We start from the raw sequence: 52,096 nt of genomic DNA on the forward strand, positions 1-52,096 counted from the left end.
TCAACCCGCACACATCATCGCATGGTCCTTCTGGCGCAGAGCTCACCAGGCTGCCGCTCAACGCGCCCACTTCAAATCAAAAAAGCAACTGTAATGCTAACATACTGACACTAACTTCTTGTTGTGAATCAGTACGTTGTGAACAAGTCGGCTGCGCGTGCAACGAGGATGCCTCATGTGCTCACTCTGTCACGCGCAAAATTTCGCTGCAATACGATTGTTATCTCCAATCTGCGCGCGCGAACGCGGTCGCGCGCAAATCTTCGCGATCGTTGGCGTCGACATCATCGCCTGGTGCGCGTCACGTCCTTTTGCGGCCACTCGCTCGTCGAGGAGAACTCGCTAACATCCGTGGTTGGCACGATGGCCACCACAAGCCGGAATCTGAGGAAAGGGCGGTCAGGCTAACCAGCGCCGTGCGTGATGGCTTCAAATGTCGTTATGAAGCCGCCGGCAAGAAAAGTTGCGATCTCACCCAAATCCCCGTCTCCTCGGGAGACGCCGCTCCGCCGTGGCGGAAGAAGGCGCGCGTGGAAGCGGCCGGGTCGCGGAGGCCCTTACATCACCGCAGCGACCCGGCCGCGCTTGCCGCCGGCGCCAAACCGGAACGTGGTGCCATCGATCCAGATCTTGTGCAGCAGCACCGCGCGCGCTCGCGCCACCGCGGTCGCCGCGCGCTTCAGACCCTTCTTCCTGGCCAGCCGCAGCCCCCACAGCCGCAGCTTGAAGTTCTTCGGAATGCGCGTGAGGATCGCGATCGCTGCCTCATACAGCATCGCCCGCGTCAGCCCATCGCCGCATTTGGAGATGCTGCCGATCCGGTCGGTCTGGCCGGATTGATAGCGCCGCGGCGTCAGCCCGAAATGGGCGCCGACATTGGTCGACTTCCTGAATCGCGCCGGATCGTCAACGGTGGCACGAAACGTCAGCGCCACGAGTGCGCCGACGCCGGGCACCGTCATATCCGTCGCACCGCGCTGTCGCTGCGCGCCGCCGTCAGCGCCAGGCGGTGCAGTTTTGCCAACTGCAGCCGCATCGCGTTGCGGGCGTCCAGCAGCGGCGCGACAATGGCTTCCATTTCCTTCTTTCCGGCCATGATCTCGCGCACCCGCGCATCAAAACGGCCGACCGAGATCTCGCCGACCTTGAGGCCGAACGGGCGCAACAGGCCGCGGATCATGTTCTCCATGTCCAGCACCTTGCCGAGCATCGCCTTGCGCCCGACCAGCAGCGCGCGCAGCGTTTGCGCGCCTTCCGACTTGACGTGCACCGCGCGGAACCAGCCGGTCCGCATCATCTGCGCAATGCCTTTGGCGTCGTTCCGATCGGTCTTGTTCAGCATGGCGTTCAGCGCCGCCTTGGCATGGCGGGTTTCGATGCAGATCACGGGCAGGCCCTTTTCGGCAAGCGCCGTGAACAGCCGGGCGCTGTACGAGAAGGCCTCCAGCCCGACGCGCTTGAGGGGGATTCCCCATTCCGCCAGGAACAGCTCGATCGCATCCGGATCGGTCTCGAGTTTCGCTTCCCGGACCACCTTGCCGTCACCGTCCACCACGCAAATGTTGGTCGCCTCCAGCGACACGTCGAGCCCTGCATAGAAGTCCATCATGCGCCTCCACCGCCGATCGCCGGCACGCACCGCGCGTTCCGTTCGCGAATCGCTGTGAACCATTTTCGCAGCAGCACGGCCGGCGAGGGGGCACCGGTCAGTACCCCGGCTAACCAGAAATCCTTCGGATTTCTTCTAACGGACCAGGCCACAAGCCGCCCTGGCGGCGACTGGCAGTGGCGGGCCGTCGGTCGTGCTTGCCGCCAGAGGCCGTGCAGGTACTTCACTGTCCCCAAGGCTCACCGCTCCCCATTCCTGCCTCAGGGAGCAACGGCATGAGCGATCTCACCGAAGTGGAGGTGCTGTGGCTCGAGAAGCGGATCGAGAACCGCATTCGGTTCGGTCGCGTCGTCAGGGAACGGAAGCTTGATCGCCATCGGCGCGTCCTGTCATTTGCGCCCGGCAGCATCTTTGCCTTCGTCCGATGGACCTCCAACGACTTTGGCACGATCATTTCGCGGATTGACATCTTGCGCGCAGTTGCATCGGGACAGCGCTGCTCGACCGTACCGTATGTGAAGCCCGGCGGAGAGATTCTACTGCGTCTCTCTGGCTGGCCGAAGGTCGAGCGCGTGCTGCAGATGACCGATGCCATTGAGGCGCTCGGCATCGATCCCGCCGACGTCGCGCCTGATCATTGGCATCACGTTCACAACCGCCTGTCTGTCAACGAAAACCCGCGCCCCTACACCAAGGCACGCCACCAGGCCTGGCTCCATCGTCAGAGGGTGATGCGATGACAGGCCGCTTGAAGACGCTGACCGCAACGTTTGGCGCCGCTGCCGCGCTTGTCGCAACAACCGTCCTGAAGCCGCTTCCACTCTACATCTGGAATGCATCGGCGAGCGTGCCAATCGGTCTCTATCGTTTGCGCCCAGCGAGGCGCTTCCATGTTACCGAGCTGGTCGCAATTCAGCCGCCGGAGCCGCTCGCGACCTTTCTCGACCTGAACGGCTATCTGCCGGTCGGCGTCCCCATGCTCAAGCGGGTCTTGGCGCTCCCTGGGCAGACGGTCTGCAGAAACGGGCTCACGATTTCGGTCGATGACATCACAGTCGGCGAGGCGCGGAATCGCGACGGCCGCGGCCGGCCGCTGCCGAAATGGCAGGGTTGCCGCTTGGTCATCGACGGTGAGCTGTTCCTCATGAACTGGCAGTCGGACGACTCCCTTGGCGGTCGATATTTTGGATTCATTCCCGCGTCGGCCGTGATCGGCCGTGCCCTGCCGGTGTGGACGTGGGAGGAATGATCGTGCGTGTTCTGCATTTGCATCCTGCCATTCCTCTGTTCGATCAAGTGCAGGACCATTCCTCCGTTCTCTAATCGCGGCCCATCATGCAAGCCCTTTCTTTCCCATTCTCAGCACACCGAAAGATGCTAGTTCTTTCCGTCGAACCGATGGCGAGCAAAAGTTTGTTTGGCACGGCGAGGTCAAGCCCGGAGCCGCCGAAGGCGGGGGCGCAAAGCGCCAGGCTTGAGCTCGCTGGGCCAAACAAACAAACTGTTCCGCCAGTTTCGATCCTATGCCAAGCTGCTGTCCATAGTGTCAGTCGCTGCCGAGTCCACGGTTCTCTTCGCAGTCCGATTGGCTCAACTGCTGCATTTATGCGTCAGAAGGTCGGCGCCGCTATGTCCCGAGCGCGGTCCCGAGCGCGGTCTGCATTTCTGCAGCCGCAGGAGGAATGGCGCGGTCGCCGGCGCTCGTCCCGGCAGGGACCTCTCACCGCCATCGCTGACAGCGGATCTCCATGTTGTTTGTACCTGCTAGGCGATCGCGGCGCGGGCACCCCACTGGAATGGCGTCCCGTCACGCCACATGTGATGCAGGATGACCGCCAGTTTCCTCGCAACTGCGACCATTGCCCGTTTGCTACCCAATCGTTCGATCAATGCGCGTCCCCATTCCTGGAGTGGAGAGGGTCGAGAGCAGCGGCGCAGCACGACGCAAGCAGCCTCGTAAAGCAAGGTTCGCATAGCTGGGTCGCCAGCACGCGAGATAGCTCCAGCCCTGTCGGTTTCACCCGACTGGAATCTTCGAGGAGTAAGCCCGAGATATGCAGCGACGGTTCGCGAGCGCTTGAACCGGTGTGGATCTTCGACCGCGCCTATGTACGAAAGCGCAACAATTACGCCGACGCCAGGGGCAGTCATGAGACGCTTGGCGATCGGATCGGCCGATGCCCGCCGGCAAAGCGCGCGGTCGAAGACTGCGATTTGCTCCTGCAGGGTACCAAGAGCAATCAACATTGGTTCGACAATGGTCAACAGCACCGGATTGTCCTGGATCGCCGACCGGGCAATTTGGATGTATCGCCGCTGACTTCCGATCTTGAGGATCAAACCGAATGTCTTCAGCAGTCCGCGGACCGTATTCTTGATCTTCAAGGCCGTGCTGACGAGCTGGGCGCGTGCGCTGATCATCGCGCGGATTGCGTAGGTATCCATACTCTTGACCAGCACTTGCCGGTACCAGCCAACGCGAACGACCTGTGCGATCCCTTGCGCGTCGTTGGCATCAGTTTTGTTAATCTGGAGCGACAACGCTGCCTTGGCATGACGGGCATCGATGCAGATAATTGGCACTCGGCGCTTCTTAAGTTCGTGGAAGAGCCACACGGAAAGCATTCCGGTCTCGAGGCCGACCCGCATAGCATTTGGCGCGTGCTTGCAGAGAAGTTTCTCGATTTCGTCTGGCGTCGATGCACAACATCCTCGCCAGAGCGTTTGACCGGTTTCGTCGACAACGCAAGCTTTGGTTTCTTCAAGCGACACATCAAGACCAACATATTGAGCCATTGGGTGCATTGCATTGCTCCTTCGACGGGGAATCAGTGCGGAGAGCCTAGCAATGAGTGTTCTCCGCGATTACCCCATGTCCCGACCAAAGCTTGCAAGGCCGACGCGCACAGCAGCGGTCCAGGGCGGCCGAAAGGCCGGCGCGAAGCGGCTTTACCCTGGACGGGCGCGAGCACGGCGGCACGCTTGCGTTTGTTCGAGAGGAGCCTGCTCGCTGTTGTACCGTTGCTCGCTGCGCTGACCGTGAGCAACGTTCCTGCTGTCGCCGAGACGCAACCCGCGAACCCCCCAGCAAGATATGCAACTGGCGAGCCATTCGCGGATTTCGTCGAGCAAGCCTCACGTCGCTTCGGCGTGCCGGAGCGTTGGATACGCACAGTCATAGGCGTCGAAAGCGCCGGAGACGTGCGTGCAAGGTCACCGAAAGGCGCCATGGGGCTGATGCAGATCATGCCCGAGACGTGGGGCAGAGCTACGTCTGCGGTACGACCTCGGCAATGATCCCTATGATCCTCGCGATAACATTCTTGCGGGGACCGCGTACCTTCGGGAACTGCACGATCGGTACGGCTCACCGGGCTTCCTTGCGGCCTACAACGCCGGACCTGGTCGCTACGAAGAACATCTCGCCGGTCGTCCATTGCCGGCTGAGACCCTGGCCTATTTGCAGAAGCTTGTGCCTGTCATCGGTAGCGACACCGCAGCTTCTGGTGCCGTCGCGAGTCTGCGGCCACCAGCAGCGGCGCTCTTTGTTGTGCGATCTGAAAGTTCGAACACCGCTGACCCGCTGCTGCTCGGGCGCTCGTCAAATCGGGCTCCGACGGCGGCCTCCGTTCACGACATTTCGGCCATCGTGCCACAGGCAACAGGGTTGTTCGTCGCGAGATCTGATGCAGGAGGCTCGCGATGATCGAATGCGCAAGCTGGCATTCAGTGCCGTACGTCGGAGATGAATGGGCGGAAAGGCGAACGCAGTGGGCAGGGACGACAGCAGGATGGCCGCCCGTAATCGGTCTCCTGCAGAACTTGCGGCGGCGGAGCAGATGGTCTGCGCGATGAATATTGCGCACACTGCACCGGCTCAGCAACGCGGGAGGCGTGTGATGGAATTCTTCTGTGGTTTGGACGTCGGCATGGACGAGACGGCGATCTGCGTGGTGGATGCGACCGGCAAGGTGATGCTGGAGACGGCGGTGGTGACCGATCCGGACGCGATCAAGGTGGCGCTGACGCCCTATCTTGGCCGCTTGCGACGCCTTGGTCATGAGGCGGGATCGCTGTCGCCCTGGCTGCATCCGGAGCTGCTCAGGCTGGGCCTGCCGGCGGTCTGCCTGGAGACTTTGCATGTTCGCGCGGCGCTGAAGGCGCAGCGCAACAAGACCGACCGGGCAGATGCGCTCGGGATTGCCCACATCATGCGCACCGGCTGGTTCCGGCGCGCCCATATCAAGAGCGAGGCCTGCTACCGGCTGCGGCTGTTGTTGACGCACCGGCGCAATCTGAAGCGCAAGTTTGTGGACCTCGAGAATGCGATCCGGCACTCGCTGAAAGTGTTTGGCATCCGGCTGAACCGGGTCGGGCGCGGCGGCTTTGCGCAAGTCGTGCGCGAGGCGGTGGCCCACGATGCGCTTGTCTGCGAGCTGATCGACGCCATGCTGAATGCGCGCGCGGCGCTGTGGAAGGAGTACTGCCGGCTGCACGACCTGGTGGTTCGCCTGGTCGCCGGCCATGAGCTGTGCCGGCGCTTCACGCAGATTCCTGGCGTCGGCCCGATCGCGGCGCTGAGCTTTATGACCGCGGTCGACGATCCCTCGCGCTTCAGGCGCTCGCGCGACGTGGCGGCCTATTTTGGCCTGACCTCGCGGCGCTGGCAGTCCGGCTCGTCTATCGACGTCAAGGGCCGGATCAGCAAGGCGGGCGACGGTGACGTGCGGCGGGCGCTGTACGAGGCGGCCAGCGCTTTGCTGACTCGCTACAAGAAAAAAGACAAGGTCAAGGCGTGGGGGCTGGCGCTGGCGAAGCGCTCCTCGCACCGCAAGGCGACGGTGGCGGTAGCGCGCAAGCTCGCTGTGATCATGCATGCGATGTGGACCAGCGGCACGTTCTACTGCGGCGATCCGGACGCCTCGGCGGCGGAGATGCATGCCGAAACAACAGCTAAGCAGCGCAAATTGCTCGGGCCCTACGCATGAGGCGCGTGATCCTGCAACCTGGCAACGACGCGGTGATGGCCGCGACCTGAACACGGAGCTCCGCCACCGGCGGATGAGGACTGGTGCAGCACCAACACGACGGAACGCACGTTATCTTGCCTGCGACGATGCATCTTCGGATGCCGACCGATCGCGCCGGATTGCCTGTGATGTGGCTCCGTCACACCGATGGAAAGATGCGCCGCGACGGCGTCCGCGCTGCCTTGCTGCAGCGAAACTGTGCCGTCGCTGAGCGCGGAAGACTGCACGGCGCATCAGGACTCGCAAGCCTCGCGGCGCATCGTGTCATGGCGTGGATCAGAGAGGCTTGTCGCAAGCGAGAAAGGAAGCGAGAATGGCTGAGGTCAGACAGACGACACGACCGATTAAGACGGCAGGATAAAAGCCGCAAGGTGCGGCCGGTCGGTTGTGAGAGAAAGTGTATGGATTTCAATGATCGACTAAACATTGCGGCGACTCGGAGCAAAGTTCAGCTTTCCCCAAGGCGCTGTTCTTACACGGCTTTCGATGCCTTGCGGCGGCCGGAATGACGCGCGAGGATGATCTTCGGATCCGTCCCGGCCGTATCCGCTCCACGCGCGCGCCCCGGACAAAGCCGTTTGTGGCGCAGGTACTCACAGCCGCTCAGAAGGCCGGCGGCCTCTCGCGAGGCAAGGATGGCCATGGCGGAAAGTTTGGACGCGTCCGCGCCGCGAGCATCGCTGCGGCACGGCTTCTCAACGCCAGCGGCCGCGGTGCTATGGTCAAGGCGCGGGTGGTGCGGCGGATGCGTTCGCCGGGCGCGTTGCGCGCCCATATCGGTTACCTGCAGCGCGACGGAGTCACACGAGACAGCGCTCAGGGCAAACTATTCGACGCCGAGGCGGATGATGCGGACGGTTGCGCCTTCGTCACGCGTTGCGAGGGTGACCGCCATCATTTTAGGTTCATTGTCTCGCCTGATGATGCGACCTCGTCATCAGTCCCGGTTATATCGCTATGGGCTTGCGCGCCGGCGCCAGCGACCTTGTCATGCGCGAACTTGGCCCTCGTTCGGAGCTCGAGACTCGCCAGAGCCTTGAGGCGGACACGACAGCCGAACGCTGGACCACACTCGATCGGACGCTTGCCCGGGAAGCGGGGACGGCGGACGGCGTTATCAATTTGAGGTCCGAGCGGGATGCCGGGCGCGATCCATTGCGGGAAAGCGGATCGGGCGCATGCGGACGCTCGCGCGGCGCGGTTTGGCGGAACCTGCGGGCCCCGCCGTCTGGGTTCTGGCCCCCGATGCGGAGACGAGCTTGCGCGCGCTGGGCGAGCGCGGTGACATCATCAAGCGGCTGCACAAAGCCCTCACGCGGGACGGCGCCAGCCGCACCCCCGTATCCTGGGCACCGGAGGGCGAAACTCATGGCGAACCAATCGTTGGCCGTCTCATCGGGCGCGGGCTTGATGAAGGGCACAGCCTTTGCCGTTTGTCGACGGGATTGACGGGCGTGTGCATCACGTGAAGCTTCCTGCTGTCGAGGCGGCCGGCGATGGGCCGATCGGTGGGATCGTGGAACTGCGCCGGTTTGCGGACACCCGTGGTCGAACACGGATTGCGCTCGCAGGTTCGCTCGGAGCTCTTTCTGGACCAGCAGGTCGCGGCGGATCGAGCAACGTGGCTAGACCGGCAGCTCGTCGCGCGAGATCCTGCCGAGCTCTCGCGCCATTGCGTTTGGCGCCGAGGTCCGTGCGCACTTGAACGGCGCATCGATGTTTTGGCCGACCAAGGACCCGCCCGGCGCGATGGCAACAAGGTCCGGCTAAGCCGCAACGTGATCGAAAGCCTCCGCGACCGCGAACTCGACGTCGTTACACGACGGCTCATGGAGCAAGCGGGGCTTCCGCACTTATCATCTGATGTAGGTGAGCAGATCTGAGGGGATTATCGTGGACGTCTGTCAGTGGCGTCCGCACGCTTCGCGATGATCGAGAACGGCCTCGGCTTTCAGCTTGTGCCCTGGTCGCCTTCGCTCGAGCGGGAGTGGCCGCGTTCGGTGATCGTCCACGAAATCAAGCGCGAGAATTTCCAGTTGACCTCGGGATGGCGCGCGCGCCTTGGAGATGTAATCTTATTCGACCGACAAACACGGCAAGCGCCGCCTACAACTTGGGAAGTACGAGAAGCGCAAAATGTCTGCATATCCTGGTTGATCCCGAAGGGGCGCTCGAGCGCCGCAACCATTGGGAAAAACCAGCCATTCTCTGCTCGTCGGCGCTATCCTGCATGTCCTCTACGCTGAAGCTGACAAGACACTTGCCGGGGCTCAACTTGGTGATCGCGTTCATCCCGTCGTCGGAGCGATTGGCGCATTCTCGATCTCGTCGACAAACCGCAGCCCGTTTCACTCTATCTCGTCGTGCCGCCATCCGACATCGTCCACACAAAATTCCTGATGTGGCTCATCCTCAATCAGATCGGACGGCGCCTGACTGAGAGCCTGGATCCCGACCGGCGCCGTCAAAAGCTCCTCCTGATGCTCCACGAGTCATGCAGCTCTGGGCCGCCTCGATTTGTTCGAGAGCCAGCTTGCCTTCATGGCCGGCTATGGCATTCGCAGTTTCCTGATCACTCAGAGCTTGAACCAGTTAGAACGCGCCTATGGACCGAACCACGCGACCTCGACAATCGTCACATCCGGATAGCCGTCTCCACAATGACGAGCGCACCGCTAAGCGCGTCTCGGATGCGCTGGGGACCGCGACCGAACTGCGCGCCATGAAAAACTATGCCGGGCATCGCATAAGCCCCCTGGCTTGGACACTTGATGGTGAGCCGCCAAGAAACGTCCTGTCCTCTCCTGACGCCTGGCGAAGTCATGCAGCTCTCATCGAAAGAGGCGATTGTGATGGTGTCGGGCCTCCACCCGCTGCGTGCCACCAAGGTTCGTTATCACGAGGACCCGATAACGACAGGGCCAAATCGAACGGACCGAGCGCCTTAGATCGGGACCGACGGCAGATATCTGAGGGCTGGGAGGCCGCATGAATGAATGCTGAAATCTGAAGCGAGTTGAGACGAGGTACGGCCTGCATTCGAGCTGCCGCTCGATGGGGTAACGCTGCTTGCTTGAGCAAGCGGAAGCCTCTCCAGAGTTCCGGAAGCTCTTCTCAAAAGTTGGCCTACCAGTTTTTGCGGATTGCATCGCAGGGCCTCTGTGTTAGCAATCCACCTTGCACGGTCTTAGTCTGCGAAATCCTGTCGAAAATGCGAGAACTTGCACTGCCCCAAACTTCAGCAAACTGGTGTAACGTTATCCGTTTACGTCAGATTGCAATGAGGCAACCCCTGAGACCGCCTGCAATATGTTTCCACAATTCTAGAGGAATGGAACTACATCGTCCACTTTCGATGGAAGGACAACTGGAGAAGCACATTGGCTTGGAGCCGTTGAATGAGACCCAATCCCGCCGGATGGCGATGATGGCCAAGCATCCTCACACCAAGATCAATCTGATCAGCTCGCTGGCCTCGCGACAAGACGGCGTTACGCAAGCAGAGTTGCGCAAGGCCACAGGATGGAAGCTTGTCCCGATGCCCCTGATCGCGAAGCGGTGCAAGATGAAGCTGATTACCAAACGTGAGAAGGGCAGCGTCACTCGCAAGAACGGTAAGATCGCGAGCAAGAGCGGCCACTTCACCACGTACTACATGATGGCGCATCATTTGACTACGGCAGTTGCCGACGCGACTACCGACACAGTGGGCAGAAAGCCCTATCCGTCAATGCATAAGCCAAGTGATGCGGAAAACGCGTCATGAGCCAAAGTCCTGCAGGGAACCGCGAAGCTATCCCGACAGCGAGGCTCGGCTATTTTTCACGCCGGCTATCCCGCTTCGGAGGAAAGCGCGAAACTGTTATAGCCCATTTCGATGCCAATGCCGAAATCGCGAAACTCGGCTCGCTCGCGCAAACAACTCAGCAGAGCGTTGACGTCTTCGTCAATTTCCCCGGATTCTATTTCAATACTCACAAGGCGCTGCCTCTCGCGCGCAACCCGAGCGAGATCGTCTTCACGGCTTCTTCGTCCAATCAGGTCGGAATCGCGGGAACATCGGTTGTGTCGGCATCCAAGGCCGAACTGTGCCACTTGACGCGAGCCCTTGGCACCCAACTGATCCGCCGAAGCGCTCGGATAAACGCCGAGAGCTCGGGCGTCACCGAAAGTCCGCTGTTTAGAAACATCGGCATTTTCGAGACCAGCGTGCAAGACCGCGGAACGGTACCGCTGGAGCAGATAGCCGCGAAACACTTCGGTAAGCCACGGAAGATCGCGGCGCGTGAGCTTCCTCGCTTTCGGCGACGCATCCTACATCACCGGCATCGACGTGGCTGTCGATGGCAGACGCACACAGCCTTGAGCCCAACAAGCCCCCATGGGCTCGAAGAGCCCCCGTGAGAGTCATCCGTCATCCTCTACACCAGTTGCAGTGCAACGCGGAGCTCACAATGTGCAGAAGAACAGAATGAGAAAAACCATTAAGGCAGCCGCCGTACAGATCAGCCCCGTGTTGTACAGCCGAGAGGGGACAGTCGAGAAGATCACCAGAAAGATTCGCGAATTGGGCAAAAAGGGGGTGCGTTTCGCCACGTTTCCCGAGACCATCATTCCCTACTACCCGTATTTCTCGTTCGTCCAGCCGCCCTTCACGCTTGCCAAGGAGCATCAGAGGCTGCTTGAGCAGTCCCTTACGGTACCCTCTGCGGAGACGCATGCGATCGGTGATGCGGCCAAGGACGCCCAAATGGTCGTTTCGGTCGGCGCCAATGAGCGGGACGGAGGATCGATCTATAACACTCAGCTCCTGTTCGATGCGGACGGCACGCTCATCCAGCGTCGCCGCAAGATCACCCCCACCTATCATGAGCGGATGGTCTGGGGCCAAGGCGACGGTGCCGGCCTTCGCGCCGTAGACAGTGCCGTTGGCCGGATCGGCCAGCTTGCGTGCTGGGAACATTATCTCCCGCTGGCAAGATACGCCTTGATTGCCGATGGCGAGCAGATCCACTCCGCCATGTACCCCGGCTCAATCTTCGGCCCTCTTTTCTCCCAGCAAACGGAAGTGAGCACCCGACAGCATGCCCTTGAATCGGCCTGCTTCGTCGTCAGCGCAACCGCATGGCTCAACGCCGACCAACAAGCCCAAATTGCCAATGACACGGGCGCTGCTATCGCCCCGATTTCCGGCGGTTGCTTCACGGCTATCGTTGCCCCCGATGGTCAATTGATAGGCGAGCCCCTGAAGGAAGGTGAAGGAGAGGTGATTGCCGATCTCGACTTCATCGAAATCGACGGGCGCAAGAGAGTGATGGATGCAAGCGGTCACTACAGTCGCCCTGAACTGATCAGCCTGCTGATCGACCGAACACCTTCTTCGCACGTCCATGAACGGACTATTCCTCCGAGGAGCGTGGCGACTGCCGGCCTTCATCGCGAGGACCGTGCTGCGGACGCCTCTTGACATTTTTTGGTCCTCCCCGCCCGAGCCGGAGATGGCGCATCCCCGCTTCGACCCGAACGGCCGGAGATCAGGTAATCGCCCGAGAGTCACGTGCGCAAAGAGAAAGAGCTTGTTTGCAGCAGGGCCATGCGGGCCGCTTGGCATGATCCAGACCGATTCTCTATTGGAGAAATGACTAGCTGCGGAGCCTCGCCAATGACCTTCAGCCTACAGCGCACCCGGTCACTGCAGCGGCAAGTTCGCTTCAGGTGTTCGAAAAGTTACGCTGACCGCCGCGCCCATCCTTGCCGCGCCCCGCCTTGAGATCTGGATGTTGCCTCGATGAGGACCCGCTCATGTTGGGAGCCTACATCGTCAGCTCGAGACGGCTCGTCACGGCAGGTCTTTCCGAGTGGCGCCAAACGGCGGACAGATCAGGTCCAGGCGATCCCCGCCGGGGAAGCTGGCGGCTGAAGGTGAACGCGCACTCAAGCTATGTGATCTCCATGCAACGGCAATCCTGCGCAACACGAGCGCCCATTCGGGTTAGGAATTTTATGGAGGACGACAAAAACCAGATTACTCGCCGAGAAGGTGCCCACGGTTGCGCTCAACGATCCGGACCCAGCCCGCGGCTCGAGAAATGGGCCAAAGAGTACGAAAAGCTGTGTCCTGGACCCGGCCTCCAGATGCGATGAAAATTCATAACTGCCGCCGCACGGTGCTCTGGAAGGCGCTGGCACGCTCTCAGTAAACAACCGCACTTTCAGGGCGCAGTATCCAGGCCTATGCTGGCGGGATGGAGCAATCAGTACTTTTCAGGTGCCCGCGCAGACGGGCATGAACGTGCAGCAACTGCTGACGGGACTGGAGCAGATCGGTCCCGATACTCATCTACCGGTCGTTTGGCCGGCATGCTCCTCGGTCCATTTGGTGAATGCCTCCACCGGCAAGCTGTGACCACAGTGCTTCTGAAGTGCGGTGAGGGCAGTCGACGGGTGCCATCCGGCATGCTCACTCCGGTTTGGGTGCGCATCCTTTCCGGCGTAGTTCGCGTACCATCCCTGGAAAATCCAGCGCCTTAGAGGGGTGATGCTTGCTGCCGCTGCAGGCGTCGCAGTCGCCCTCGCTGCCGGCGCTCTTCCTCAAGCTTCGGCACCATCAGAAATGGTGCTTACGGCTGGCACGGTGCGGTGCAGCGGCAGCGTGCGTTGAAGATTGCGGCTGGCCGGCGAAGGTTTCCCCAGCTTAGCATCGTATTTCTCGGCCAGCACCAGAAGCCGCTTTCGCGTGAACGGATCGGCCTGATCAGCCATCGTGGGCCCGCTCTGCAAGCTCCTGTAGAACTCGACATCCATGATGTGCCCTCACTCAACGCCACCAGGATTTGCACTTAAGTACATCGGGCGGGCGAACAGGGGGGCCTTTCGCAGAATGTTCTGCAACGAGGCTGTAGCAGCCGATTTGGCGCAAGTAAGCTCGCCGTCGGCAGGGGCAATTCACATTTCAGTCCTCCATCGATCCGGAAGCGACGCCCGGGGTGCGGGCGGACCCATGAATCGCGTGGCTGGCGAGGACCGGCACAACGAGCGCTACGTCTGTAGCCATAACGAGGGGGACCCGCTGCGCGATCCACCCGCCTGCCAGCGGGACCGACAGTTCCCCTGAGGCCTCCTGACAGGTGAGTGGTCGCACCGGGCCTGCTGATACGTTTGAACAGCCGTAGGACGGGCTCGACGTGCGGCACGCGAACGGGTGTAAGTCCTATCGCACGCTGGTGATGCATGCCGGAAATCGGGCGAGGCGCGGGTGTATTTGGTCGCCGCATGAGCTGGTGCGCTTCTTACGAGGCGCATCACCGCACAGGGAATAAGGCCGGTGCGTCCGCGCGGTTCGTTCGCGACCTCGAGGGCGCGAGGGCGCATCTAGATTGCGCCTGCGCCTCGTTTTGGATCGGCAACTTTGTCGATTTGACGTAAGGGTGCACGCACCGTCCCCGAAATCGCGCGTCTATCGGCGACCTGCTGTCTAGAGGCACAAGAGGCTACGCCGTCTGGCGCTGGTCTTTAGGAATCCGCCCTTTCTTTCTTTCGGTACGCCAGGCTGCGACCAGAATGTCCCCGCGGTTGAAGCGGCATGCGGTCTCGGCCCTTTTGTCGTGCGTCATCGCAGGGCGATTCATCTGTTTCGACCAAACATCCAGACCACGCGCGAGCAAGCGCAGGCGGTGTGCGGTCGCAGAAAGAAGGAAGCTGGAGTATGCAGATTAGCGGCGGGCGCCGGGAAGAACCGAGCTCAAGTCGGAATGAAGCTGAGGTGGACGCGCAGCCGAGTCCAAGCGAAGCTCAGCAGACCAGAAAGATAACAATTCAACTTTCTGAGTGCATTTTCCAGCGACTCGAAGCCGCGACTGACCGCCCTGGTATGGGCAAGAGCGTCGTCGTCGAGGCGGCACTTGAGCGCTTCCTGGATCCGGCGCCGCGTATAGAGGGTCTGGTTTACGAGGCGATCGAGCGAACGAATAAGCAGGTGCTCAGTCTGCGGACGGACATTGCGGTGATCGCGGAAACAGTGGCTCTCCATGTGCGATACCACCTCACGCTGACGCCGCCGATGCCGCCGTCCAAGCAGGACGAGGCGTGCGTACTGGGCCTCGAGCGCTTCAAGGCTTTTGCCGAGCAGGTCGATCGTCGCGTACGGTTTGGCCGGCCCTTGCTGCAGGAGGCAATTGATAGCTCGGGAAGTTCCAGCCGATCCGGGCCTGAATTGGGCGGCGGAGCGTCACGCGCCGTTCCACGAGCGCCAGTTGAAGAAGAAACCCACTGCGTGGCCGTCGTAGGTGAAAACTCAAACGCGGGTGCTGTCGCCGAGGAGGGCGGCAGCAATATCCACTTTCGACAGCTGCCAAACGCCTTGTGTTAAAGCCAGTGGCCGCGTTTTGAGCGACACGCGCAGCGATGCCGCTGGGCTGAGATCAGGCGAGAAGCCGGTCAACCGGGGTTGGAGCTGGCGGATCATCTCTTGCGTGTTCCTTCCCTTTGCAGCGGGATGTTATCTTTCCTACCTGTTTCGGATGATCAACACGCTCATTTGTGACCGCCTCGCCTCTGAATTGGAGCTTGGTACGGCCGATTTGGGGCTGTTGGGCTCGATCTACTTTCTAGTCCTTACCGGCAGCCAGATTCCGATGGGCATGCTCTTGGATCGCTTCGGTCCGCGCCGAGTCCAGGGTGCGCTCTTGCTGCTGGCTGCCGCAGGCGCTGCGCTTTTCGGACTATCGAATGGATTTCTGTCGCTTCTGATTGCTCGCGCGATGATAGCATTAGGTACCGCAGCTTCCCTCATGTCTGGCCTGAAAACAGTCGTGCTCTGGTTTCCGAGAGAGCGCGTGGCGCTCATCAACGGCTGTATGATCATGCTGGGTGCACTGGGCGCGGTAACGGCAACCGCACCAGCCGAGGCATTGCTTAACTGGATAGGCTGGCGCGGTCTATTTGAGGTGCTTGCCGCATCCAGCGCCTCCGCGGCCGCTTCGATCTATTTTTTGGTTCCAGAGCATGAGGCAACTGCGAAGAGCCCTCCAGGGACAGTCAGCCTGAAGACCGTCTATACGGATGGGCGGTTCTGGAGAATTGCGCCGATTTCTTCAACATGTATCGGGTCCGCGTGGGCCCTGCAGTCCTTGTGGGCAGCGTCCTGGCTGAGCGATGTGGAAGGGTTGGATCGAACAAGCCTTGTCACTCGATTGCTCGCAATGGCGATAGCCCTAAGCATTGGCGCATTGCTGCTCAGCGTGGTCGCCGATTCACTGCGCCGGCATGGCAAGAACATTGAAACGTTGCTCTCAATCGTAGCTGCTGTGTTCATTGCAGCCGAACTCGCGCTGATATTGCATCCGCCATTCCCGTCGCTACCGTCGTGGATCGTTGTGGCGGTGGTCGGATCAGCAATCGTCCTCAGCTACGCGATCATCGGAGATTACTTTCCGGCCCAACTGATCGCGCGCGCAAACGGCGTGCTCAACGTTCTGCATTTCGGGTGGGCTTTCCTCGTCCAGTACGGGACGGGGTTAATTCTCGAGCAATGGCCGGTAAAGGACGGACACTACCCCTCAATCGCGTATCAGACGGCGTTCAGTATGAATGTTGTGCTGCAGCTGGTCGCACTAGTCTGGTTCATCGCCCCTTGGTTCAAATGGTTGAATTGGAAATCTGAGATCGCCGTCAAGCGCAAGTCGACGGGCCAAAGCAGGTCAGTTCACGTCATGATCCCGAGCGCCGAAATGGTTATCCTGGAAACCGATCATGATGTGGAGTGGTGAACTCGGCCTTCTGCCTGACTTCCCGCCTCTTCGGTCTGCGTTAAGGAGGTCCGGCCGACTGATTGCCTAAGAAGCTCCAAACAGCTGGTCGGATATGCGACATGCGTCGCAAGGTCGACAGGAATGATACGAAAAATGCGTAATATGAATGAGCGCTGGCTGGCATGCGACTTGCTGTTGTTTTCCACAGAGCCAGGTAAAGCGAATTTGAGCAATGACCAGTGTGACTGAGAGCGCAAGTCAAGTCGGTGCGGAGAATGTGCTGAGAGTCGGTTCGCCGGCTCCCTCCATCAAAGTTGAGGACTGGCTCCGTGGCCAACCCCTTACAAAGTTCGAGCCTGGGAAAGTATACATCATCGAGTTTTGGGCGACGTGGTGCGGACCATGTATCGCCTCGATGCCGAATTTGGTGACCCTGCAAAGCAAATACAGGAGCAACGGAGTTGAGGTGGTGGGCATCGCGGCTCACGAACAAGCTTCGACGGCAGATGAAGCGCGAGCCAGCTTGGACGCTTGGTTGACGAAGAGCTTGCCAGATCTGAACTTCGCGATCGCATTCGACTACTCCGGCGAAATGAACAAGCTTTGGATGGATCCCAGCTTTTCTGTCGGGATTCCCTCGTCATTCGTGGTCGATCGTGACGGCCGCTTCGCCTTTATGGGCCATCCGACGCAACTCGATAACTTGTTGCCAAAAGTTCTGAACGGCTCCTGGGCAGTGAGCGACGAAGCCAAAGCCCTGGATGCGGAGAGGATAACCACGGGCAGACGCAGAAAGCGCGAACTATCGCAGAAGCGAGCGCTGGTGGAACCGATCTTTGCCAGACTTGAAGCCGCCATGAATAGTAAGGATTGGGCGGCAGCCCTTTCAGGGGTTGAGGAGGCACTCGCTGCGATGCCGGACGATGTCACCATCCGTGGGCTTCATGCGGAATTGTTGCTTCACAAGATACGCGACATGCGGGCCGGCTTGGCGGTATTGCGCCAATTGGTTCGCGATGCGATCGACAAGAAATCTGTGGTTTGGATGAGCGTGGCCATCCGCCAACTCTTCGACCCCGCGAAAGACTACTCCGGTTTCCCACATGCCGAGCGCTTTGCCATGGGCAGGGACCTCTCCGAATACATCCTCGCGGCGAATCCGCCCCAAGGCAGCGAGGGCGCGAAGTTCCTCTCGTACGGGGCGGTCGCTCGGTACTATTACGAGACCGGTAACAGGGATCGCGCGATCGAATTGGTCGAGGTGGCGCTGAAATGGCTGGATGCAGCGCCTGCCTCCGATGTAGCGAAACGGGATCTCGTGCAGTGCTCCCTCCAGGCCTTGGCGAGCTACAGGAGTGAGAAGCTCTGTTACGAGGAGTGTTGTTCGGCACCGCAAAACACAGCTCCCGAAAAGGCGGAACCGGGATCGCCAATGGAGGCAGCGTGAGCAATGCTACTGGCTATGTCTTCTCGGCCCTTGTGGTTTTCGATCGAAGTTGATGCCTTTGGGAATGTCCGGGCATTCACCTGAAGCCAGGATAGGACGAGTGAGGGGTGAACGCAGGCGCGCCGCACCACCACAAGTTCTTTACGGTGAATGTCTCTTCAACGTACGGTCGCGGTCCGGCGCGATACGGCGAGAATGCCTCAGGTGAAGAGTGGTCGCCGGCTGCTAAGGGTGGCGGCATTTAACATGCTGGTGGCATCTTCGAACAACCAAAAAAGATTGAAATGGGTGGTGACGCTGATGCATTCGAACTCTCAAGGAAGCTTTCTCAAGTTTTTACCGCTGGTTTCAGAAGGGATTCAGGACTTTGTTTCGCGTTGGCCGCAAGCCCATTCGGGAGAGGCGGCAACCGGTGGCAACGGACTGGGTTTTTTAAAGCGGTCAGTGCGCTGTGCGCGCCGCGCTAAGGGAGCACTGAGCGAAGCCGTGCCTTCATTGTCACTCCGCTTTGGTACCACGGCGCCGGGTCGAGCGTGATGTACAATCACCGCCAGCGCCGCTCTGTTAAAGCCGCCGCCCTGTTCCAGCCATCTGGCCCCTGGTACAATGTTCTTTATATCCAGGTACTCATCGCGATCCTGATTGGCGTTCTCGTTGGCTGGTTGTGGCCTTCTGTGGGGACGAACAGCTGGGTCAAAGCGCTTGGTGACGGATTCATCAAGCTGATCAAAATGGTGATCGCGCCGATCATCTTCTGCACTGTTGTGTCCGGAATTGCGCATGTTCAGGATGCACGAAAGGTCGGCCGAGTCGGCGTCAAGGCGCTGCTTTACTTCGAGATCGTGTCAACCTTCGCGCTGATCCTGGGTCTCGTGATGGGCAATCTCGTTCAGGCCGGTCATGGGCTTGCTCCCAGGGCTGACGCCGCGGCGGTAGCCAACTACGTCAAAAGAGCGGAAGGGCAGAAGGCGGTCGATTTTCTCCTCAATATTATTCCGGATAGCGTAGTTGGCGCTCTGGCCCGAGGCGACGTGCTACAGGTGCTGCTGTTTGCCATCCTATTCGGGTTCTCGCTGATGGCGCTTGGCCAGCGGGGTGAGCGGATGCGCAGTCTGGTCGACGATGCTGCACACGCGGTGTTTGGCGTCATTAGGATCGTAATGAAGGCAGCGCCAATCGGGGCGTTCGGCGCTATGGCCTACACTATCGGCGAATTCGGACCGTCCGCGCTCGGTAAACTCATCGGCTTGGTTGCTCTGTTCTATGTGACAGCCGGGCTCTTCGTGATCATTGTGCTTGGCCTGGTCGCGCGCTTGGTCGGTTTTTCTATTCTAAAGTTCATCTTCTACATCAAGGATGAGCTGTTGATCGTGCTCGGAACATCGTCGTCCGAAAGCGCGCTGCCGCAGTTGATGGAAAAACTCGAACGGCTGGGCTGTTCCAAGCCGGTCGTGGGCCTGGTGGTGCCGACAGGATACTCTTTCAATTTGGATGGGACCAACATTTACATGACGTTGGCGACCTTGTTCATCGCGCAGGCGCTCGGGGTCGATCTCGACTTCGCCCAGCAGCTCACGATACTCGTTGTGGCGATGCTCACCTCGAAGGGCGCAAGTGGTGTTACCGGTGCCGGGTTCGTCACCCTGGCCGCAACGTTGACCGTGGTCAGTCCTGACCTCGTCCCGGGCATTGCGATCGTATTCTCGATAGACAAGTTCATGAGCGAGGTGCGCGCGCTTACCAACATCATCGGGAACGGTATTGCGGCGGTGTTTGTGTCGTGGTGGGAAGGTGAACTCGACCATGTCTCGCTACACGCGCAGCTCAAGTAGATCTGCGATTTCAGCTCGGCCATTGCGGACTAGAATCACTGTTTGAGTGCCTGCATTCTGCGTCGGCAATCGTCGTGCAGTACTGGACCACCCTGAGTCCATGGGGAATGGTGCAGGGGCATGTTACGCTCAGGGTGGTGCACGGGACCCAGCGTCGGCATTGGTGCCTGCTGCAGCCCGCCGGCTGATGTGGTTCATTATCCCACGTTTGAGCTTCCTCAAAAACTGGGAACTCAATCGTGCCCACGCGAGGGAGCGACAGTGGTTCAGGAGAAGTAATGGAGCCTCAGCAAACACCGCGACGAGGCGTAAAAATAGTAAGCTCCGGACCATTGCTCATTGCTGATTTCTCGCCTCGCGGTCGAGGGGCGGCGCGTCAAGCCGCCGCTCTTTTCAAATGCTCCTTTCTCTGCGCTAGACTACGAACGGCATACTCCCTTCGTTGCGGTAACACGTGATCTGTCTTTTATTTGCCTTCAGATGAGGGCGCGGAAGCGGCCTCAGCAGCTTGGGGCAAATCGTGGCGATCCATTCTTTTGATTCAGAAGCGAACTTGCGCGGAGCGCGTATGCTGCGTACCGCGTTGGGGCCCGCCATCGCAGGATTTTTGGAAGATCCGGCGATCGTCGAGGTGATGCTCAATCCCGACGGCCGGCTGTGGATCGACCGACTGTCGAGCGGCCTTACAGACACCGGAGAGAGCCTTTCGGCAGCGGATGGCGAACGAATCGTCCGCCTGGTCGCGCACTATGTAGGAGCAGAAGTTCATCCCGGCTCGCCCCGGATTTCGGCTGAGCTGCCGGAAACGGGGGAACGTTTCGAAGGATTGCTGCCGCCGGTTGTTGCCGCGCCGACCTTTGCCATCCGCAAACCGGCGATCGCCGTGTTTGGCCTCGACGAGTATGTCGCCGCGGACATTATGAACGCGAGCCAAGCGAGCGCGCTTCGCAACGCGGTCGCCGCACGGAAGAACATCTTGGTCGCCGGCGGCACCTCGACCGGCAAGACCACGCTGACAAATGCGCTGCTTGCCGAGGTTGCCAAAGGTTCGGACCGCGTCGTTCTCATCGAAGATACCCGGGAGCTTCAGTGCAGGGCACCAAATTTGGTGGCGCTGCGGACCAAGGACGGCGTGATCTCGCTCTCCGATCTTGTGCGCTCCTCTCTTCGCCTGCGCCCTGATCGCATTCCGATCGGCGAGGTCCGTGGGGCCGAAGCGCTGGATCTTTTGAAAGCCTGGGGCACAGGACATCCCGGCGGCATCGGAACGATACACGCCGGGACCTCGCTTGGCGCGCTGCGCCGGCTCGAGCAGCTGATCCAGGAAGCCGTCATCACCGTCCCGCGCGCCCTGATTGCAGAAACCATCAACGTCATAGCCGTTCTCTCTGGCCGTGGCGGCGAACGGCGGTTGAGCGAACTCGCCAGCGTCGACGGCCTTGGATCATCGGGCGACTACAGCCTTTCGAACATCGGAGATCAGTCATGACCACACGATCGTCTCTCGGGCCCGGCTTCATCTCAATTGTGGCGTTCGCCAGCCTTGCCCTAGCCAGCGCGCCGGCCTGGGCCGCCGGCTCGAACATGCCTTGGGAGCAGCCGCTGAACCAGATCCTGCAATCGGTCGAAGGTCCGGTCGCAAAGATCATTGCGGTCATCATCATCATCGTGACCGGGCTGTCGCTCGCCTTTGGCGATACCTCGGGTGGTTTCCGGCGGCTAGTCCAGATCGTGTTCGGCCTGTCGATCGCATTCGCCGCATCGAGCTTCTTCCTTTCGTTCTTCTCATTCGGCGGCGGAGTGGTGATCTGATGGACGAGCCAGTCCCGGAATTTGTGGCTCCCGTCCACCGCGCGCTCACCGAACCGATCCTGATGGGCGGCGCGCCGCGCGCGGTTGCTATCCTCAACGGCACACTGGCTGCCGCACTCGGTCTCGGCCTGCGCATGTGGCTGGCCGGCCTTCTCCTCGCTTTCGTGGGTCACATGGCTGCGGTCTGGGCCGCAAAGCGCGATCCGGAATTCGTGGAAGTCGTGCGCCGGCATGTTCGCGTTCCCGCTCACCTCAGAACCTGAAGGCGTCCCATGATGAATCTTGCCGAATACCGCCGTTCAAGCACACGTCTTGCCGACTTCCTGCCCTGGGCTGCCCTGGTCGATGAAGGGATCATTCTCAATAAGGATGGATCGTTTCAGCGAACGGCCCGGTTCAGAGGGCCGGATCTCGACAGCTCCGTGCCGGCCGAGCTCGTTGCCGTCGCAGGCCGCCTCAACAATGCACTCCGTCGTCTCGGATCCGGGTGGGCCGTGTTCGTCGAGGCGCAGCGGCATTCGGCCGGACGCTATCCGCCGGATACATTCCCGGACGTCGCCTCGGCGCTGGTGGATGCGGAGCGGAAGGCGCAATTCGAGGAAGCCGGCAGTCATTACGAGTCGAGCTACTACCTGACTTTCCTTTATTTGCCTCCGGCAGAGAGTGCGGCCGCAGCAGAGCGCCTGCTGTACGAGGGCAGCCAGCGCGCTGCGGGAGCCGATGCACGCGAGCTGCTCGCCGGCTTTAGTGACCGAACCAGCCGCGTGCTGCAGCTGGTCGAGGGTTTCATGCCGGAATGCCGTTGGCTTGATAACGAGCAAACGCTGACCTACCTGCATTCGACGGTCTCGACCAAACGGCACCGGGTGCGCGTGCCAGAAATCCCGATGTATCTCGATGCGTTGCTAGCCGATCAATCGCTGGTAGGCGGACTTGAACCCATGCTGGGCGACGCGCATCTGCGCGTTCTGACGCTCGTGGGGTTTCCGACTGCGACCACGCCCGGGATTCTCGACGAGCTGAACCGGCTGGCATTCCCGTACCGCTGGTCGACGCGCGCGATCATGCTCGACAAGACAGATGCCACAAAGCTGCTCACCAGGATCAGGCGTCAATGGTTTGCCAAGCGCAAGTCGATCGCCTCGATCCTGAAGGAGGTGATGACGAACGAGGCCTCCGCGCTTTTGGATACCGATGCCCACAACAAGGCGATGGATGCGGACAGTGCGCTCCAGGAATTGGGTTCGGATCAGATCGGCCAGGTCTTCGTCACGGCAACGGTCACGGTCTGGGACAGGGATCCGCGCGCAGCCGACGAAAAGCTCCGCCTCGCCGAAAAGGTTATCCAGGGCCGAGACTTCACCTGCATGGCCGAGACGGTCAATGCCGTCGAAGCCTGGCTCGGCAGCCTGCCGGGACAAACGTATGCAAACGTCCGCCAGCCGCCGGTCTCGACCCTGAACCTCGCCCATATGATCCCGCTATCTGCGGTATGGGCCGGAGAGGTGAGGGATCACCACTTCAAGGCTCCCCCATTGTTCTTCGGCAAGACTGAAGGTTCCACGCCATTCCGGTTTTCTCTGCATGTCGGAGATGTCGGCCACACGCTGGTCATCGGACCGACGGGCGCCGGCAAGTCGGTCCTGCTGGCGCTCATGGCGCTGCAGTTCCGCCGCTACAGCGCGGCGCAGATCATTGCGTTTGACTTCGGCGGCTCGATCCGCGCATCGGCCATCGCCATGGGCGGCGACTGGCATGATCTCGGCGGCGCGCTCGATCCGTCAGAACTCGTCGCCCTCCAGCCGCTCGCGCGCATCGACGATCTCGGCGAGCGAGGCTGGGCATCCGACTGGATCGCATCGATCCTGTCGCGCGAGCGGATCGAGGTCACGCCTGAGACTAAGGATCATGTCTGGTCGGCGTTGACCTCGCTCGCCTCGGCGCCGGTTGCCGAGCGGACGCTGACTGGGCTCTCCGTTCTCCTGCAATCCAACGCTCTCAAGCGCGCGCTGCAGCCCTACTGCCTCGGGGGGCCATACGCGCGGTTGCTGGACGGCGAGCACGAAACGCTCGGTGAAGCCTCCGTCCAGGTGTTCGAGACCGAGGGATTGATTGGGACCTCTGTCGCGCCCGCAGTTCTGGCGTATCTGTTTCACCGGATTGAGGACCGCTTAGACGGCCGTCCGACACTGCTCATCATCGACGAAGGCTGGCTCGCGCTCGATGATGCCGATTTTGCCGGCAAGCTCCGCGAATGGCTCAAAACGCTTCGCAAGAAGAACGCCTCCGTCGTTTTTGCGACCCAGTCGCTCGCCGATGTCGACGGCTCCAAAATCGCGCCTGCCATCATTGAGAGCTGCCCGACCCGGATCCTGTTGCCAAACGATCGCGCCGTCGAGCCGCAGATCATGGCGATTTACCGGCGCTTTGGGCTGAACGACCGCCAGACCGAGATCCTCGCCCGCGCCACCCCCAAGCGACACTACTACTGCCAATCTCGACGCGGCAACCGCCTGTTCGAGCTCGGACTTGGCGAAATCGCCCTCGCCTTCGTGGCCGCCTCGTCCAAAGCCGACCAGGCTCTCGTCGACCGGGTGCTTGCCGAGCACGGAAGGGACGAGTTCGTGACCGGTTGGCTCATGGCGCGCGACCTCGGCTGGGCCTGCAATCTCATTCCGCAGCTCGCCCAACAAGGAGCGCTCTCATGAACTGGATCCGGCCGATTCTGGCGGCAAGCATCATCGCCATGATCATGATCCAAGCGCCCGGCAGAGCAAAGGCGCAGTGGATCGTTTTCGATCCCAACAACTACGTTCAGAATGTGCTGACCGCCGCGCGTGAGCTGCAGCAGATCAACAACCAGATCACCTCGCTGCAGAACGAAGCGCAGATGCTGATCAATCAGGCGAAGAACCTGGCCAGCCTGCCTTATTCGTCGTTACAACAGCTCGAGCAATCGATTCAGCGCACCCAGCAGCTACTCTCGCAGGCACAGCGAATTGCCTATGATGTCGAGCAGGTCGATCGCGCGTTTTCCACCACCTATGCGCCGGCATCGGTCAGCATGTCCAATGGGCTCCTTGTCGGGAATGCGCAGACGCGTTGGCAGAACTCCGTTGCCGGGCTGCAGGACGCCATGCGGCTCCAAGCGAGTGTTGTCCGCAATCTCGACACCAACCGCACCCAAATGTCCGCCCTGGTGACGGCGAGCCAGGGCGCATCGGGTGCGCTTCAGGCAAGTCAGGCCGGCAACCAGCTCCTTGCGTTGCAAGCTCAGCAGCTTGCGGACCTTACGGCTACTGTCGCGTCGCAAGGTCGTGCGGAAACGCTCGAGTCTGCCCAGCGCGCAGCTGCGCAGGATCAGGGCAGGGAGCAGCTGCGGCGCTTTCTTAGCCAGGGGCAGGGCTACCAACCAACAACCGTGCAGATGTTTCACTGATCATGAAGAAACGACTTGAACGACTGCCCGCCGCGGCAGCCCTTGGTCTTGCTGTCCTGGTGGTTGGCGTCTGCGCCATTCGGTTGCCTGAGGACAGGAGCGCGACCCAATCTTCCGTCTATCTCGCCTCAAAATCCGATGCGACCGCAGCAAAGCTCGAGCAATGCCGCACCGTCACCTACGAGCAGAAAGAGGCTCTTCTCGAATGCCAGAAGATCTGGGCCGAGCAGCGCAGGCAGTTCTTGGCAGGAAGTAGATCGACAGGTGATCCGGACAGCCGGACAGGCGCCGCGCCATTCCTCTCTCCTGTCCCGCGCAAGGACGAAAGTCGCCTCCCGTCCGGTTTTCCCTCCATTCCAAGCCAAAGCGAGTGACCCATGGGTGGTACCTCCGTCATCGATCAATTCCTGGAAACCTTCACCCGCTACATCGATTCCGGGTTTGGCCTCGTCGGAGGCGAAGTGGGCTATCTCGCTACGACGCTGGCCGCGATCGACCTCACGCTCGCGGGCCTGTTCTGGTCCTTTGGCACTGATGAGGAGATTCTTGCCCGGCTGGTCAAGAAGACATTGTTTGTCGGCGTCTTTGCCTATCTCATCGGCAACTGGAACAGCCTTGCGCGCATCGTCTTCGAAAGCTTTGCAGGCCTTGGGCTAAAAGCCTCAGGCACAAGCCTGTCGGCGGCAGATTTTCTGCGGCCGGGCCGGATCGCGCAAGTGGGGCTTGATGCCGGCCGCCCCATCCTCGACTCGATCTCGGGGCTGATGGGTTACGTCAGCTTCTTCGAGAATTTAGTGCAGATCGTGGTCCTGCTGTTCGCCTGGATCGTGGTGCTGTTGGCCTTCTTTATTCTCGCGATCCAGCTTTTCGTCACGCTTGTCGAGTTCAAACTGACGACACTTGCCGGCTTCGTGCTGATCCCCTTTGGCCTCTTCGGCAAGACGGCCTTTGCGGCCGAGCGAGTGCTGGGCAACGTAATCTCTTCCGGCGTCAAGGTCCTGGTCCTGGCCGTCATTGTCGGCATCGGATCGACCTTGTTCTCGCAGTTCACGGCAGGCTTCGGCGGCAACCAGCCGACCATCGAGAATGCGATGGCGCTGGTGCTCGGTGCGCTCACACTTCTGGGGCTCGGGATTTTCGGGCCCGGTGTTGCCAACGGCATCGTCTCCGGAGGTCCGCAGCTTGGCGCTGGGAGCGCTGTCGGGACGGGCCTCGCCGCCGGTGGCGTTGTTGCGGCTGGCGCAGGTCTTGCCGCCGGCGCGGCCGGTCTCGCGGGTAGCGCGATTGCTGGCGCGGCACGCGGAGGCAGCGCGATTGCAAGTGGTGCGGTGAGCGTGTCGCGGGCGGGGAGCATGTCCGGCGCAGAGGCAAGTGCGTCAGGTGCGCTTAGTCCTCTACGTTCGGTCGCCACTGGTCTTGGCGGAGCGCCGAACCATGCCGGTCGTGAAGAGGGGGACTCTTCCGCCGCTGGGTCCGACGCGCCCCCTTGGGTTCGTCGGATGAAGCGAGCGCAGACGATCAGCCATGGCGCATCAGCGGCTACCCAGGCGATCCGTTCCGGCGATCACGGCGTGGGCGGCGGATCTGTCGACCTCTCGCAACAAGACCGCTGACGCTTCACATCGACCATTTCCATTCCTGAGCATCTTGAGGTCAAACAATGTTCAAACGATCGGCCGTTCACTATGGCCGCATGCCGGAGCCTGTCACTCCGTATCAACGCGCCGCCCAGGTCTGGGATGATCGCATTGGGTCTGCGCGCGTCCAGGCCAAAAACTGGCGCCTGATGGCGTTTGGCTCCCTCTTCTTGTCCGGCTGTTTTGCCGCCGCTCTGGTCTGGCAATCCGCACACGGGACGATCACGCCGTGGGTGGTTGAGGTCGACCAATTGGGGGAAGCCAAGACTGTCGCTCCGGCAAATGCCAGCTACCAACCGACCGACCCCCAAGTCGCTTTTCACCTGGCGCGATTCGTCGAGCATGTGCGTGGTCTGCCGATGGACGCCATCGTGCTCCGCGAAAACTGGCTGCGCGCTTACGATTTCACGACGGATCGCGGTGCCGCGGCGCTCAACGATTATGCCCGCAACAACGAACCATTCGCCAAGCTCGGCAAAACGCAAGTCGCGATCGAAGTGTCTAGCGTCATCCGGGCCTCCCCTGAGAGCTTTCGCCTGGCCTGGATCGAGCGGCGCTACGAGAACGGTCAGCTTGCCGCAACGGAGCGGTGGAGCGCGATCCTCACCATCGTCGTGGAAATGCCTCGCGATCTGGATCGCCTACGCAAAAATCCCCTCGGCATCTACGTCAACGCGATCAACTGGTCAAAGGAGCTCGGCTAACATGCCAACAGGTCTCGTTATTGTGTCACGAAAAGCGCGGCCGTGCTTGCCTCTGGCTCTTCTGGTCTGTGTCTCGACGCTCGGCGGCTGCACGACCTTCAGGCCGCCGCAAATCAGCTACGACAACGAGCTCCCGCCGGCACCGGACTTGCCGGCGCTTGCCGATGATCGCCCGCGACCGCTGCATGTGCCGCCGGCCTGGAAGGCTGCACGAGGCGGCAACAGCGCGGAGCCCAAGGAGCCTGTCGAGCGCATCGAAACCGCAAATGACGCTGCACGCGTGCAGCCTCGCAAAGCCGGCTACTACAATGCGGTGCAAGTGTTTTCCTATAGTCCGGGCGCGCTCTACCAGATCTATGCCGCGCCGGGGCAAATTACGGACATTGCCCTCGAGCCCGGTGAGCAGCTGATCGGCTCAGGACCGGTCGCCGCAGGCGATACCGTCCGCTGGGTGGTCGGCGACACCGAGAGTGGCAGCGGCGACACCCGCCGCGTTCACATCATGGTCAAGCCCACCCGTCCCTCGATCGAGACCAACCTCGTCGTCAATACTGATCGCCGTACTTACCTGATCGAGCTTCGCGCCAAAGAAAAGCCCTATATGCCCTCGGTCGCCTGGTTCTATCCGGCGGATCGTGGCGGGCGAACGCGAGCTCTACCGCCGGCACGCTTTATTCCGGACCTGCCGGCGCGCCGGTACCGTTACGCGATCGAGGGCGACAGCCCGCCGTGGCGTCCCGTCAACGCTTATGATGACGGCCGCAAAACCTATGTCGAATTCTCCTCCGGCGTCAGTCAGGGCGAGATGCCGCCGCTTTTCGTGATCGGGCCCGACGGTAAAGCCGAGATCGTCAACTACCGCGCTTACGGAAATGTGCTGATTGTTGACCGGCTGTTCGCGGCCGCCGAGCTGAGGCTCGGCGAGGAGCACCAGCAGAAGGTCAGGATCGTGCGAACCGACGGGAGGTCGCTTTGAACGATAGTGACCAGGCGATCGATGAACCAAACGAACCACCTCGGGCCAGGCCACCGGAGGAGATCGCCGAAGCGCTCCGGCTTCGGCCGGATCCTCCGCAAGTTGCGCGCCTCTCGCGAAAGGTCCTGATAGGCGTCAGCGCTTCTGTGCTCGTGCTGGTCACCGGCGCGGTGCTCTGGGCGCTGCAGGAGAAACGGTCTCATACTTCAGCGCCTGAGGAGCTTTACGCCACCGACCACCACAATATCGCCGATCAGCTCGCGACCTTACCAAAGGATTACACCGAGATCCCGAAGGACGTGCCGCGTCTAGGGCCGCCCTTGCCGGGCGATCTCGGCCGGCCGATCGTCGCAGCACAGGGGTCTTCGACATCCAGCTCCCTCGGCATCGATGCCGAACAGCAGCGTCTCAGCCAGGAGAGCGAGGCGGCACGGATCAGCAAGGTATTTGCCAGCACCAATGTCCGGCCACAGGTCCCTGCCACCTCATCGAGCGAAGCTCGTTCATCCGCCGCGCCATCATCCGACGAAGCATTTGCTCAAAATGGCCAAGACCGAAAGCTTGCGTTCGTCAGTGCAACGGTCGATCGTCGGACGACAAGCTCCGATCGCCTTGTGAGGCCCGCTTCGCCTTTTGTCGTTCAGGCCGGAACGGTCATTCCGGCCGCGCTGATCACAGGAATCCGCTCCGACCTGCCTGGCCAGATCACAGCCCAAGTCACAGAAGCGGTGTACGATTCTCCTACCGGGCGAGCTCGCCTTATCCCCCAGGGAGCAAGGCTGATCGGGAGCTACGATAGCCAGGTCGCATTTGGACAGTCGCGCGTGCTCCTGGTGTGGACGCGCCTTATCATGCCGAATGGGAGGTCGATTGTTTTGGAACGGCAGCCCGGCGCAGATGCGGCAGGTTACTCTGGTCTTGAGGACGAAGTCGACAATCATTGGAAGGAATTGTTGGGGGCCGCCGCTCTTTCGACGCTGCTTTCCGTCGGCACGGAGGTGAATTCCGGGGCGGATAGCGGCAATACCAACAGCGATCTCATTGCCGCGCTCCGCCGTGGAGCTGGGGAATCGATCAATCAAGCGGGCCAGCAGATAGTCCGCCGCAATCTCAACATTCAGCCAACTTTGACGATCCGTCCGGGATTTCCGGTGCGGGTGATCGTCAACCGTGACCTGGTGCTCGAACCGTATAGGGGGTGAGAACGATGCCCAAGTTAAAGCTCGGCGCAATCCACGACGACAAGCCGATCAAGATTACGCATGAACTGCCCGCGAGCGTGCACAGGGATCTCGTGGCATATGCCGAGATCCTTGCGCAGGAGACCGCTCAGCCGATCGGCGATCCAGCTAAGCTTATCGCGCCCATGCTGGCCCGGTTCATGGCAGCCGACAGGAGCTTCCGGAAAGCGCGCCACGCGCGTCAGCGACCACTCGAAGGCGATGGGTAGCGCTCAGAGACCAACTTCAGGAATTCGTGCAGCGCCGGGTTTCATTGTCGGCGCGCCAATAGGCAGAAAGCTCGAATCGGCTCGCACCCGCGCCATCGCGCAGCTCCCGGTAAACAAGGCCGGCAAAATTTGCGCCTATGTCGGCCTCGAACACGAGGCTGATTCCTGTGTTCATGCTGATCAGGCTTTTGATGATGCCGCGATTGACGTCGTGGCGCCAGATTTTTGGGCGGACCTCAGCTCGGAGCTTGGAAACGCAGAAGATCTTCGAGCTCGTTCAGTTGCAAAGCTCAGCGCGGCGATTACGCACCTGTCATCGAGGATAGCGAATGTAAACCCGCAGCGGATTCCAAATTTGTCGGCTTCTTCGAACAGAGCGCGTTCAGGCTTCGGCCGATTTCGCACTTCAAATCCGGGCCCCGATCGGAAGAGCTTAGGCTGGCGCATTGCCCGACGTACCACCGGATCGACGGAGTCGTAGCCGCGCTGCAGATGGATGACGGTCCAGGAGGGGGATATGTCGAGAGGTTGCAAGCAATGCCTGGCTCGCGGGAAGAGCGAGATATGCGAAGCACGATAGTTTGAGCGCAGCGGCGACCCAAGCCATGCTCTGCTAAGCTGCGTCTCGATGCGCACTTTCGATCAATCGTTCAGCAGACCTTTGAAAAACCCGATCCATCCTTTGATGAACTAACGGGCCTCCATCGCAAGCGCTACTCATTTTAGCAAATCGAGCATCGTTGCGAATGAGGCAAAACAACGAAGAAGTCGATCCAATCCGGCGTAGATCAATCCTGATCAGGAGTGTTTGGTTTGGCTGCCGGGGCCGCATCAGGTCTCGCCACCCTGTGGTAGCATCCCTGCCATCTCGGCGGTCTTCGGTCGCCTGTTCGAAATCCTGCAAGCAGGCGGAGAAGATCGCCGGATTACTGCGCTATTTGGCCTCTCGCCCCGCAGGTTTGTAACGCTCTTCCGATTACAACGAGCTGCTCACCATGGAGATTGCAAATGAAGGTCGGTGTTCCCAAGGAAATCAAGACGCACGAGTACCGCGTCGGCCTGACGCCTGGGGCCGTCCGCGAATACGTGGCCGCTGGCCACAGCGTATTGCTCGAGACGAACGCCGGCGCCGGGATTGGCGCGACAGATGAGATTTACCGAAAAGCTGGAGCGACGATTGCGGCCTCTGCTCGCGAGGTGTTCGCGTCGAGCGAAATGATCGTGAAAGTCAAGGAGCCACAGCCCTCCGAATGGACGCAGCTGCGAGAAAACCAGATCCTCTTCACTTATCTGCATTTGGCTCCGGATCCGGAGCAGGCGAAGGGCCTTATCAAGTCTGGCTGCACCGCAATTGCCTATGAAACTGTGACTGACGCGAACGGCGGCCTTCCACTGCTTGCCCCTATGAGCGAGGTTGCGGGACGACTTGCGATCGAGGCCGCGGGCGCCGCGCTGAAGAGGTACGCCGGCGGACGGGGACTGCTGATTGCCGGGGTACCGGGCGTGCCACCCGCTCGCATCGTGGTGATCGGCGGGGGCGTTGTCGGCACTCACGCTGCAAGGATGGCGGCAGGCTTAGGCGCTGAGGTCACAATCCTCGACCGTTCGATTCCCAGGCTTCGCGAACTGGATGAGCAGTTCCAAGGGCGAGTACGGACCAGATTCTCGACGATCGAGGCCGTTGAAGAAGAGGTATTTGCGGCAGATGTTGTCATTGGCGCCGTTCTCGTTCCTGGCGCGAGCGCGCCGAAACTGGTCAGCCGAGGTATGTTGAGCTCGATGCGCAAAGGCTCCGTGATCGTGGACGTGGCGATCGATCAGGGCGGATGTTTCGAGACATCGCGGGCGACGACACATGCCGATCCAACCTATGAGGTGGATGGCGTGATCCATTATTGCGTTGCAAACATGCCCGGAGCTGTGCCGCTCACCTCAAGCCAGGCACTCAACAACGCTACGCTACCTTTTGGTGTGGCTCTCGCAAGTAAAGGATTTGCAGCTGTGCTCGAAGATCCGCATCTGCGCGCTGGCCTAAATGTCTATCGGGGCCGGCTAACCTATAAGGCTGTCGCCGAGAGTCTCGGGCTTCCCTTCTCGCCGATCGAACAGGCTGCGGCCTGATCCCAGAGGCTCTGCTGGGACATTCTCTCGCAGACTTGGGCCACTCATCAGAGTGGCCCCTTTTTTGTGCCGAGTATCAGCCACAGCTTGGAGGTGGAAGTCCTCTAGGCAACTTGCGACGGCGAGGGGCTCGCGAAGCGCAAGCGCGTCAACACGCCCGGGGCTTTTTGAATGGGGGGCACGGAAGGGACGACTGCTAGTGCCTGTTCGCACTTCCAACCCGCAGCTAGAGCTCACTCGCGGCGCGGTCGGGCACATCATCCTTCCAGCGTACCGATCCAAACGGCGCTCCAGCATACGGACGGAGACGCACGGGCTCAGGCCCGATATGGAAAGCCGTGGCCTTGCATCTAATGCGCGCTCCGAGCGTGTCCAGCGGTTGCGTTGGCGCAAATAATCGAGCCATGTCGGGCAGTGATAGCGCTCGGTCCACAGCTCGGGGTCGGCGATATCACGCCCAATCGACCAGCCATAGGCGCCGTTGCGTTGCCGATAGAGCTGCACATTCTGCATAACGTTGTGGAAGGCGCGCGCATTTTCCGAAGCCACGCGATATTCGAGCTCAATCACCAGCGGGCCGCTCCGGTATGTCAGCGGAAGCCGCACCTTAGGATCGCAAGCATTTCGGCGTCCTCCCCGCGCTCGGTGATGGCCGGCATGCGCAGCCAGCGTCCTAGCAGCGGCAAGAGCAGCATCAATCCGGCAGAGGCGAGCAGCGTGATGTCCACACCGATGGCATTGGTGAGGCGACCCCAGCCCCAACTGCCAAGTGCGAGGCCTCCAGAGAACGCAGCCTGCCAAGCTGCAACGGATCGGCCCGCAACCCAGCGCGGGGCCGAAAGCTGCACGTCAATGTTGAACAGCGTCACGTCCATACGCCCGCAAAAACAGAGCTGCGGCTGTCAAGCCCGAATTATGACTGAGCACCATCGCCGCGATCGCGCCGCTCATGGACAGTGTGCAGGCACGAACCGCATCTTCGCCGATCTCTATGCCGCGACCTTGGTCGAGAGCTTCTGCACGAATTCCTCATAGATGCTTGCCTGTGCGTAGAGGCGATTGGCGCAGACGCAGGTCTGGTCCATGTTGCGGTATTTGGAGACGATGGCGCCCTCGATGGCGGCATCGATATGGGGGCCTCGAACTCCACGAAAGGCGCCAGCTCGAGGCCGAGCTTCTTCAGGCCGATGCAGGCCCGACCGTAGAGGATCTTGCCGACCTCCGTCGAGCCGGTGAGGCCGACAAAGCGCGCGGCCGCGTGCACGCACAAAACCTCGCCGATCGTCCCGAATCTCCGGCGATGACGTTGAAGACACTCTTGGGCACGCCTGCCTTCTCAGCGAGGGCTGCGAGCGCAACCGCCGAGAGCTGCGTCTGACTGCCTGGCTTCAGCACCACGGTGCACCTGCGGCGAGCGCCGCCCTACCTCGCGGGTGATCATCGAGTTGGGGAAGTTCCAGGGCCTGTGGCGCCGCAGACGCCAATCGGTGGCGTGATCGCAAGCAGCCTTGCATCCGGGCGCGGCGATAGAATCGTTTCGCCATAGATGCGGCGCGCCTCTGCGGCGTACAACTCGGCATAGGCGCCCCGGTATCGAGTTCGCCTAGCGCCTCAGAGAGCGGTTTGCCCTGCTTGGAGGTCAGGATTAGCGCGAGATTCTCGCGATTTGCGACCATCAATTCGTACCACGCGCAGGGTGTTGGAACGTTGCTTGGCTGTGAGCTTAGGCCATGCAGGGAGCGCTCGTTCAGCAGCCTCCACGGCTCTCGAGCCGTCGGCTGAGAGCTGCGGCAGTTTGGCGAGCCAAATGCCGATCGCCAGATTGTTTTTACCGCAGAGCCAGGTGAGCCAACTCAGGCGCCATCAATGTAGCAGGTCTCCCGCCGAAGTGACAGGTCCTTCAGACGCTAGCGAAGAAGGACGAGCCTTGCGTGGATTGTGCGGCGGTGGTCGGGGTCGCCTTGCTCCTGCAGGTCTTCAAATCCGAGCAATCAGGTCTTCGTCGACCGCGAAAAAAGGCCGCGCGAGATACCGCGCGGCCGAGTCAGGGAGGAAACGCCCCGAAGGGCACTGAATAGGAGCTCGGCAAGTAAATGAACTCACCGCGAACTCCAATCTTGCACGAAGCGATCGTTAGATCGTGCAAGCGGATATCGGATACTCATTTACCTGAGAGGATTGGAGGCGTTCGTAGCGATATCTTGCAGTTTTTGTGCGCAGATTTCGCCAACTTCGCAGCACTTGCTATCTTGCAAGCGCTTCTCGCGAGAACATTCGAACTTGCGTACTGTTCATTGAGAGCATCGAACACTCGCTCGTGTACGCGTCCGGTCCCGTTGATGGTTTCAGGATTTACGGAAATCAATCTAAATTAGTCAGCGCTCGTGACGAGCGGCAGAGAAATGTTGAGCGCGGCGATCCAGCAGGATAGCTGCGCGTCGCGACAGTGCGAACCAGCATCGGGCGCCTCCGGACAAGTCATTTGAGGGGCAAAATGCGCAAAGTTGCGATCGGAATTCGTGGAGATCATCACCGCGTCGCGGATTGCGCGTTGGGCTACGCGAACAGCTGGCACCGCCGGGGATTTCAAGCGCCATTGTCACAGGCGCAATCTGCGCTGTCGCCATGCTCTACGGGAGCGTGGCGCAACGTGAGTCGAATGCCAGCAACGAATTCAAAGATCATGTTATACCGTTGTCACAGACCTTCTTGGAATCTGGGCAAATTGCAACCCTCCCTGCGGTCTGTCATCAATCTCTACGCAGCGGGCTTCCAGAACGTGGTCTCGGCCCGACGAAGCCTTGGCTTCAGCGAGATTGAGGAGTTCAAGGCAAGTTACGAATAGCCGTCCGCGCGGTTGAGCATCGGGTGAGCGAGCTCAATCAGCCTCAGCGCCCAATATTGATGCTGAAGATGCGTTGCCACGACCATGAATTGATGTTGCGCGGCGAGGACAAACTCATCGCGATGAAAATCGTAAAAAGAGCGCCTCCGGGGCTGGATTCCATCACGGAGGTGGTTCCTCGGCACCAGCGTGGCGGAGCGAGAGCATCACAACTATCGTTGTGAGGAGGACACGGCCGCGACGTCTCGGGCATCAAAGAACAACGGCAACTGTGGTGAAGTTCATAGTCTTGGAATCAGCTAGTAGTTCATTTTAAAGTGTCAGCGTGCTTCCTCGTGCTACTTCTTTGCTCCTTGCGGAGTCGCCAAGTGTTGGACGCAACGACCACTGCGCTTTTGCGTGCTGTTCGTCCGAGGTGGTCTCCTCGGTCTGAGCCTGATCTGGGCCACGCGTCCCAATGTCAGCCTTCTTGCCGGCGCCATTGACGATGGTGGTGTTCTCCTTGCCGATCATCACCCTTCTTGGTGCGACCGAGCATGTTGAGCGTGACGTTCTTCAGTTTAACGCCGAGATCTTCCGAGATCGCTTGGCGAAAGAAACGCAATTTCCACCATCTAAATCGTGCGGGCATTGCCGCTTCGCTCGGATCAGCCTGCGGATCCTGCTCAATCGCGCCATCGCATGTCCTGCACGGCGCGCTGCGCTTGTCCCTGCCGCGTGAGACAACCCTCCAGAGGTCGACCAGGTCGTCTCCGTATTGGCAAACATTGTGGCTCACCTGCGCGCAACTCGCGGGAGCATGCTAAACCACACAAGTATGCATCGCGGTCGAGAAAATTGGCCTCATGAAACTCTTGAGTCGCCGCTCTCTTGATGCGGGCCTTTCGCAAGAAAGATCTCGAAGAGCCGATCGCGGAATCCGAGTATGAAACGCTCCGGGGCGATTGGAATCAGAATGGCCATTAGCTGGATGCTCGATCTGCCTGAGATGGCGAGCGACACGCCGCTCCCGATCACAATGAATGCCAAAACGCGCGGGAAGACAGGGGGACCGATGAACGCGCTCCCGCGAATTGAAATTTGTCAACGCAGTCGACGCGAAGGCGATTCCTACTGATCTGGGGTGAGGATGAGAGCTCAGCATTGTTCCGTATCTCGGACCTGACCTCGCCGAGTTGATCGGACCAGATATGCCAATGACACAGGAGGCCTTCTGCCTTCTCCAGCAAAGTTGCACTATCGCGCGAGGCCAAAGGCAACGTCTCGGATGTCGAGAGCGACACACATCGCTCCACCGTGACGGCATTGACGGTCCAGGCGTTCGTGCGCGGGTGGAGCCGACACCACTGCATCATCATCTAGCATCCTTACCACGGCCTGTGATAGTCGACTCTTGGTACGACGGCGCGATGCGGACGGCTCTCCGGTACACGCGACGGATGGCGTGAGGTGAAGGTATCGCGCGCTCCGGCATCCACGTCGATTGCTGGTATCCAATTTACGATCCGGCAGGCCAAGAGGTTGATCATGCCTCGGCGGCCCCATTGGCCTACTGTGCTGCGCAACACGCACGGCAGCGTGCTGCCGGTCAAGAGCTTGAAGGCGCTCGAACGAGAGAACCGCGAGCTTCGGCAGGCCAATGAGATTCTGCGCAAGGCAAGCGCCTATTTTGCGATGGCGGAGCTCGACCGCCGGTCCAAGCCATGATCGCCTTTATCGAGGATCATCGTGGGGCGCATGGGGTCGAGCCGATCTGCAAGGTGCTGCCGATCGCCCCCTCGACCTATCACTCCCATGTGGCCAAGCGGCGAGATCCCGCCAGGCTGTCGGCGCGCGCCCGGCAGGATGCTGCGCTGAAGATCGAGGTCCGGCGCGTCTTCTATCAGAACTTCGGCGTGTACGGCGTGCGCAAGGTCTGGCGGCAGCTCAAGCGTGAAGGGTTCGATGTTGCCCGTTGTACCGTGACGCGACTGATGCGGGACATGGGCCTACAAGGGGTCATCCGCGGCAAGCCCGTCAAGACCACGATCAGCGACAAGGCCGCGCCATGCCCGCTGGATCACGTCAACCGCCAGTTCAAGGCGCCGAGGCCGAACGTCCTCTGGCTCTCCGACTTCACCTATGTCGCAACCTGGACCGGCTTCGTCTACGTCGCCTTCGTCATCGAAGCCTATGCCCGCAGGATCGTGGGCTGGCGAGCCTCGCGCACGGCGCATGCAGGCTTCGTGCTCGATGCGCTGGAGCAGGCATTGCATGATCGACGGCCGGTCCATCGTGGCGGGCTCGTGCATCATAGCGATAGGGGCAGCCAATACGTATCCATTAAGTACACCGAGCGCCTGGCCGAAGCCGGCGTGGAGCCCTCCGTCGGCAGCGTCGGAGACTCCTATGACAATGCTCTCGCCGAAACGATCAATGGACTTTACAAGGCGGAGGTGATCCATCGGCGCGGACCATGGCGCAGCTTCGAGGCCGTCGAGTTCGCGACGCTGGAATGGGTGGACTGGTTCAACAACCGAAGGCTCCTCGAGCCCATCGGCAACATCCCGCCGGCCGAAGCCGAGCAACGCTACTACGCCATGATGGAACACCCCGCCATGGCGGCATAACTTAAACCAAGTGGCCTCCGGCAAACCCGGGACGGTTCACTAATTACTGACGCTGGATTATGTTGAGGTTCTGACTGAAATCGGCATCCAGACACCAGTTCCCGACCTCATCAAGGAAAGGCGGAACGGATGCAGGTTCCTCCCTCTTCTTCGGCTGTCTCTTCACTGATCTGCTTTTGCTATTTATGCCCGGCAGATCACCAAACGCTCGGCTGACGTCCATCACGCGATCGTCGATCCGCAAGCACTCTCACGCAACGAACTCTGCTTTCTGGTCGAGCAACACCTGACACTGGTCGCGATATGGCCCGCACGCGATAGAGATGTTGAGCGCCAAGTAGCGGCGTAAAGTGGTCTTCTCGCCGCGGTCCGCTAGTAGGAAGAGGTCGCATCGCAAGCGACCGGTGCGTGTTGGGAGATCTCACGCGAGCTCAATGAGAACCCAACGGCCATCTCCGTCACAATTGCGACGCCTGTCGCATTTCCGACGTGTGAACTGTCGCTGACGCGTGCACAACTGTGCGGACCAAGTCTAGCTAACTCGTTCATACGGCGGGAATGCCATCGCCATCCGAGATGGCACGCGAGTTGCTAACTCTCGTTCTGTGGCCGCTCAGGCTGATCGCCATGGGCACACTTGGTAGAGAATTGAATATGGATGCTGTTGCCGGACGCGGAAAACATGTCAAAGATGCTGAGGATAGCGGCGGGATGCGCCGATTATAAGGGTTCCCGGAGCTCTTCGAAGAATGGCAAAGGGAGCTATGGGTCACAGGCTGTCCCAGGCGATCTGCCGGCCGAAATCTGGGACAAAGTGAGGACGCATCCCTGCTATAGCGAAGAAGCTCATCATCATGACGCTCGCATCCATGTCGCGGTCGCGCCGGCGTGCAATTTTCAATGCAACTACTGCAATCGTAAGTACGACTGCGCCAAAGAATCGCGTCCCGGTGTTGGTCGTGACAAGCTCACTCCTGAGCAGGCGGCGGGAAAGCTGCTCGCGGTAGCCACCAGAATTCCGCAGCTGACTGTGCTCGGTATCGTCGGCCCCGGCGATGCCTTGGCCAATCCGAAAACGACTTATCATGCCATAGATCTCCGTGCCCGAGTACGGCACAGCATTCGGGCTCAAAGGCCAAGCGCGGCGACGCCGCGATCCCGCAAGAACCGCTGATCTCGGTCGCGTAAGAGGTCGTATCTATGCCCTTCAAGATCGTCGCCTCGCAGTGGACGCGTTCCTCGGATTGTGAACCCTTATACCCGAATGTTGCAACGTCGGAGAAGGCTGGAAGCTTCGCAATTGAATCCCAGAAATGCACCGAACGCATCGTCTACTTTGACGAGCCGCAGTGTGTCGCTGTCTGTCCAGTTGAAAACACCAACGTCATGGATACATCAGTGTCGCGTTTACCACGCGCCTGCCTCAAAGGGGGGTGCTCGTGAACTTCATGCCGAGCTCCGTCACTCCAAAGTCGCGAGTATCGCCGTGTGCATTGACGGCGCCGCAGGCGTCGACTTGCAATTTCCTGTCATGCCCACGGATTACTCGGGATCGATCGCCGACATCGGTGCGTACGCGGCGCCCCGGACCCCGCAAGAAACTAACGAAGCGCAACAGTCCAAAGTTGCGCATCGATGTCGAGTGCCCACTAAGCAGCGCTGTCATCGATTTGAGCCACGCCGCTGTGCAGACGGGCCTATTCTTCGCCGAGCCAGGTGCATCGCGTTGCAATGTCGAAGGGGCCACCTGTCAGAGGAGCAAAGCTGCCCATGAACCTGGACCCAGTCATTCCACTATCAGGCAGCAAGGGAGCATTGGTCGCACAGACGCGGCTCGACGAAGGTCTGCTACCCGAGGCCGAGGATCAGCAACGGCAGACCGGGCTCTTCTATCATCTGGAGGGAGTGGCCGAAAACATCTGCTCGAAGCAGAGACGTTGGCCTCTGTTCCGATCGAGCTCTACCGCTTAGACGTCTACAGACTCGCTGGGCTAAGACGCCGGAGGTGGCAAAGCTCTGCATTTTATCGCGTCTGTCGGGTCGGGACGCAGCGCATCGGGCCGCGTCGGCTTGGCTGGCTGATGAATGATGAGGCCATTCAGTTTCGCCGCATGGTGGCCCGACGTATGGGGCTGCTTGCCACGGTGAACGATCCCGATACCTCCGTGCACCTCGAGTACGCGCAGCGACCTTCACCTCATTTGGTAACCGCTCTGAACCGCGAAGCTGAACGGCGTGCCCGCTACGAAGTGGCGAGTCGCATCGCGGATGACGAGTCGGCATGTCCCATCGCAGACAAGGACAATATGCTGCGGAAGAGCACCTCTGCTCGCGTCTCCGTGCGCCCTGCAGGTTCGCCAGGGGGCGGTGCATGAACATGATCGTTTCCGACAGTGATGTGGTCCAGCTAAGCGGGCGGCCCGCGTTCAGCTTTGGCGAAAAGGTGAGGGCCAGCAGTACCATCCGCAATGACGGCACCCTTTGCGGCAAGGAGATCGGCGACATTCTGGCCAAGAAGGGCGACCTGGGTTACGTCGTTTCCATCGGTACGTTCCTGCAGAAATTCTATATCTGCGGTGTCGAACTTCTTGAAAGTGGCTACCGCGTCGGCGTGAGGCGCAAAGAGGTCGGACCGGTCGACGAGGGGGTAGATGATCTGCCATTGCCGGAAGTGGCTGTGTCATGACAGAGCCGCGCATTCCAAAATATCGATCGGGCCAGCGCGTGAAAACGGCAGCCAATCTCATCAATGACGAGTCAGTTGCCACCGCGCCGCCTGATGGGATCCTGGTCGGCGCCGGTGCCATCGGCGAGATCGTCCGGGTCGCGATGCATACCGAAGCAAGCGTGCCGATTTATCTTGTAGATTTTGGTGAGCGGCTGGTCGTTGGTTGTCTTGAAGAAGAGGTCACACTCCTTTGAGGGGATGTTCTCGCAATGAGAGTGTCGAGAGAGGTACCGGTCGGGCTGATCCCGCATCCGAACGAGCTAGATCGCAAGCGGATCGAACGTGCTTTGATCTTCCGCAAGCACTCGCCGAGTGTGACGCCGGTAAAGGCTGGCTATCTCATTGAGAGTCCCTGCTGCTCGCGCAATATTGACAACGATGGCGGTCAGATCGATGTCGCGCTGTTTCATTACGATGCCGTGAGCGGGATCTGGAAACTGTTCTTCAAGAATCATGCGCGAGGAAGCTGGAAATTCTACAGCATTTTCCACCGGCTTGCGTCGGCGATCGACGAATTGAACACGGATCCCGAGCGGCCGTTCTGGCAGTGATGCTCATTGGCAACAATCATAAGGAGTCACAATGGCGCTCGCCACAGAACAATTGATCGAAATCGAACGCCTGCTTGAGACAGCTAACACAGACACTAGCGCCGTTGCTGACCTAAGGCGCTGCTTTCCGCAGCTCACCTTGGTTCGATGTGATGCGTCGGATGTGGCGCAGCAGCCATTCCGGCGTCTTCCGCAGTTTGACCTGCATCTAATCGATGGATCAGACCACTGCATGCAGATTACGGCCGACCAGGCGCGAGCGACTGGATTGGTGCTGGCTAGAAGGCATGTTGGGCGGTGATCGGCACTGGACCCGCAGAGAATCGCCCCGATGACGCGCAGGCGGTGAATGCAATTCCGCTCTCGCATCCTGATATCGTTGTTGCCGACTCTCGGCTGTCGAAGCGCTATTGTGTTCGCAGCGAATTTCCAGTCGGTCGACGACTGAGATGCTCAAACGAGCTTTCGCGATCTATGTTGGCCGCAAGCATAGCGTTGCGGTTCCAAACGCACGATTGGGCTCCTGCCTGGCCTGAAGGCGCTCGGTATCGAGCGAGAGGAAGAGGTAATCGCCTCTTCCTATTCGTTTCTCAGACCGTGCATGCCGTCGATCTGGCGGACACACGGGGAAGTTTGCCGACACCGAATGTTGGTCCGAAACGTGCCTCAAGACAATGCCGAAGAACGCATGAGGCCTAACACACGGGCGATTATCGCCGCCAACCCGAACGGGCCACCCGGCACCAATGCAGGTGCGAAGTTTAAGTCGCTGCGCGAGGTCCACCCCAAAGCGGGCCGAAACTGAACACGCCACAATCGAGCAGCCCACCGGTCTCTAAACCTGGAAAAAAAACGGGAACGATATGAATCCGCAGATCATCATTCACGTCCGCTTCGCCCCGAATGGCAGGGTGATCCAGATCAGCGAGCGCCCGGCGAGGCTCACGCCCGACCAATGGTTTGATGTTCTCAAGACCCGAGCCGGCTCTGCCTATCGCCCACTGTCCCGTGGTCGTGGCGTTTTTCGGGTGACCCGGGCCGCAGTTGATACCTTCAAGCAGAAACTGTGACGCCGGCATGAGCGAAGAGATCATCGATATCGTGGCTAGCCACGATATTGGGGTGTTCGCAGGCTGTCCAGCCGATGCGATCAAGCGGGTGGCGCCAGGGCGTGCAGTCTGTCGCAGATCGAAGACATCGGCGAGGGCCTGCCGGTTACAATTCGTGTGATTCTTTCGGCAATGACTATTTCGATAATACCAATCGTTGCTGGCACGACGGTGTTCGGCTTAGCATCGGTTACTGCGGGTTGTTCTCCCCGGATCGGTCATGATTCAGATACAACGGAACGGTGCGACCTTGGAGGTCGACAGTGGGTTTTGCATCGGGGTCCCGTAATGGACACGCGCTTAGATCGGTTGCACTCCACGCTGTAGTCGACAGTTGGGTCCGAGTGTCGGGGGCGTACAGTCGCGATGGCGTCGGCTTTGCGAAACACCCACGTGCCGGCGGTCTCGTTCCTCCGATAACCGATCGACAGGCCTCGTCCGATTGAAACCAAGAGGGGCGTTTCGCGCACCGGCTTGTCCAGCCACGCACTGCGGCTTTTGAGCGCTTGTCCCTGATGCGCCTGACCATCGGCGATGCCTCAGCTTCATTCTGAAAGTGTCCAGCCGGAGTCCAGTGGACAAGGATGTATACGGGACTGACACCGGGGGGGGGCGCCAGCGCACTCGAATTCTTGAGACGACCGGCAATTTGAAGATCTCTATAACAGGGCGTCGTGTCCTTCTCTCAGTTGCACAAGAAAAAGCTTCACTCACAAGCAGGCTTTGGCCGCGGGAGGAGCCTATGGGATTGAGACAAAAGCTCGCTAGCGTTTTCCTTCCTGCGGAGCCTTTAGCGCCGTCTGCTTCTCGAAAGCTGTATAAGCGGAAGACACCGCCCAGCATATGTTAGGTGAATCATTCCGTTCACGTCGCGATACGCGAGAAACGACAAGTCTGAGTTGGCAGCTGAATTAGACGGGGTTGTCTCTTACAGAGATATTTTCCCAATATTACCCAGATCCTGATTTCGGGGCCAGCGACCAATGCGACCTCATGTGGAATAATCACCATCGGGTCAGGGCCGCGCCTCATAAGGTCGAAGCAGGACAGTTCCAGTCATCTCCATGCTGAGCGAAAAACGCCGGGTATCCACGGATGACCGCGAGGACAAAGTTCTATCGCTCCGATCTCATCGGCAAAGGCTGCCGCAGAGCCGGAATGATCTCGTGGGATTGCTCACGCCCTTCATCGGAAGAGAAAAGTGAAGCGGGTTATGGCATGAGCTACACCGACGCAGCCTTTAGTTCTTGGTGGACCCTCTGGAAGAATAACTACGAAGTCTTCTCAGCAGATGGCTGGACGTCCGATGATCCCTTCGGCCTTTGGGTTGCAGACGGCGAACACTGGGAGGACCATTCTCGGCTCCTATTGTCAGTTCGAGGCATCCAATGTTCTTGATGATCTGAGCGAGCCCAGAGACATCTGCCCGTCAAGAACATCTGCTTGTTGGAAGCCTGCTCATGCCAAATGCAAGGAAATACGCCTGTCCCAGTCGCATCGGCTTTCACGGAAACCAGAGTTCTTGCCATTGAGGGGGAGCGCCGCGATGCATGATCGACGAGCGCGTCGATGGATCTGCATTCTGGCTCATCGTTCCGAGCAGTTCCTGTTAACCGAGCAGGAGTGCGATTGTTGGTTGATTTGTGCCTGGCTCATGTGGGTAGTCGCAAGGCGGTCATGATCACATGCAAACAGTTCAGGACGCAATTTGCAATCGAGCGCGCCCGCTATGCGGCGGCGCGTGGATGCTGATGCCGCCCTACCACGGCGTGAGCCTCAACGCGGACGCGCCCTCGATGCTCGATCGTCTCGGCCGTATCGCAGATGCGGCCAAGATTTCGATCCTGGTCCTGAATGCGCTGCTCAGTGACGTGACGTTAACAATGTCGTTTCTGGTGCGCCTTGCCCGGGAGATGCCGCGCTTTAGCTATTTCAATGTCGAGGTGCCGTTTGCCGCGGCGAAGCCGCGGACGTTGACTGACGCCGGAGGAGAGGCAATCCTCGGCCCCTTCGACGGAGAGGAAGCCATTACAATGATGCCAGATCTCGATGCTGGTGCGAGCGCGACGATGCCGGGCGCGCTGCTTCCTGATCTATTGCGTCCAGTGATCGATCATCACACTAGGGGACGCAGGCGGGAAGCCGCCCTGCCTGTCGTTAATTGATTTCGAGAACTGCCAGTGTGGCCTGCGCGCCGCCACGGGCGCGACGTGACATAGCTGAAGGAAATTCACTCCCACTAGCTCGCCCGCGAGGTCAATCCGATGGCTCCATTGGTGACGCTAACCCGCCCACATGTCCGCTCCCGAAAGAACTAGGTTCAATCAGCTGCCAGGCGTCAAGAGAGGTGCGGTACCGACAAATTCACCGCCACAAACAGCGCGTGAGGTAAAGAGCTTTAGCGGCTTATTGGAATGAGGGGAGGCGACGCAAGCCGACCGGGCGCGCACAAGACCAGAACCGGTGGTTGGCTGTCCCCAATAAGGTTTGAGCCTTCAACTCGTCAGTGCGCGCATTGTCGTCTGAAGACGTACATTCGTAGAGGTGCTAGGGAGGATTTTAGAGATGACCGGGACGCTCAATGGGACTACTTCGCATGCTTGGAGGAGGCGATCGCGCTCGAGAGTCCGCAATGCAGCCATGGAAATCGACAAAATCGATGCTCGTATTCTTGATCTCGTTCAACGCAACAATCGCCTAAGCAGTGAAGAACTCGGCGCAAGAGTTGCCCTATCTGCATCTGGAGTTCAGCGCCGACTAAAGCGCCTACGAAAAGAGGGCGTGATAGAATCAGACGTCTCAATCATTTCGCCAAGGGCGATCGGCCGAAACGTGACTATGCTGGTCCTCATTTTCTTTGAGCGCGATCGCGCCGACATCATTGATCGTTTTAAGCGGGGGATCCGCACTATGACGGAGGTGATGAGCGGATTTTACATCACGGGCCAAGCTGATTTCATCTTGTTGGTGACTGCAAATAATATGGAAGAGTACGAGCATTTCACCCGACGCTTGATAAATGAGAATCCAGATATAAAGCGCCTCGAGACTGTAGTTGTTCTGGACCGAGTCAAAGCCGGTTTCATTTTACCAATGGGATCGTTGGCATGCTGGTGACCCTCGCCATGACCGTTAACGCCCTGATCTTGGATGCAGCATAATGGCTTTCCGCGCTGTGAGAGCGGTAACGACCATCTCCCACTCTGGGCCTGCGTCGATGCGGTCCGATTAAGATGAGGCCGCGTTCCCGCAATTCCATCTGGCTCGGCGCATGCTCCTCAACAGCAATGTCCGAGGTTAACACTAGCGGCATGAGAGCACCTAGTGGATTCCGGAATCGTCGACAACCTGCTTTTTTTGCAGCGAGAAGATGCTTATCGAGTGTTGTGTGCAGCGTACCCCGCAGATTTGGAGGATGGAGCTGCCTGTATCGATGACCGCCCGAAATTTCGGAATAATGTGTTCTATCTTTGCCATAAATGCGAGCGCTTCTACCGTTCGCGGGGACGTCATTGCTTATCCATTGACGTCTTGCGCGCACACAAAATTGAGAACCTAAGCTTCGGCCGCGGCCTTTGCTGATTGTCTCGGCAGGCTGCTTCGCACTGGTCTTGGCGATCTGAGGCCTTTCGCGGATCCCGCTCCGTCGGTTGGAAAAGCGGGGCTGCTGCGTCTGTGACCCCGCAACCGCGGTAAGCCTCTCGACGTGTGGCAGAGGCACATCGCGCTTCGCCTGCAACCTCTTCGCGCTCGTAGGCTTCCATGTTGGTGTTCAAAATGTCCCGCGTCGGCCGTGTCAAGCATTGGAGATCGTGATCAGGTGTTTCAATCGCGCAGCTGCCGCTCCGCTGTTAAGCGATTCTTGCCCAAGGGCGACGCCGTCCCTCAAGCTGGTTGCGTGGCCTGCCACGATCATTGCTGCGGCGGCGTTGAGAAGAGCAACATCGCGGTACGGACTTGGCGTGCCGTCGAGCACGCTTTGCAGCGCGATTGCATTTGCATCGGCGTTGCCGCCCCTCAGCGCCTCGTTGTGGCAGCGGGCGAGGCCCGCGTCTTCCGGGGTGACTTCGAAGGTACGGATCGCATCTCTCTCTAGCGCGGCAACAAATGATGGTCCGGTGAGGGTGATCTCATCGAGTCCATCTGAGCCATGCACCACCCACACCGACTCAGCACCAAGGTTCTTTAACACCTGGGCCAAGGGCTGCACCCATCGACGCGAAAACACTCCGACGATCTGCCGCTTGACTCCGGCTGGATTTGCGAGCGGGCCGACTAGATTGAAGATCGTGCGGGTCCCAAGTGCCGCTCGGATCCGGGCAACGTGGTGCATAGCCCGATGACGGATGGGCGCAAGCATGAAGCCGATGCCAGCTTCGTGCACACAACGAGCAACGCTTACAGGCGGGAGGTCGACCTTCACGCCGAGCCGGGCCAAGACGTCAGCAGCACCCGATAGTGAGGACACGGCGCGGTTGCCATGCTTGGCCACAGGAACGCCGGCGCCGGCGACGATGAATGAGGCGCACGTCGACACGTTGACTGAGCCCAAAGCGTCACCGCCCGTACCAACGATGTCGACAGGATCGGGGGGCGCGCTGACCCGGAGCATTTTGCTCCTCATGGCCGAGGCTGCGCCGGTGACTTCTTCTACGGTTTCGCCACGGACCCGCATGCCCATTAGTAATCCCCCAATCTGGGAGGATGTCGCCTGGCCCGACATCATGATTTCAAAGGCTGCTGCGGTCTCCTCGCGGGTCAGCGTGGCACCTGTAGCAACTTTGCTAATGATTGATTTGAGCGCGTTCATTGCTCTACACGTGTTTAGCGTGCCAACTGGCGAGTCGCGCGTGCGAGCGCGACCTTAATCCGCTAGATGATCCCATCTCCATGTTGTCGCTACCCACGCTGTTCTTTGCTGATATATGATCGGACAAACGTTGCGGTTTTGTGAGATCGAGCCGCACTCGACGGTTGCAGGATGATGTCCATGCCACACACGACTACTCGTCGTTGATGCTCCCAGCTGGCGCCGGCGCATAGCTCGAGATCCTGACCAAATACACTGCATGTTGCTCTTGATATGGCATTATGTCGCGCCGTCTCGATCAACAATGGTGCTCCTCCTCTTTGAGGTAACTGACCTTCGAGCGCGTTGCGCAACTTGCGCGTCTCGGCCGGCATCATCGGGGCTCGTTACCGGCAGCGTTTGTGGGCTTAGTGGATGTTTGCAATGATCCTAAGTCACTCGTTATCGATACTTGCGCGCCCCATGACATCATTCTCACCCGTTTTCGTTTTCTGCGTTCAACAGCGAGGCGTCATTTGAGGGGGGCATTCGTGGGGCATGCAGCTCGGCAGCCGGTCCGGCTAGGACCGTTATGCGTCGTCGAAGGCATGCGCGGTCAGCTTGAACGTCAGTCCGCTCTGCGATCCTACAACCTGACGCTGCGTAAGAATCAAGCTATTCATGGCGTTCACCTGCAAAGGAGCAAGCGTTCTTTGCTCGAGATCAGAGCCGGCGATTGGATGGGAAGACGGTGGGTGGTTTCCATAGCCGACATGGCGGGACGAGTTCTTCTGCAACCAGCCCATCGTGGAATCGTTGACCGCGATCGTATGATGGCTTGCATGCAAAAAAAGGCCCGGCCTCATTTTGGAAGCCGGGCGAAGTCAGTCTGGGAGGAGCGACGCTGCTACACATCGCACCGACCGTCGGCAAGGGAGAGTTGCCGCCGGCTCATTTGCGGCGAGCGTTCGCCGCAAATTCGAAATAGGATAAGATCGTTATGCCATCACCCCACACGCTAGGAGTAGGTTACATTTGTTTGTTAGAGGTCGCGATTTCATTTCAAGATTGTACAATGTGACGTTACGTGCGATTCAAGTCCTTTCAACGAAATGATCGCAGAAAGATCTCCAAGCTTTTGGCTCCCCGGAAGTAGCCAGGTCCGTGCGTAACGTACTATCCATTCTGTCCCACCGGTGGGGCCTGCACGTGAAGGCGCGCGCCGGCCCGCTGCGTAAGATCCGTCCCTCCGATCACCAGGATCTGGTCGACTAGGCGGCAGAGACAACAACCTTTCAACGTTGTCGCTTCAAACGGCACTGCTCAGAATAGGGCTCTGATGACGGTCAGCTCACCAATTCGACTCGGCCGGTGTCGAGCCGATAAAGACCCCCGACGACTTTCAGCCTATTCTGCTCAATTGCTATATTTAGAATCGGAGCTGCCGATTTGAGCTTATTGACATTGTCGATTACATTTTGTCGGATCGCATTTGCGAGTGCATCCCCGCTTTCCTGGGAAGACGCTTTTACCGCGGGCGCAAGTGCGGCGGCGAGAGATGGAATGTGCCCAGGCAAAGACTTGCCCTCTCTTAAAGACTCGATCGTAGCACCGACGGCGCCGCAGCGATCGTGGCCAAGTACCATGACCACCGGGGTTTTTAGCACGGCCACCGCATATTCAATGCTGGCTAGCATTTCATCGTTGGCGAAATTACCAGCGACACGGCAGACGAACAGATCGCCAAGTCCGCTATTGAAAACATGTTCGGGTGCAATACGTGAATCGGCGCAGGTTAGGACCGCTGCATATGGATTTTGCCCGCTGATTAAAGCTTCGCGCTCCTGCCTGAAATCGTCGAGTCGTGATAGGCCATGCACGTAGCGCGCATTGCTTTCCATTAGTCGCTTCAGCGAAGCGTCCGGCGTGAGAAGGTTGTCCGGTTTTGGCGGCGCTGTTGCCTCCATGGCGCCGGCAATCCTACCGCCCAGCAGGATGCCCGCCGCCGAAGCCGTGAACAGCATTAGCGAACGGCGAGACGGCGTCATCGGATAAGGCAGGATCGGTAGGCAGTCTTCACACATGTTCCCCTCTTCGAGTGCTGCTCTACGCCGTCCCGTGGCTTCGGGCTTGGCCTCGCTGCGGAACCAGCGCTACCCAGCGCCTTGCCTATGGAGGTGCACCAACTCAGTTGCACAGATGTGTTCGCCCTAGCGCCTCTCGCTTCGCTTGATGACAGCGCGATGGGCGTTATCCAAAATGGCTCCGAGAAGGAGTTCTAAAGTGTCATTACGGCAGCCTGATCAGGATTTCGAGACAACGTCACCGCCTCCCAAACAGCCGTTCTTCAGGCGGCATGCGCTTCACTAGATTGGGAGGAGTGGAGTGAACGCGGAGCCGCGCGAACGGCCTTAGCGCCGGGATCCCCACGTGCGCACGCACGGTGAGCACGAACGAACTGGGCATCCTGGTCGCTAGTGCTCCTCAGGTAATGTAGCCCGACCGAAGTTGTCATCGGCGCGTGCCCAATGGGATGCCTATCACATTGCGACGCAGCTAAGAACGGCTCAAGCCTCATTCCAATTTCTAGACGAACTGCGCGCCGTCCCGCGGTGCGCGTGGTGCAGCGGTTTAGGTCCAGTATGACGTTCGGAGTATTGCCGGTCTGCAAGGCACTGAGCACCTCAGCGTACTTCGGTGAGGGCTCTTCGGCCTTGACCATCGTGCTGACGCTAACGGCCAACAGTAAGGACACTAGGAGTGGCGGGCGTCTGCCATTGCACAGCATATTCTCTTCTTCCTCCACGGAGCAGGCGCGAAGAAGTCAAGTTGCTCGATGGCATGCAAGCATGTGCCCTAACCGTTCTCAAGTGCTTCGAAGGGAATCTAACGTCACAAACTCGTATGTAAGACTGTGCACGGTTGGCGGTCCGCCGAATTAATTCAGGTGCCGAACACCTGCCTTCGGCGGTAGCCGGCGCAAACGAAGTCGTTTCGTGCGCCAACGCAGCGGTGCCAAGATCAAGCGCGTGTCGAAAGGCGAATCGCGCCATGCTCGAGACCTTTGATTATGCACGCTTGTTGACCTTGGCACCCTGTCAGCATCGGACCACCAGAGACTCGGGAAATCACGGCCGTCGTTGCCAGCCGGTAAGACCAACCTCTCCCTGGGTCGCCGCCTCGATTTCGCAGGTCGGTGAGTAGCGAACTACCATTGGTGGCGGCTCTTAATGAACAATCAAGAGACGTTGCCATGACGGTTTTGACGAAAGCCGAGAGCCTGTGCTTGATTCCGTGAAGCCAGTTCTTGTTCTCACCCAAGGAACCTGCGCAGGTGATTGGGTATGTGCGCCTAAGGGTGCGTTGCGCTTGCAAATAATTATGGTCGATCCCGCGGAGTGCGAGTCACTTCGTGCAATGCCTGCGAATTGCGAGAACGACCTGCCGTTTCGGCGGGCTCGTCACTGACCCTCCGCATGATGACGCGCCGTGCTGACATGTGCTCGCGCTCGCTGCACCAAGCCGCGGCAAATTCTCCGCGCGAGAGCCTTCCTTGAGCACGTGCCGTTGCAAGCCAGGCGCGCCATAATGCTTCTAGCGCGATTACGGACCGATCTGTGAAACGCCAGCGCAGGGCACCTCTGTTCCATCGGTGAGAAGCGTAAAGCGCATCACAATACTTGAAGCTAACACCACATTGTCAGGTTTGAGCCAACGGGCGCGACCGGGCGACTGGAGGAGCTCCAATTTTCAGGCGGCACCCTGCTTGCTTCGTTTGGACCGGTGGGCACGGTCCCACAGATGTCCGCTGTCGAGACCGAATGTACCTCTTCTGTCTGCTTCCGGCCCAGCTCGGTCGCGCGAGCCGGGCGGCCCACCCAGTCCAGGATCACTCCCATGAAACACTCGCTCCTTGCCGCCGTGTTGCTCTCGCTGACGTGTCTGTCCTCCACGGCGGTTCTCCAGAAGTCGGCCCCTGCGGCTCTTCCTTTGGCTCCAGGAAATCGAAGAGCCGCGCGCACTGGCTTGGGCCCGCGCCGAGAATGACAAGACGCTCGGCGTGCTCCAATCAGATCCCTGCAATCGCCGCTTCTTTGAGGAGGCGCTCAGCATGCTTCAGGCCAAAGACCGGATTTCGTATGTTTCGTTGGAACGGGGGGATCGCAGCAATATCAGGACAAGAATCACATGCGCGGCATCTGGGCGCGTACCAGGCTTGACAGCTAGCGCGGCCAGGACCCGCACCTACTTTCTGGTACGTCCGAAGAACGCGAGGTTCGGAGCGGAGATCCGAACTCTTCTCAATGGTTATGGCGGAGTCCTCGCCACCCTCCTGCGATCCTTTGCCGGAGCGACGGGCCGGCTCTGGCCCGAGCAGGGCAGTGCATATGTCGTCGCGAACCTGCGGGGCGGCGGCCAGTTTGGGCCGCGATGGCACGAGGCGGCCCAAGCGGCAACGAAGCAGCGGGCCTGGGATGATTTCATCGCCTTTGCGGAGGACCTAATCCGTCGGAAAGTCACCTCTCCGCGCCGATGGGCGTGGTCGGCGGCAGCCAGGGAGGTCTGCTGGTGGGCACCGCGATTACTTAGCGCCAGGACCGCTTCATCGCAGCGATCGTGCAGGTGGCGCTGTTCGACATGTTTCGGTTCACCAAGTCGGCGCAGGCTCCTCCTACGTCGGCGAATACGGCGATCCCGCCATCCCGAGCAGCACGGCTGGATCGAGACCTACTCACCCTGTCAGAAGCTTGTCCTGGGCAAGACCTACCCGGTCCCGTTCATTCTCACTTCCAACAAGGACGACCGCGTGCATCCGGCCCACGGCCGCAAGGCAGCGGCCAGGCTTGCTGCGCTCGCCAGCCCCATTAGTGCTATGAAAATTTCGACGGCGGGCATAGCGGCCGCCAATCTCACGCGATACGCGCGCCGGCTGGCACTCGAATACACCTATGCATCCAGGCGGCTTGTGGATTGAGTGCGGTTGACGAGTGAGTTCGTTAAGGTCGCCAGTGCAAATAGCGGGAGCGCATAGCGCGAGATCAGAACAACGAACTGAAAAAGCCACGAGCAAAAAATGACCCCCGGCATTTTTCTGCCGGGGATCGCATTTTTAAGAGAGTTGGATCAGAAGTCCATGCCGCCCATGCCGCCCATGCCGCCGCCCGGAGGCATCGCGGGCGCGCCGGTGTTCTTCTTCGGCAGCTCGGCGACCATGGCCTCGGTAGTGATCAGCAGGGCCGCCACGGATGCAGCGTTCTGAATCGCGGTGCGGACCACCTTGGTCGGGTCGATGATGCCCTTGCTGACCAGGTTGCCATACTCGCCCGTCTGCGAGTCGAAGCCGTAGGCGTACGACTTGTTCTCGAGGACCTTGCCGACGATCACGGAGCCATCTTCACCGGCGTTGATCGCGATCTGGCGGGCGGGCGCGGAGAGCGCCTTGCGCACGATCTCGACGCCGGTCTTCTGGTCGTCGTTCTTGGTGCGCAGACCCTTGAGCTGCTCGGAGGCACGGAGCAGGGCGACGCCGCCGCCCGGGACGATACCTTCTTCGACCGCGGCGCGGGTCGCATGCATCGCGTCATCAACGCGATCCTTGCGCTCCTTCACCTCGACCTCGGTCGCGCCGCCGACGCGGATCACCGCGACGCCGCCTGCG

At 59.9% G+C, this 52,096-nt stretch carries 40 protein-coding genes, 11 pseudogenes and 1 other annotated feature; of the genes and pseudogenes, 41 read left to right on the forward strand and 10 right to left on the reverse strand.

Features of this window, described 5'->3' with window-relative positions; genetic code table 11:
• Positions 1 to 557 precede the first annotated feature (557 nt).
• A pseudogene (locus IVB50_RS18430) lies at positions 558 to 1,606 on the reverse strand (IS110 family transposase).
• A 278-nt stretch (positions 1,607 to 1,884) separates the two neighbouring features.
• Here IVB50_RS18430 and IVB50_RS18435 point away from each other — a divergent pair.
• Complete coding sequence (locus IVB50_RS18435; RefSeq protein WP_247296851.1) at positions 1,885 to 2,349, forward strand: DUF2840 domain-containing protein; 465 nt, start codon at positions 1,885 to 1,887, stop codon at positions 2,347 to 2,349.
• Positions 2,346 to 2,858: a S26 family signal peptidase gene (locus IVB50_RS18440; protein ID WP_247296853.1), complete on the forward strand. Its 513-nt coding sequence runs from the start codon at positions 2,346 to 2,348 to the stop codon at positions 2,856 to 2,858. Before IVB50_RS18435 ends, IVB50_RS18440 begins: the two co-directional genes overlap by 4 nt.
• Before the next feature lie 515 nt (positions 2,859 to 3,373).
• Here IVB50_RS18440 and IVB50_RS18445 read toward each other — a convergent pair.
• On the reverse strand, positions 3,374 to 4,414 hold the full coding sequence (locus IVB50_RS18445) for an IS110 family transposase (RefSeq protein WP_247296855.1): 1,041 nt from the start codon (positions 4,412 to 4,414) through the stop codon (positions 3,374 to 3,376).
• A 183-nt stretch (positions 4,415 to 4,597) separates the two neighbouring features.
• Here IVB50_RS18445 and IVB50_RS18450 point away from each other — a divergent pair.
• From IVB50_RS18450 to IVB50_RS18485, 8 genes and pseudogenes are all read left to right on the forward strand, one after another.
• A pseudogene (locus tag IVB50_RS18450) lies at positions 4,598 to 5,315 on the forward strand (lytic transglycosylase domain-containing protein).
• Between the two features lie 193 nt (positions 5,316 to 5,508).
• Positions 5,509 to 6,597: an IS110 family transposase gene (locus tag IVB50_RS18455; RefSeq protein WP_247296890.1), complete on the forward strand. Its 1,089-nt coding sequence runs from the start codon at positions 5,509 to 5,511 to the stop codon at positions 6,595 to 6,597.
• A gap of 1,220 nt (positions 6,598 to 7,817) precedes the next feature.
• On the forward strand, positions 7,818 to 8,108 hold the full coding sequence (locus IVB50_RS18460; RefSeq protein WP_247296860.1) for a DUF3363 domain-containing protein: 291 nt from the start codon (positions 7,818 to 7,820) through the stop codon (positions 8,106 to 8,108).
• A gap of 27 nt (positions 8,109 to 8,135) precedes the next feature.
• Positions 8,136 to 8,585, forward strand: a pseudogene (locus tag IVB50_RS18465) (DUF3363 domain-containing protein); the annotation flags it as partial.
• 24 nt (positions 8,586 to 8,609) lie between these two features.
• Positions 8,610 to 9,545 (forward strand): annotated as a pseudogene (locus IVB50_RS18470) (type IV secretory system conjugative DNA transfer family protein); the annotation flags it as partial.
• A gap of 425 nt (positions 9,546 to 9,970) precedes the next feature.
• A complete protein-coding gene (locus tag IVB50_RS18475; RefSeq protein ID WP_247296862.1) occupies positions 9,971 to 10,405 on the forward strand; it encodes a hypothetical protein in 435 nt (144 codons plus the stop codon).
• Positions 10,402 to 11,043: an SDR family oxidoreductase gene (locus IVB50_RS18480; RefSeq protein ID WP_247296864.1), complete on the forward strand. Its 642-nt coding sequence runs from the start codon at positions 10,402 to 10,404 to the stop codon at positions 11,041 to 11,043. The genes IVB50_RS18475 and IVB50_RS18480 overlap by 4 nt, the downstream gene beginning before the upstream one ends.
• 67 nt (positions 11,044 to 11,110) lie before the next feature.
• On the forward strand, positions 11,111 to 12,106 hold the full coding sequence (locus IVB50_RS18485) for a nitrilase-related carbon-nitrogen hydrolase (RefSeq protein ID WP_247296866.1): 996 nt from the start codon (positions 11,111 to 11,113) through the stop codon (positions 12,104 to 12,106).
• A 1,124-nt stretch (positions 12,107 to 13,230) separates the two neighbouring features.
• Here the strand turns inward: IVB50_RS18485 and IVB50_RS18490 are convergent.
• Complete coding sequence (locus tag IVB50_RS18490) at positions 13,231 to 13,443, reverse strand: hypothetical protein (RefSeq protein WP_247296867.1); 213 nt, start codon at positions 13,441 to 13,443, stop codon at positions 13,231 to 13,233.
• Positions 13,444 to 14,401: 958 nt separating this feature from the next.
• Here IVB50_RS18490 and IVB50_RS18495 point away from each other — a divergent pair.
• The 16 genes from IVB50_RS18495 (at position 14,402) to IVB50_RS18570 (ending at position 29,685) form a co-directional block, all read left to right on the forward strand.
• Complete coding sequence (locus IVB50_RS18495; protein WP_247296869.1) at positions 14,402 to 15,007, forward strand: hypothetical protein; 606 nt, start codon at positions 14,402 to 14,404, stop codon at positions 15,005 to 15,007.
• 103 nt (positions 15,008 to 15,110) lie between these two features.
• Positions 15,111 to 16,406: an MFS transporter gene (locus IVB50_RS18500; protein ID WP_346731107.1), complete on the forward strand. Its 1,296-nt coding sequence runs from the start codon at positions 15,111 to 15,113 to the stop codon at positions 16,404 to 16,406.
• 214 nt (positions 16,407 to 16,620) lie between these two features.
• The gene (locus IVB50_RS18505) at positions 16,621 to 17,835 is read left to right on the forward strand and encodes a TlpA disulfide reductase family protein (protein WP_247296871.1); all 1,215 of its coding nucleotides are present in this window, start codon (positions 16,621 to 16,623) and stop codon (positions 17,833 to 17,835) included.
• Between the two features lie 195 nt (positions 17,836 to 18,030).
• A complete protein-coding gene (locus tag IVB50_RS18510) occupies positions 18,031 to 18,372 on the forward strand; it encodes a hypothetical protein (protein WP_247296872.1) in 342 nt (113 codons plus the stop codon).
• Positions 18,372 to 19,667 carry a C4-dicarboxylate transporter DctA gene (dctA, locus tag IVB50_RS18515; RefSeq protein WP_247296874.1) on the forward strand — a complete coding sequence of 432 codons (1,296 nt, stop codon included), beginning with the start codon at positions 18,372 to 18,374 and terminating at the stop codon, positions 19,665 to 19,667. Before IVB50_RS18510 ends, dctA begins: the two co-directional genes overlap by 1 nt.
• A 568-nt stretch (positions 19,668 to 20,235) precedes the next feature.
• Complete coding sequence (gene trbB / locus IVB50_RS18520; RefSeq protein ID WP_247296875.1) at positions 20,236 to 21,156, forward strand: P-type conjugative transfer ATPase TrbB; 921 nt, start codon at positions 20,236 to 20,238, stop codon at positions 21,154 to 21,156.
• Positions 21,153 to 21,479, forward strand: a complete 327-nt coding sequence (locus IVB50_RS18525) for a TrbC/VirB2 family protein (RefSeq protein ID WP_247296876.1) — start codon at positions 21,153 to 21,155, stop codon at positions 21,477 to 21,479. Before trbB ends, IVB50_RS18525 begins: the two co-directional genes overlap by 4 nt.
• Complete coding sequence (locus IVB50_RS18530) at positions 21,479 to 21,742, forward strand: VirB3 family type IV secretion system protein (RefSeq protein WP_247289291.1); 264 nt, start codon at positions 21,479 to 21,481, stop codon at positions 21,740 to 21,742. Before IVB50_RS18525 ends, IVB50_RS18530 begins: the two co-directional genes overlap by 1 nt.
• Positions 21,743 to 21,751: 9 nt before the next feature.
• On the forward strand, positions 21,752 to 24,187 hold the full coding sequence (trbE, locus tag IVB50_RS18535) for a conjugal transfer protein TrbE (RefSeq protein ID WP_247289293.1): 2,436 nt from the start codon (positions 21,752 to 21,754) through the stop codon (positions 24,185 to 24,187).
• Positions 24,184 to 24,918: a P-type conjugative transfer protein TrbJ gene (gene trbJ / locus IVB50_RS18540; RefSeq protein WP_247296877.1), complete on the forward strand. Its 735-nt coding sequence runs from the start codon at positions 24,184 to 24,186 to the stop codon at positions 24,916 to 24,918. The genes trbE and trbJ overlap by 4 nt, the downstream gene beginning before the upstream one ends.
• 2 nt (positions 24,919 to 24,920) lie before the next feature.
• Positions 24,921 to 25,292, forward strand: coding sequence for a putative entry exclusion protein TrbK-alt (trbK-alt, locus tag IVB50_RS18545; protein ID WP_247296878.1), 372 nt, complete (start codon positions 24,921 to 24,923; stop codon positions 25,290 to 25,292).
• 3 nt (positions 25,293 to 25,295) lie between these two features.
• Positions 25,296 to 26,531 carry a P-type conjugative transfer protein TrbL gene (gene trbL / locus IVB50_RS18550; protein ID WP_247296879.1) on the forward strand — a complete coding sequence of 412 codons (1,236 nt, stop codon included), beginning with the start codon at positions 25,296 to 25,298 and terminating at the stop codon, positions 26,529 to 26,531.
• 47 nt (positions 26,532 to 26,578) lie between these two features.
• On the forward strand, positions 26,579 to 27,259 hold the full coding sequence (gene trbF / locus IVB50_RS18555) for a conjugal transfer protein TrbF (RefSeq protein WP_247289301.1): 681 nt from the start codon (positions 26,579 to 26,581) through the stop codon (positions 27,257 to 27,259).
• Position 27,260: 1 nt separating this feature from the next.
• Positions 27,261 to 28,235 (forward strand): P-type conjugative transfer protein TrbG, encoded by a 975-nt coding sequence (gene trbG, locus IVB50_RS18560; protein WP_247296880.1) that lies wholly within the window; start codon positions 27,261 to 27,263, stop codon positions 28,233 to 28,235.
• Positions 28,232 to 29,437: a TrbI/VirB10 family protein gene (locus IVB50_RS18565; RefSeq protein WP_247289306.1), complete on the forward strand. Its 1,206-nt coding sequence runs from the start codon at positions 28,232 to 28,234 to the stop codon at positions 29,435 to 29,437. Before trbG ends, IVB50_RS18565 begins: the two co-directional genes overlap by 4 nt.
• Before the next feature lie 5 nt (positions 29,438 to 29,442).
• Positions 29,443 to 29,685 carry a DUF2274 domain-containing protein gene (locus IVB50_RS18570; protein WP_247289307.1) on the forward strand — a complete coding sequence of 81 codons (243 nt, stop codon included), beginning with the start codon at positions 29,443 to 29,445 and terminating at the stop codon, positions 29,683 to 29,685.
• On the opposite strand, the pseudogene IVB50_RS18575 reads toward IVB50_RS18570, so the two are convergent.
• A pseudogene (locus IVB50_RS18575) lies at positions 29,658 to 29,941 on the reverse strand (LysR family transcriptional regulator); the annotation flags it as partial. The gene IVB50_RS18570 and the pseudogene IVB50_RS18575 sit on opposite strands and share 28 nt — an antisense overlap.
• A 752-nt stretch (positions 29,942 to 30,693) precedes the next feature.
• Between IVB50_RS18575 and ald the strand changes: the two are divergent.
• Positions 30,694 to 31,806: an alanine dehydrogenase gene (gene ald / locus IVB50_RS18580; protein ID WP_247289311.1), complete on the forward strand. Its 1,113-nt coding sequence runs from the start codon at positions 30,694 to 30,696 to the stop codon at positions 31,804 to 31,806.
• A gap of 226 nt (positions 31,807 to 32,032) precedes the next feature.
• On the opposite strand, the pseudogene IVB50_RS42735 reads toward ald, so the two are convergent.
• Together IVB50_RS42735 and groEL are read right to left on the reverse strand one after the other, a co-directional pair.
• Positions 32,033 to 33,787 (reverse strand): annotated as a pseudogene (locus IVB50_RS42735) (aldehyde dehydrogenase family protein).
• 1,272 nt (positions 33,788 to 35,059) lie between these two features.
• Positions 35,060 to 35,240, reverse strand: a pseudogene (gene groEL, locus IVB50_RS18600) (chaperonin GroEL); the annotation flags it as partial.
• Between the two features lie 22 nt (positions 35,241 to 35,262).
• On the opposite strand from groEL, the pseudogene IVB50_RS18605 reads away from it, so the two are divergent.
• From IVB50_RS18605 to IVB50_RS18665, 13 genes and pseudogenes are all read left to right on the forward strand, one after another.
• Positions 35,263 to 35,525, forward strand: a pseudogene (locus IVB50_RS18605) (hypothetical protein); the annotation flags it as partial.
• A pseudogene (gene nifT, locus IVB50_RS18610) lies at positions 35,497 to 35,690 on the forward strand (putative nitrogen fixation protein NifT); the annotation flags it as partial. The pseudogenes IVB50_RS18605 and nifT, both read left to right, overlap by 29 nt.
• Positions 35,691 to 36,241: 551 nt before the next feature.
• Positions 36,242 to 37,260, forward strand: a pseudogene (locus IVB50_RS18615) (IS3 family transposase); the annotation flags it as partial.
• Positions 36,313 to 36,429, forward strand: a sequence feature (AL1L pseudoknot). It overlaps the preceding pseudogene by 117 nt.
• 658 nt (positions 37,261 to 37,918) lie before the next feature.
• Positions 37,919 to 38,368 (forward strand): annotated as a pseudogene (locus IVB50_RS18620) (nitrogenase cofactor biosynthesis protein NifB); the annotation flags it as partial.
• Positions 38,369 to 38,460: 92 nt separating this feature from the next.
• Positions 38,461 to 38,703: a ferredoxin gene (locus tag IVB50_RS18625; protein ID WP_247282157.1), complete on the forward strand. Its 243-nt coding sequence runs from the start codon at positions 38,461 to 38,463 to the stop codon at positions 38,701 to 38,703.
• Positions 38,704 to 39,341: 638 nt separating this feature from the next.
• On the forward strand, positions 39,342 to 39,635 hold the full coding sequence (locus IVB50_RS18630) for a hypothetical protein (protein WP_247296881.1): 294 nt from the start codon (positions 39,342 to 39,344) through the stop codon (positions 39,633 to 39,635).
• On the forward strand, positions 39,632 to 39,946 hold the full coding sequence (locus tag IVB50_RS18635; protein ID WP_247282156.1) for a nitrogen fixation protein NifZ: 315 nt from the start codon (positions 39,632 to 39,634) through the stop codon (positions 39,944 to 39,946). Before IVB50_RS18630 ends, IVB50_RS18635 begins: the two co-directional genes overlap by 4 nt.
• Positions 39,943 to 40,182, forward strand: a complete 240-nt coding sequence (locus IVB50_RS18640) for a nitrogen fixation protein NifZ (RefSeq protein WP_247282155.1) — start codon at positions 39,943 to 39,945, stop codon at positions 40,180 to 40,182. Before IVB50_RS18635 ends, IVB50_RS18640 begins: the two co-directional genes overlap by 4 nt.
• A 15-nt stretch (positions 40,183 to 40,197) precedes the next feature.
• Positions 40,198 to 40,539, forward strand: coding sequence for a DUF3024 domain-containing protein (locus IVB50_RS18645; protein ID WP_247296882.1), 342 nt, complete (start codon positions 40,198 to 40,200; stop codon positions 40,537 to 40,539).
• A 31-nt stretch (positions 40,540 to 40,570) separates the two neighbouring features.
• Positions 40,571 to 40,840 (forward strand): hypothetical protein, encoded by a 270-nt coding sequence (locus IVB50_RS18650; protein ID WP_247282153.1) that lies wholly within the window; start codon positions 40,571 to 40,573, stop codon positions 40,838 to 40,840.
• 562 nt (positions 40,841 to 41,402) lie between these two features.
• Positions 41,403 to 41,609 carry a hypothetical protein gene (locus IVB50_RS18655; protein ID WP_018459463.1) on the forward strand — a complete coding sequence of 69 codons (207 nt, stop codon included), beginning with the start codon at positions 41,403 to 41,405 and terminating at the stop codon, positions 41,607 to 41,609.
• 1,784 nt (positions 41,610 to 43,393) lie between these two features.
• Positions 43,394 to 43,813, forward strand: a complete 420-nt coding sequence (locus IVB50_RS18660; RefSeq protein ID WP_247282151.1) for a hypothetical protein — start codon at positions 43,394 to 43,396, stop codon at positions 43,811 to 43,813.
• 475 nt (positions 43,814 to 44,288) lie between these two features.
• Positions 44,289 to 44,765: an Lrp/AsnC family transcriptional regulator gene (locus IVB50_RS18665; RefSeq protein ID WP_247282150.1), complete on the forward strand. Its 477-nt coding sequence runs from the start codon at positions 44,289 to 44,291 to the stop codon at positions 44,763 to 44,765.
• 679 nt (positions 44,766 to 45,444) lie between these two features.
• Here IVB50_RS18665 and trpD read toward each other — a convergent pair.
• The 3 genes from trpD to IVB50_RS18680 form a co-directional block, all read right to left on the reverse strand.
• The gene (trpD, locus tag IVB50_RS18670; protein ID WP_247296883.1) at positions 45,445 to 46,458 is read right to left on the reverse strand and encodes an anthranilate phosphoribosyltransferase; all 1,014 of its coding nucleotides are present in this window, start codon (positions 46,456 to 46,458) and stop codon (positions 45,445 to 45,447) included.
• Between the two features lie 569 nt (positions 46,459 to 47,027).
• Positions 47,028 to 47,243 (reverse strand): hypothetical protein, encoded by a 216-nt coding sequence (locus IVB50_RS18675; RefSeq protein WP_247296884.1) that lies wholly within the window; start codon positions 47,241 to 47,243, stop codon positions 47,028 to 47,030.
• 540 nt (positions 47,244 to 47,783) lie between these two features.
• The gene (locus IVB50_RS18680; RefSeq protein ID WP_247296885.1) at positions 47,784 to 48,521 is read right to left on the reverse strand and encodes a carbonic anhydrase; all 738 of its coding nucleotides are present in this window, start codon (positions 48,519 to 48,521) and stop codon (positions 47,784 to 47,786) included.
• Between the two features lie 2,027 nt (positions 48,522 to 50,548).
• Between IVB50_RS18680 and IVB50_RS18685 the strand changes: the two genes are divergently transcribed.
• Positions 50,549 to 51,412 carry a prolyl oligopeptidase family serine peptidase gene (locus IVB50_RS18685; RefSeq protein ID WP_247296888.1) on the forward strand — a complete coding sequence of 288 codons (864 nt, stop codon included), beginning with the start codon at positions 50,549 to 50,551 and terminating at the stop codon, positions 51,410 to 51,412.
• Between the two features lie 149 nt (positions 51,413 to 51,561).
• Here the strand turns inward: IVB50_RS18685 and IVB50_RS18690 are convergent.
• Positions 51,562 to 52,096: TCP-1/cpn60 chaperonin family protein (locus IVB50_RS18690; protein WP_276577031.1), on the reverse strand; the 535-nt coding region annotated here is incomplete at its 5' end.

The sequence above is a fragment of the Bradyrhizobium sp. 87 genome (genome assembly GCF_023073015.1).
GTDB lineage: Bacteria > Pseudomonadota > Alphaproteobacteria > Rhizobiales > Xanthobacteraceae > Bradyrhizobium > Bradyrhizobium canariense_D.

Coding starts and splice junctions, on each gene's coding strand:
- IVB50_RS18680 (WP_247296885.1), bottom strand. CDS start 48,521: ATGTGTGAAGACTGCCTACCGATCCTGCCTTATCCGATGACGCCGTCT.
- IVB50_RS18570 (WP_247289307.1), top strand. CDS start 29,443: ATGCCCAAGTTAAAGCTCGGCGCAATCCACGACGACAAGCCGATCAAG.
- IVB50_RS18475 (WP_247296862.1), top strand. CDS start 9,971: ATGGAACTACATCGTCCACTTTCGATGGAAGGACAACTGGAGAAGCAC.
- IVB50_RS18650 (WP_247282153.1), top strand. CDS start 40,571: ATGGCGCTCGCCACAGAACAATTGATCGAAATCGAACGCCTGCTTGAG.
- dctA (WP_247296874.1), top strand. CDS start 18,372: ATGTACAATCACCGCCAGCGCCGCTCTGTTAAAGCCGCCGCCCTGTTC.
- IVB50_RS18480 (WP_247296864.1), top strand. CDS start 10,402: ATGAGCCAAAGTCCTGCAGGGAACCGCGAAGCTATCCCGACAGCGAGG.
- IVB50_RS18665 (WP_247282150.1), top strand. CDS start 44,289: ATGGAAATCGACAAAATCGATGCTCGTATTCTTGATCTCGTTCAACGC.
- trpD (WP_247296883.1), bottom strand. CDS start 46,458: ATGAACGCGCTCAAATCAATCATTAGCAAAGTTGCTACAGGTGCCACG.
- IVB50_RS18675 (WP_247296884.1), bottom strand. CDS start 47,243: ATGGGCTGGTTGCAGAAGAACTCGTCCCGCCATGTCGGCTATGGAAAC.
- trbG (WP_247296880.1), top strand. CDS start 27,261: ATGCCAACAGGTCTCGTTATTGTGTCACGAAAAGCGCGGCCGTGCTTG.
- trbJ (WP_247296877.1), top strand. CDS start 24,184: ATGAACTGGATCCGGCCGATTCTGGCGGCAAGCATCATCGCCATGATC.
- IVB50_RS18505 (WP_247296871.1), top strand. CDS start 16,621: ATGACCAGTGTGACTGAGAGCGCAAGTCAAGTCGGTGCGGAGAATGTG.
- IVB50_RS18640 (WP_247282155.1), top strand. CDS start 39,943: ATGACAGAGCCGCGCATTCCAAAATATCGATCGGGCCAGCGCGTGAAA.
- IVB50_RS18625 (WP_247282157.1), top strand. CDS start 38,461: ATGCCCTTCAAGATCGTCGCCTCGCAGTGGACGCGTTCCTCGGATTGT.
- IVB50_RS18445 (WP_247296855.1), bottom strand. CDS start 4,414: ATGCACCCAATGGCTCAATATGTTGGTCTTGATGTGTCGCTTGAAGAA.
- IVB50_RS18655 (WP_018459463.1), top strand. CDS start 41,403: ATGAATCCGCAGATCATCATTCACGTCCGCTTCGCCCCGAATGGCAGG.
- trbL (WP_247296879.1), top strand. CDS start 25,296: ATGGGTGGTACCTCCGTCATCGATCAATTCCTGGAAACCTTCACCCGC.
- IVB50_RS18455 (WP_247296890.1), top strand. CDS start 5,509: ATGGAATTCTTCTGTGGTTTGGACGTCGGCATGGACGAGACGGCGATC.
- IVB50_RS18510 (WP_247296872.1), top strand. CDS start 18,031: ATGCCTCAGGTGAAGAGTGGTCGCCGGCTGCTAAGGGTGGCGGCATTT.
- IVB50_RS18460 (WP_247296860.1), top strand. CDS start 7,818: ATGCGGACGCTCGCGCGGCGCGGTTTGGCGGAACCTGCGGGCCCCGCC.
- ald (WP_247289311.1), top strand. CDS start 30,694: ATGAAGGTCGGTGTTCCCAAGGAAATCAAGACGCACGAGTACCGCGTC.
- IVB50_RS18630 (WP_247296881.1), top strand. CDS start 39,342: ATGAATGATGAGGCCATTCAGTTTCGCCGCATGGTGGCCCGACGTATG.
- trbK-alt (WP_247296878.1), top strand. CDS start 24,921: ATGAAGAAACGACTTGAACGACTGCCCGCCGCGGCAGCCCTTGGTCTT.
- IVB50_RS18525 (WP_247296876.1), top strand. CDS start 21,153: ATGACCACACGATCGTCTCTCGGGCCCGGCTTCATCTCAATTGTGGCG.
- IVB50_RS18660 (WP_247282151.1), top strand. CDS start 43,394: ATGCTGATGCCGCCCTACCACGGCGTGAGCCTCAACGCGGACGCGCCC.
- IVB50_RS18685 (WP_247296888.1), top strand. CDS start 50,549: ATGCTTCAGGCCAAAGACCGGATTTCGTATGTTTCGTTGGAACGGGGG.
- IVB50_RS18490 (WP_247296867.1), bottom strand. CDS start 13,443: ATGGATGTCGAGTTCTACAGGAGCTTGCAGAGCGGGCCCACGATGGCT.
- trbB (WP_247296875.1), top strand. CDS start 20,236: ATGCTGCGTACCGCGTTGGGGCCCGCCATCGCAGGATTTTTGGAAGAT.
- IVB50_RS18645 (WP_247296882.1), top strand. CDS start 40,198: ATGAGAGTGTCGAGAGAGGTACCGGTCGGGCTGATCCCGCATCCGAAC.
- IVB50_RS18485 (WP_247296866.1), top strand. CDS start 11,111: ATGAGAAAAACCATTAAGGCAGCCGCCGTACAGATCAGCCCCGTGTTG.
- IVB50_RS18530 (WP_247289291.1), top strand. CDS start 21,479: ATGGACGAGCCAGTCCCGGAATTTGTGGCTCCCGTCCACCGCGCGCTC.
- trbE (WP_247289293.1), top strand. CDS start 21,752: ATGATGAATCTTGCCGAATACCGCCGTTCAAGCACACGTCTTGCCGAC.
- IVB50_RS18635 (WP_247282156.1), top strand. CDS start 39,632: ATGAACATGATCGTTTCCGACAGTGATGTGGTCCAGCTAAGCGGGCGG.
- trbF (WP_247289301.1), top strand. CDS start 26,579: ATGTTCAAACGATCGGCCGTTCACTATGGCCGCATGCCGGAGCCTGTC.
- IVB50_RS18440 (WP_247296853.1), top strand. CDS start 2,346: ATGACAGGCCGCTTGAAGACGCTGACCGCAACGTTTGGCGCCGCTGCC.
- IVB50_RS18435 (WP_247296851.1), top strand. CDS start 1,885: ATGAGCGATCTCACCGAAGTGGAGGTGCTGTGGCTCGAGAAGCGGATC.